Raw genomic sequence first — 56121 nt, 5'->3', positions numbered from 1 at the left:
CCCTGGGCGGCATGACGCGGGCCACCGCAGCATCGGCCACCGGCTACCCACCGGAAAAAATCCATGTACTGACCGGCGAAGTCGAGAAAAACAACGGCTATACGCCGATGGGCTTCTCGGCCTCCACCGTCGCCTTCTTCCAGGCTCGCGGCGAAACCGCGCTGGCGCAGTTGCAGAAGGCCAAGGTCGACGACGCGCTCGCCAAAGCCCTGGCCCCTTCGGCGCCGGACACCGCGCAGCCGATCTACTACGACTACATGCTCAGCCTGTTCAGCCAGGGCTTTGCCGATCAGAAGTACCGTTTTGAACAAGACGGTACGGTCAAACTTTCCTGGGAGGCCGCATGCGCCGTCACACGCTAGCCATTGCGATTCTCGCCGCCCTGGCCTCCACCGCCAGCGTCGCTGAAACCAGCGACCCGCAGTCCCTGCTGATTGAGCAGGGCTACTACTGGCAGGCGAAAAAGAACCCCGAACGCGCCCTGGAAACCTGGCAGAAATTGCTGCGCCTGAGCCCGGACCAACCGGATGCGCTGTACGGGATCGGCCTGATCCAGGTGCAACAGAACCACCCGGCCGAAGCGCAAAAGTACCTGGCCCGTTTGCAAGCGTTGAGCCCGGTGCCGCGCCAGGCCTTGCAACTGGAACAGGACATCACCGTTGCGGTTCCGGACAACGCCAAGTTGCTGGAACAGGCGCGTGAACTGGGCGAGCCGGAGGCCGAGCGTGAACAGGCTGTGGCGTTGTATCGCCAGATTTTCCAGGGCCGTCAGCCTCAAGGCCTGATCGCCCGCGAGTACTACAACACCCTGGGCTTTACCGCCAAAGGCAGCAGCGAGGCCATCGCCGGCCTGCAGCGCCTGACCCGTGAACGCCCGAACGACCCGATCGTTGCGCTGTTCCTGGCCAAGCACCTGGCGCGTAACCCGGCCACCCGGCCTGACGGTATACGGGCCCTGGCTAAACTGGCATCGAACAACGACGTGGGCGGCAACGCCGACGAAACCTGGCGCTTCGCGCTGGTCTGGCTCGGCCCGCCGAAGCCGGACCAGGTTTCGCTGTTCCAGCAGTTCCTCACCGTGCACCCGGATGACAGCGAGATCCGCGCGCTGATGAACAAAGGCATCGCCCAAGGTAAAGGCGGTGGCACCTGGCAGCGTGATCCGCAGATGACCAAGGCTTTCAAGGCGTTGGATGACGGCGACCTGAAAACCGCCGAGCCTCTGCTGGCGGCGCGCCTTGCGCAAAAATCCAATGACGTTGATGCCCTCGGCGGCATGGGCGTGTTGCGTCAACAGCAAGAGCGCTACAGCGACGCGGAAAACTACCTGGTCCAAGCCACGCGCTTGCCGGGTGGCGCTGCTTGGCAGTCGGCCTTGAATGATGTGCGCTACTGGAACCTGATCAGCCAAAGCCGTGACGCCCAGCGTGCCGGTCGTAGCGCCCAGGCCCGCGACCTGGTGGCCCAGGCCGAACGCCTGAACCCAGGCCAGCCTGGCGCGGCTATTGCGCTGGCGGGCTTCCAGGCCCAGGACAACCAGTTCGACGACGCCGAAGCGGGCTACCGCAAAGTGCTGGCTCGCCACCCTGGCGACCCGGATGCCTTGAGCGGCTTGATCAACGTGCTGTCCCAGTCGGGCCAGCCGGATGAAGCCTTGAAGCTGATCGACTCGGTGTCGCCGGCCCAGCGCGCCAAGTTCGCACCGAGTGTGAAAATCAACGCGTTGCGCGCGACCCAGGTGGGCAAGCTGGCCGAGCAGCGGGGGGATCTGAAGGCCGCGCAAGCCGCCTATCGCCAGGCCCTCGATGCCGACCCGGAAAACCCCTGGACCCGCTTCGCCTTGGCGCGCATGTACCTGCGCGACGGGCAGATCCGCAACGCGCGAGCCTTGATCGACGGCTTGCTCAAGTCCCAGCCCAACCAACCCGATGCGCTGTACACCAGCACCTTGTTGTCGGCGCAATTGAGCGAGTGGAAGCAAGCCGAGGCCACCTTGGGGCGTATCCCCACGGCACAGCGCACGGCGGACATGAACGAACTGGCGACCGACATCGCGCTGCACCAGCAGACCGACATCGCTATCGAAACCGCTCGCCGTGGCCAGCGCCCGGAAGCCTTGGCGTTGCTCGGACGTTCCGAACCGCTGACCCGCAATAAACCCGAGCGTGTGGCCGTGTTGGCCGCCGCCTATGTGGAAGTGGGGGCTGCGCAGTACGGTCTGGACATGATGCAGAAGGTGGTGGAGAACAACCCCAACCCGACGGTCGACCAGAAGCTGCTGTACGCCAACGTGCTGCTCAAGGCCAACAAATACAGTGAGGCGGGCGAGATCCTGCGCGAAGTACAAGGCCAGCCTTTGACCGAGACCGGCCGCCAGCGCTACGACGATTTGATCTACCTGTACCGGGTCAAGCAGGCCGACGCCCTGCGTGAGAAGAACGACCTGGTGGCGGCTTACGACATGCTGTCCCCGGCCCTGGCCCAGCGCCCGAACGACGCCTTGGGCGTCGGCGCCCTGGCGCGGATGTACGCCGCCAGCGGCAATGGCAAGAAGGCCATGGAGCTGTACGCGCCGTTGATCCAGCAGAACCCCAATAATGCGCGCCTGCAACTGGGCCTGGCGGACATCGCCCTGAAAGGTAATGACCGTGGCTTGGCGCAAAGCGCCAGTGACAAGGCGTTGGCCCTGGAGCCGGGTAACCCGGAGATCCTCACCTCGGTCGCGCGCATCTATCAGGGCCTGGGCAAGAACAGCGAAGCCGCGGAACTGCTGCGCAAGGCCCTGGCGATTGAAAACGCCATGAAGGCCAAGACCCAGGTAGCCCAGGCCAGCGCTCCAGGTACGTCGTATAACCCGTTCGTGGGCTTGCCGGGCCAGCGTCGCCAGGTCACCGACCTGACCGTTGCCGGCGCGGTACCGCCACCGATCGATGCACCGACCAAGTCCGTGACGTCCAACGCGTTTGCGAGTGCCACGTCCAACGACTTGAGCGACCCGTTTGTGCCGCCATCGAGCATTGCGTCGATCGACAGCCCCGAGCTGAGCCCGGCGCGTCGTGCGCTGGACACTATCCTGCGTGACCGTACCGGTTATATGGTGCAGGGCTTGAGCGTACGCAGCAACAACGGTGAGAAAGGCTTGAGCAAAATCACCGATGTGGAAGCGCCGTTTGAAGCGCGGATGCCGGTGGGGGATAACACTGTGGCGCTGCGGGTGACGCCGGTGCATTTGAGTGCTGGTAGCGTCAAGGCTGAGTCGTTGTCGCGCTTTGGTAAAGGCGGCACAGAGCCGGCGGGCTCTCAGAGCGATAGCGGTGTCGGTTTGGCCGTGGCGTTTGAAAACCCGGATCAAGGCCTCAAGGCTGACGTCGGCGTGAGCCCTCTGGGCTTCCTCTACAACACTCTCGTGGGCGGCGTGAGCGTGTCGCGTCCGTTCGAGGCCAATTCGAACTTCCGCTACGGCGCCAACATCTCGCGGCGCCCGGTCACCGACAGCGTCACTTCCTTTGCCGGCTCCGAAGACGGCGCGGGCAACAAGTGGGGGGGCGTCACCGCCAACGGCGGCCGTGGCGAGCTGAGCTATGACAACCAGAAACTGGGCGTCTACGGCTACGCGTCGTTGCATGAGTTGCTGGGCAACAATGTTGAAGACAACACCCGCCTGGAGTTGGGCAGCGGTATCTACTGGTACCTGCGTAACAACCCGCGCGACACGTTGACCCTGGGTATCAGCGGTTCGGCGATGACCTTCAAGGAAAACCAGGACTTCTACACCTACGGCAACGGCGGTTACTTCAGCCCGCAGCGCTTTTTCTCCCTCGGCGTACCGATTCGTTGGGCGCAAAGCTTTGACCGCTTCAGTTACCAGGTAAAAAGTTCGGTGGGCCTGCAGCATATCGCGCAAGATGGCGCGGATTATTTCCCTGGCGACAGCACGCTTCAAGCCACCAAAAATAATCCAAAGTACGACAGCACCAGCAAGACTGGCGTCGGCTACAGCTTCAACGCCGCCGCCGAATACCGCTTGAGCTCGCGCTTCTACCTGGGCGGCGAAATCGGTCTCGACAACGCCCAGGACTACCGCCAGTACGCCGGTAATGCTTATCTGCGCTACTTGTTCGAAGACCTGAGCGGGCCTATGCCCTTGCCGGTCAGCCCGTACCGTTCCCCTTATTCCAACTGATTAATCGGAGTCATTCATGCCTGTTTCTGCGATTGCCGGCCTAACCATGCTGGTATTGGGCGAAAGTCATATGAGCTTTCCCGATTCGTTGCTCAACCCGCTGCAAGACAACCTCACCAAGCAAGGCGCGGTGGTTCACTCCATCGGTGCGTGCGGTGCCGGTGCGGCGGATTGGGTTGTGCCGAAAAAAGTCGAATGCGGCGGCGAGCGCACGCCCACCGGCAAGGCCGTGATCTATGGCAAAAACGCCATGAGCACCACGCCGATCCAGGAGCTGATCGCCAAAGACAAACCCGACGTGGTCGTGTTGATCATCGGCGACACCATGGGCTCCTACGCCAACCCGGTGTTCCCTAAAGCCTGGGCCTGGAAAAGCGTGACCTCGCTGACCAAAGCCATCACCGACACCGGCACCAAGTGCGTGTGGGTCGGCCCGCCATGGGGCAAGGTCGGTTCGCAGTACAAGAAAGACGACACCCGCACCAAGCTGATGTCGTCGTTCCTCGCCAGTAACGTGGCGCCGTGCACCTACATCGACTCGCTGACGTTCTCGAAGCCAGGCGAGTGGATCACCACCGACGGCCAGCACTTCACCATCGACGGCTACCAGAAGTGGGCCAAGGCCATCGGTACAGCCTTGGGTGACCTGCCGCCATCGGCCTACGGTAAAGGAAGCAAATAATGAAACGGATGACCCTGGGCCTGGCGACCTTGCTCGCCAGTGTCAGCGCCTACAGTGCCGACATCCCGCTGTACCCGACCGGCCCGGAGCAAGACGCAGCATTCCTGCGTTTTGCCAACGGCACCCCTGGCGAATTGAAGCTGGTGGCGGACGGTTCCAAGGCCAGCCTGGTGTTGAGCGGCGACAAACCCGTGTCGGCGTTCCTGCCGGTTGTCGGCGGCGACAAGCCGATCAAAGGCGTATTGAGCAGCGGCGGCAAAAACGCTGATTTCTCGGTGAAAGTGGCGCCGGGCGAATTTGCCACGGTGGTTGCACTGGTCGATGCCAAGGGCGCCACGCGCCAATTGGTGGTGCGTGAAGTGCCGGACGACTTCAATGCGCTCAAAGCCTCACTGGCCTTCATCAACGCCGACGCCACCTGCGCCGACGCCAGCCTGGAAGCCGTGGCGCAAAAGGCCGACCTGTTCAAGCAGGTCGCTGAAGGTGCCGTGCAGCGGCGCATGATCAACCCGGTGGAATTGTCGGTGCAGCTCAAATGCGCCGGCTCGCCGGTGGGCCAGCCGTTGACGTTCACCCTCAAGGCGGGCGAGCGCTACAGCGTATTGGCCGTTCCTTCAGACACAGGCTCGAAGTTGCTGTTCGCCTCTGACGCACTCGCTAACTGATCGGGCCCGACACCACCATGGTCTTTGCCTCACTCGAATTCCTCACGCTGTTCCTGCCGGCCTTCCTGTTGATCTATGCCCTGGCTCGTCCGAGCTGGCGCAACGTGATCCTGTTGATCGGCAGCTGGTTGTTCTACGGCTGGTTGAGCCCGTTGTTCCTGTTCCTGCACATGGTGTTGACCGTGGTGGCATGGGTCGGCGGCTTGCTGGTGGACCGCTCCCGTGAGGACGGCAAAGGCCGGGTGCGCCTGTTGATCGCGTTGATCGTGTTCAACACGGCCGTGCTGTGTTGGTACAAGTACGCCAACATCGTCGCCGGCACGGTGAGCGAGGTGATCACCTGGTACGGTGCGATGCCGCTGGACTGGCAGCGCGTGGCCTTGCCGGCGGGCTTGTCGTTCATCGTGTTGCAGGCGATTTCCTACCTGGTGGATGTGCACCGTCATACGGTGCCGGTGGAGCGCAGCTTCATTAACTACGCCACCTATATCTCGATGTTCGGGCACTCGATTGCGGGCCCGATCATCCGTTACGACTGGGTCCGCCGTGAGCTGAGCCAGCGGTATTTCAACTGGGCGAATTTCTCCCTGGGCGCACGGCGCTTCATGATCGGCATGGGCATGAAAGTGCTGGTGGCCGACACCTTGTCGCCGCTGGTGGACATTGCCTTCCACCTGGAGAACCCCAGCCTGGTGGACGCCTGGATCGGTTGCTTGGCGTATTCGCTGCAACTGTTTTTCGACTTCGCCGGCTACAGCGCCATGGCCATCGGCCTGGGCTTGATGCTGGGCTTCCACTTCCCGGAAAACTTCAACCGGCCGTACCTGGCCAGCAGCATCCAGGACTTCTGGCGGCGTTGGCACTTGTCGTTGTCCAGTTGGCTGCGCGACTACCTGTACATCGCGCTGGGCGGTAACCGTGACGGCGTCTGGCGCACCTACCGCAACCTGTTCCTGACCATGGCGATTGCCGGGTTGTGGCACGGCGGCGACAGCTGGAACTACCTGTTGTGGGGTTCGGCCCACGGCGTGGCGCTGTGTGTTGACCGCGCATGGTCGCGGTCGAGCTTGCCGAGCATTCCGCCGGTGCTGGCGCACGTTCTCACGCTGCTGTTTGTGTGCCTGGCCTGGACGTTGTTCCGCGCGCCGGACTTCCATTCGGCACTGACGATGTACGCTGGCCAGTTCGGTCTGCACGGCATGGCCTTGGGTGACGCGATGGCCGTGGCCATGCGCCCGGCCCATGGCATGGCGGCGTTGCTGGGGCTGGTGTGCATCATCGCGCCGATCTGGCAGGTGCGTTGCGAACAGCGCTTCGGCACCCAGCCGTGGTTTGTGGTGGCGGCCTCGCTGTGGCCGGTGGCCGGGTTTGTGTTGTCGTTCGCGCTGATTGCCAGCCGCGACGCCGTACCGTTTCTGTACTTTCAGTTCTAAGGACGCCCGACCATGCCTGCTCCTACCGCGCCGACTCCACCGAGCGACTTGGCCGTTCGCACCAGCCCCTTGGCGGCCTGGGTGCTGGTGCCCTTTTTGGCGGCGGGGCTGCTGTCCTGCGTTTGGCTGATGGTGAAGGGGCCGATCAGTTATGTGCCGGCCAAGGTCGACAGGGACATGTTGCTGCACGGTGACCTGACCCACCGGTTTGCCAAGGAACTGTCCAAGGCGCCGATGGCGATCCAGGCCGCCAACCTGGAGCGCGGCGGCAGCTGGCTGGCGTTTGGCGACACCGGGCCGCGCGTACGTCCGGGTTGCCCCGGCTGGCTGTTTATCAGCGATGAGCTGCGCATCAACCGGCATGCCGAGGCCAATGCCCAGACCAAGGCCCAGGCGGTGATCGACCTGCAAAAACAACTGGGTCAAAAAGGTATCGACCTGCAAGTGGTTGTGGTGCCGGACAAGAGTCGCATCGCCGCCGCCCAACGCTGTGGCCTGTACCGCCCGGCGGTGCTCGATAACCGGGTGCGGGATTGGACCGCCATGTTGCAGGCCGCCGGCGTTTCCGCGTTGGACCTGACCGAAACATTGAAACCGCTGGGCGCCGAAGCCTATCTGCGCACCGACACCCACTGGAGCGAAATCGGCTCCAACGCGGGGGCCAAGGCCGTGGCGCAGCGTACCCAGCAGCGCGGCATCAAGGCCACGCCGGAGCAAACCTTCGACATCACCCAGGCGCCGCTCGCCGTGCGTCCGGGCGACTTGGTGCGCCTGGCCGGTCTCGACTGGTTGCCGCCCACGTTGCAGCCGCCAGGGGAATCGGTCGCGGCCAGCACGGCCCATGAAACCGGTGGTGCGACCAGTAATGCCGACGACCTGTTTGGCGATGCCGGCCTGCCCAATGTGGCGCTGATCGGCACGTCGTTCTCGCGTAACTCCAACTTTGTCGGCTTCCTGCAAAAGGCCCTGAATGCGCCTGTGGGCAATTTCAGCAAGGACGGCGGCGAATTCTCCGGTGCGGCCAAGGCGTACTTCGACAGCCCGGCGTTCAAGCAAACCCCGCCTAAGTTGTTGATTTGGGAGATTCCAGAGCGCGATTTGCAAACGCCGTACGATGTCATCACGATTGGCCAGTAATTTGACGATTGTCCGTTTGTCTAAAAAATAAACAGTGCAAGCATCAAAATAATGACACTTTTGCGGGCTTGAAGCAGACTGCCTGCACTAGGGCGACGACAAAAAGACCTGCGGTAAGCAGCCGGATGAGCTGGCCTTTTCACGTCGTTAAGCTTCGCCGTGATGAGGAATCCGCTATGAGCTTTACAGATGGTCTTCTCGTTCTGCTGGGCAAAGACGTCAGCCGTGATGCCCAAGGGCTGGATGCGCGGCTGCATTTTTTTGGCAGCATTCCCGTGGATGACGGCACCCCGTTTCCCCCTCAAACCCCCAGTACGCAGGCGCAGTCCCAGTCCGTGGATAAGGGGGTACGACGTCCGTGCGTGGTGGCGTTGGTGTCGGTCAATGGCGGCGTGGGGCGCAGTACCTTGGCGACGGCCTTGAGCAGCGGTTTGCAGCGCCTGGGTGAGTCGGTGGTCGCCGTGGACCTGGACCCACAGAACGCCCTGCGGATGCACTTCGGTGTCAGCCCCGCCTCGCCGGGTATCGGCCCGACAAGCCTGCGCAATGCGCAGTGGCACAATATCCAGCAGCCAGGCTTTGTCGGCAGTCGGGTGATCACCTTTGGCGACACCGATATGCGCCAGCAGGACGACCTGCAACGTTGGCTCAAACATGAACCGGACTGGTTGGCGCAGCGCCTGTCTGCATTGGGCCTGAGCGCCCGTCATACCGTGATCATCGACACCCCCGCCGGCAATAACGTCTACTTCCATCAAGCCTTGAGCGTGGCCGACGTGGTGCTGGTGATTGCCCAAGCCGACGCCGCCTCCCTGGGCACACTGGACCAACTCGACGGGCTGTTGGCACCGCACCTTCAGCGCGAGCGCCCACCGCATGTGCACTTTGTGATCAACCAACTGGATGAGGACAATGCCTTCAGCCTGGATATGGTGGAGGCGTTCAAGCAGCGGCTCGGCACCAGAGAGCCTCTGGAGGTGCACCGCGATATGGCGATCAGCGAGGCGCTGGCGTTTGGTATCGACCCATTGGATAGCCAGGCATTGAGCTTGGCGGGGGACGATATCACCGAGCTTTGCCGGCTGTTGATTGCACGTAAAAAACGGCTTTAAATTGCGCTTTATTCGCTTAACGCCAGATGCTTATGCACAATCGGTTGGAGGGCAATGTCCCGAAACAGCCGTTATGTGGAGGCGTTCTCATCACGCCGCAACTGCCTGTTTTGAGTGCGTTTTATTTTGTGAACAAAAAATGACCAGCCTGGCTTTTGGCCTGTAACGCAGATGGCTACGGGCTCTGTAAAGAATTCATCAACAGAGTTATCCACAGGCTGTGCCGCGACAATTTCGCCCCTTAATCGCGCTCGGCAAGCACCATCAAGTTGCGCGGCGTCAATGCCGGTTCGCAAAAGGTGCCGACGTCCACCCTGTAGCCGTTTTCGCCGAGAAACAGTGCCCGATCCAGCACCAGCCATAACTCCAGCGGGCGCCGAAACAGACCACGCACCAATTCCAGATTTCTGACCTCTGCCAGGCGTCGCCAGCCATACGCCTCTAAACCCGCCCAATCCTGTTCGTCTGTGGATAACCCTTTGAGTTTTGCCAGCGCGTGGCAGTAGTCCGCGAAGGGCCTGTCCAGCCAGCTCGCGGGCAGGGACGGCGTGGGCAGGTACTCGTCACAGCCACGCAACTGGCGTTGCAGTTGATCGAAACCCAGGCGTCGCGCCATGGACGTGTCCCGCTGCAAACGCACCCGTTTGCCCGCGGTGACGGTTTCGCTCAGCGGCAGGCCGAGGTCATCGATCGACAGTTGCAGGGGGGAAGCACGACCGGCGCTGGACAGTGGCTGGTAGGTCTGGGCGTTGATGCGGTTGTAGCAGCAGGGCGCCAGCGCCAACTGTTTGCAGCCGGCGGCGCTGGCCAGGTGCAGCAGGCGTACATGCAGGTCGCCACAGGCATGCAGGGCGACGGGCGTGTGTTCGGGGCCGATAGCCACAGCGGCCATCACGTCTTGCAGGCAATGCGTGACGGGCAGGCCGTGATGCTCGCTCAAGGCCTGGCCTGCGGCGATCAGCGCCGGGTCGTATTCCAGGCAGGTCAATGCTTGATCTGCCTGCAACAGGCGACGACCCAGATGGCCTTTTCCCGCACACCAGTCCAACCAGTGCCTGGGCTTTTGCGCAAACTGCAGCGCGGCGCCGAACGCTTCGATTTGTGCCCATTTACGGCCAGGCACATCGACGCTAAGGCGATGGCGAGCGGGTGCCAAGGGCTGCATCGGTAACTTATCCACAGCACTGAGCTGCCGGGCTTGCGCGGCAAGCTGCGGAAACGGCGCGGGTGCCGCCAGGTCGTGGGGCTGATTGTGGCTGGCTTCGGCAGCGGCTAACGAGCGTCGGCGTAGCCACTGGGCGAGTTCGGGGTGCTGGGTTTCCCAAGGTAAATACAGGTGCGTAAAGGGCCGTGGTTTCCACAGCCCTTGGTGTTCGGTCAGGAATGCATCCAGCGCCTGGAAGCGTGCCTCAACGTCCTTGACAGGCATCAACGCGCAGCCAGCGTTCCAGCAGTTTGAAGCCGCGTACCAGCAGGTACGACATCAGCAGGTAGAACACACCGGCGGTGAAGAACATATCCACTGTCAGGTAGTTGCGCGCAATGATCGTCCTGGCCATGCCGGTCAGCTCAAGCAGCGTTACCGTACTCGCCAGCGAGCTGGCCTTGAGCATCAGGATCACTTCGTTGCTGTAGGCCGGCAAGCCGATACGCGCGGCGCGCGGCAGGATGATGTAGAACAACGTCTTGGGCTTGGACATGCCCAGGGCGCGAGCGGCTTCGATTTCGCCCGGGGGAATAGCCTGGATCGCACCGCGCAGGATCTCGGCGATGTACGCGGCGGTGTGGAGGGTCATGGTGGCCGTGGCACACCAGAACGGATCACGCAGGTACGGCCACATGGCGCTGGTGCGCACGGCATCGAACTGGGCCAGGCCGTAGTAGACCAGGAACAGTTGCACCAGCAGCGGTGTGCCACGGAAGAAAAAGATGTAGGCGTAGGGCAGCGAACGCACATACCAACGCTTGGACGCACGAGCGACGCCCAGCGGAATCGCGAGTATCAGGCCAAGAATGACAGCGATGCCCACCAGTTCCAGGGTCAGGATGGCGCCTTGGATAAACTTTGGCAGCCACTTGATGATGACTTCCCATTCCATTACGTCGTCCTCACGAAGCCGCGGGCGGCGCGTTGTTCCAGGAAATGCATGCCGACCATCGACAGCGAGGTCAGGCCCAGGTAGATGAAGGCCGCGACCAGATAGAAGGTGAAGGGTTGCCGGGTAACGGTGACCGCAATCTGCGCGTGACGCATGATTTCTTCGAGGCCGATGACCGTGACCAGCGCAGTGTCCTTCATCAGGATCATGAACAGGTTACCCAGGCCTGGCAGCGCGATGCGCCACATCTGCGGCATGATCAGGCGGGTGAAAATCCGGGTTTTCGACAGCCCCAGCGCCAAACCGGCTTCGCGATGGCCCTTGGGGATGGCGATGATCGCGCCACGCAGAACCTCGGTGGCATAGGCGCCGTAGCACAACCCCAAGGCGATGACCCCGGCGGCGAAGGCGCTGAGCGAAAGGTCGGGGATGCCGAAAACTTCACCCAGTTCGCGCACTACATTGATCGTGCCGAAATAAATGAGCAGCACCCACAACAGTTCCGGCACGCCACGCACGATGGTCGAATAGGCTCCGCCCACCCATTGCAGCGGTTTGTGCGCAGAAGTCTTGGCCAAGGCACCGGCCAGGCCGAGCATCAGCCCCAGGCACAGGGCCGTGAGCGCCAGTTTGACGGTCATCAGCGCGCCAGCGGCAAGCGCCGGGCCGAATCCGTAGAGATCGAAATTCATGGTGTTTTCATATCGCGGCAGGCAGTGCAAAAAGCCGACGCGCTCAACTGAGCGCGTCGGGCATACCGTTCAGATCATTCGATGCTGAAAGGGAAGTACTTGTCGTTGATCTTCTTGTAGGTGCCGTCCGCCTTGATCTCTGCCAGGGCTTTGTTCAGGCGCTCGCGCAGTGGGTCGCCCTTGCGTACAGCGATACCGATCTTGTCGCTTTCGACCACCGGATCACCTTTGAACTCGTAGGCTGAACCGTCTTTGCTCTTGAGCCATTCGTACTGCACGTACTTGTCGGCGAGGATGCCATCGAGGCGACCGGAGGTCAGGTCGAGGTAGGCGTTTTCCTGGGTGTCATAAAGCTTGGCTTCGGTGTCAGGCAGCTTGTCTTCCAGGTAGGTGCCGGCCAAGGTTGCACGCTGTGCACCAATGACCTTGCCTTTCAAGTAAGCCGCGTCAGTCTTGAAATCGGCGGTGGCTTTCGGCGCGATGAACTGCAGCTTGTTGGAGTAGTACGGGTCGGTGAAGTCGACGGCTTGCTTGCGCTCATCGGTGATCGACAGCGAGGACACCAGGAAGTCGAATTTCTTGGCGTTCAGGGCCGGGATGATGCCGTCCCAGTCGGACACATACACTTCGCACTTTTCGATTTTCATCTTGGCGCACAGGGCGTCGCCGATGTCTTTGTCGAAGCCCACGACGTTGCCGCTGGCGTCTTTGTTGTTGAACGGCGGGTAGGCCGCTTCGATCCCCATTTTCAAGGTTTCTGCCATGGCCGTGGCGCTGAACGCCATCGAGACGGCCGCGGCCAGAAGGAATTTTTTATAGTTCTGCATGCATGTTGCTCCGTTAGCGGTTGCTGGACATGAATTGTTTGCAGCGCGCCGAAAGCGGGTTTTCAAACACCTGCTGTGGCGACCCTTGCTCTTCGACCAGGCCTTGGTGCAGGAACACCACTTCACTGGACACCTGGCGGGCAAAGCCCATTTCATGGGTGACCAGCAGCATGGTGCGGCCTTCTTCGGCCAGCGCGCGGATCACATTAAGTACTTCCTGAACCATTTCCGGGTCAAGGGCCGAAGTGGGCTCGTCAAACAGGATGACTTTAGGCTGCATCGCCAGGGTGCGTGCGATGGCCGCCCGTTGTTGCTGGCCGCCGGACAATTGCGCCGGGTAAGCATGGCGCTTGTCGGCGATGCCGACCTTGTCCAGCAGGGCTTCGGCCACTTCGATGGCCTCGGCCTTACTTTGGCCGAGCACGCGGCGAGGGGCCTCGATGATGTTGTCGAGGATGCTCATGTGCGGCCACAGATTAAAGTTTTGAAACACAAAACCGATTTCGCTGCGCAGGCGGTTGATCTGCTTGCCGTCGGCGGCCATCAGCTCGCCGTTTTTCGCGGCCTTGAGCTTGAGTTCTTCGCCGGCCACCAGGATCTGGCCCTGGTGCGGGTTTTCCAGCAGGTTGATGCAGCGCAGGAAGGTGGACTTGCCGGAACCGGAGGAACCCAGGATCGAGATCACATCGCCGTCGCGAGCGGTGAGCGAGATACCTTTGAGTACCTCCAGCTCACCATAGCGTTTATGCAAGTTGCGGATTTCAAGCGCGGGCGTGGCCTCGGCCATGTGGGGTCCTCATTGTGTTCATTGCGATCTTCGCTGTTGGGCCGCCTTCCTGGCGAGGCGCCAAGCTAGCATAGCGTCTTGATAGCAGCCAACAGCGTGGCTTGGGGTAAACAGGTGGTGTGCGGCAGGGTGTCGCATCGGCACAGCAGCGTGTCGCGCCATCAACAACCGAACAACCGTTTGAACCCGAAAAACCGCGGGCTTCGCGTAAAAAGGGCGCGATGGTGCCAGCTTTGGCCGGGTGTTGGAAGGGTTAACCGGGCAAACGGTGCTTATCAGCCCTTTTGTGGGGCGTCACGTACTTTTTGTGTGTGTTTATGGTGCGTTTATTCGTCTTGAATGTGAGTCGCACGGTAACGCTATAGCGGAATGCCATTGTTCTCAATGACTTGCGATGGTTGTTGAATCGTCCTGCAGCCCGCGTCAATCGTGGCCCTGTAACATTTTGGCGCAAATATTGCGTAAAAAATAAAGAACGCCCCGTTGGTTTCTTTTCACGAGAAAGATCCCGGGCCGGGCCGACCGTTTTCGCAATTCCTCGTAAAGGTGTGTCAATGAGTAGTACGCAAAGCTCCAATGACCTCGAACAGGGGCTCAAACCGCGTCACGTCACCATGCTCTCGATTGCCGGCGTCATCGGTGCCGGTCTGTTTGTCGGCTCCGGCCACGCGATTGCCGCCGCCGGCCCGGCCGTACTGCTGGCGTATGCCGCTGCGGGCACACTGGTGGTATTGGTGATGCGCATGCTGGCAGAAATGGCCGTCGCGTCGCCTGACACCGGTTCGTTCTCCACTTACGCCGACCGCGCAATCGGTCATTGGGCCGGGTTTACGATCGGTTGGTTGTACTGGTGGTTCTGGGTGCTGGTGATTCCGTTGGAAGCCAACGCTGCCGCGACCATCCTGCACGCCTGGTTCCCGGATGTGGCCATTTGGGCCTTTACCCTGATCATCACCTTACTGCTGACGGCCACCAATCTATTCAGCGTGAAGAACTACGGCGAGTTTGAGTTCTGGTTTGCGTTGATCAAGGTCGTGGCGATCGTGGGCTTTGTGGTCCTTGGCCTGGCCGCGATTTTCGGCTTCCTGCCGACCAGCCAGGTCAGCGGTGTTTCGCACCTGTTCGACACCCAAGGCTTTATGCCAAATGGCATGGGCGCCGTACTGGCCGCGATCCTTACCACCATGTTCTCGTTCATGGGCACCGAGATCGTCACCATCGCCGCCGCTGAATCGAAGAACCCAGGCCAGCAGATCACCAAGGCCACCAACTCGGTGATCTGGCGGATTGGTTTGTTCTACCTGCTGTCGATCTTCATCGTGGTGTCCCTGGTCCCTTGGAACGATCCGACCTTGGCGGCCGTAGGTTCCTACCAGACCGTGCTGGAACGCATGGGCATTCCGAACGCCAAGCTGATTGTCGACCTGGTGGTGCTGGTTGCCGTAACCAGCTGCTTGAACTCGGCGCTGTACACCGCATCGCGCATGCTGTTCTCCCTGGGCCGTCGCGGTGATGCACCGGCTGTGGCCAAGCGCACCAACAAGAGCGGCACGCCTTATTGGGCAGTGTTGTTGTCCACCGGCGCCGCGTTCCTGGCGGTATTCGCCAACTACGTGGCTCCGGCGGCTGTGTTCGAGTTCCTGCTGGCCAGTTCCGGCGCCATCGCGTTGCTGGTGTACTTGGTGATTGCGGTGTCGCAACTGCGCATGCGCCAGAAGCGCACGGCGGCGGGCGAGAAGATCGTCTTCAAGATGTGGCTGTTCCCGGGCCTGACTTACGCGGTGATGGTGTTCATCGTGGGTACGTTGACCATCATGCTGTTCCAGGAAGCGCACCGGGTTGAGATCATCGCGACCGGCGTGCTGAGTTTGCTGGTGGTGGCGGCAGGACTGTTTGTATCAAGCCGTCGCAAGGCGCAGAGAGCAGGCGCTGCGGTGTTGAGCTGACGAAGTGCTGTAGAAAATGTGGGAGGGGGTTTGCCCCCGATTGCGGTGTGTCAGCGTCAGATGTGCTGGCTGATCTACCTCAATCGGGGGCAAGCCCCCTCCCACATTTGGTTTTGTATCAGTCCTGGGAGCTGGTCAGCGCCTGTGATGCCGCCACGTAATCGGCCTGGAACTGCGGCGACTCGATCCACGCCAGCGCGGCGGCTTCATCGTCGGTGTCCGTGGCCCACTGCCGATACTCGATCAGTGCCGCAAGAATGAAGTCGGTGGCTTCCTCCTCGCCTTCCTGTTCCAGCACCAGCGCCAGCAACGGGTGAGCCAGGAACACGGCACACAATGCCTGCTGGCTGATCTCGCCTGCGGTGCGCATCTCCACGAACAGCTCGGTCAAATCCACTGACTCAAGGTCGATGCGGCTGTCATCGCCGGCAAACGCGTCCGGCTTGGTCGCGACAGCGCGTTGGGTACGGTTTTGCTTGGCCTTGGCCTTTGCCCGGTGGGCGCGTTTTTGCTGCTTGTTCGGCGAGGCCATGGCTCAACGTCCTGGAATGCTGGATCTGGGTGGGGTATTGAAGCGCAGGTTGGCAGAAATCCCAAGGGTATCCGCCGTTAATTGCCCGTTTTGAAGCCATTCCAGTGCAATCGGCCACAACCGATCCTGATACTCGCTGCGAAAAAAAGCGAAATGTCCGACTTCCTTTTCGCCGATGTCTTCAGGGGCGATGCGCAGATGGGTGCGCTCACTGCTGTCGAAGTAACCCAGTAGCCGCTCGATGGCCGCGACTGTCCCGAACGGATCATCGGTCATGCTGATGGCCAGTATCTGCGCGTTTACACGACTGAAAGGCAGCTCACCCAACGCTCGTCCACTCGGGCGCGTTTCATACCTGGGCGTCAGCGTGCTCCAGTCCCGTACCACGCCCGCCGGCGTGTCTTCCAGCCAGCCCAGGCGCTTGCCGGGGAAGTGCCCGCACAGCGCCGTCACCAGCGGCATCACCACATGCCACTTGGCAAACATCTGCCAACGCACGCTCGCCGCATAGTCGCGCCAGTACGCAAACTGCGCGCCGACTGTCACCATCCGCCGAATCACCGCGCCCGACGCCCCGAGCCCTGCCGCGCAGCCGCCAAAACTGTGGCCGACGACGTCAATCGGCTGCCCTGGAAACTCCCGCTGCGCTCGCTGCAGCATCGCCTCGAAATCCAGCACGCCCCAATCCGACCACGAGGCGTTGAACCCCCGCAATGACCCGCTGCGAGATTCGCCGATGCCACGGTAGTCGTAGGTGATGACGTCGAAGCCGTTGGCGAACAGGTAGTCGGCGAAGCGGGCGTAGTGGCGGCAGCGCACGGAGGTGGCGGCGTTGATGATGACGACCGGGCGTTCGACGTCGGTGCGCAGGTGGCGCCAGGTGAAGCCGCCCAGGGAGTAGCCGTCGGTGGCGGGTTCGTGGAACGCTAGCGGGGTGGGGCGGGTTGGAAGGTTCATTGGGCTACAGGGTCCTTACGCCTCGGGTGAGGACATGCAGGCTCACGCTTTTTTATAAGACGTCGAACTTAACAAATTCCGTGCATCGTGATCGCGGAGATTGTCAGGGTGCTCGACCTTGCCACCTCGTATGCTTAGGCTGACCACCTTTCGATCCATCTGAGCCAGCCTTCATGTCCCGCGACACCCTCGAACACAACCAGATTCCGGTCTACTTCGCAGCCGTGCTGCTGGCGGCCGTTTTCGGCCTGCTCGCCCCCTCATTTGCCCACAGCCTCAGCGCACTGGTCACGCCCGCGATCGCGGTGCTGATGTATGCGATGTTCCTGCAAATCCCGTTTCTGGACCTGCGTCAAAGCTGGGGCAACAAGCGCTTCCTGTCGGCATTGCTGCTGGCCAACTTTATTTTCGTTCCGTTACTGGTGTGGGCATTGACCCAAAGCCTCGTGGGCCGTCCGGCGTTGCTCGTGGGCGCTTTGCTGGTGTTGCTGACGCCCTGCATCGACTACGTAGTGGTGTTTACCCACATCGGTAAGGGGGATTCGCGGTTGATGCTGGCGGCTACGCCGGTGCTGTTGCTGCTGCAGTTGGCGCTGTTGCCGATCTATCTGGGCCTGATGCTCGGCGCGCAATCCGAGGGGGTGGTCGAGGCGCGGCCGTTTATCGAGGCGTTCCTCTTGTTGATCGTGGTGCCGATGCTGCTGGCCGTGGTCACGACTGCGCTGGCGCGGCGATCATCGATTGCCAGTGTCTGGAACAGCGCCTGGGCGTGGCTGCCGGTGCCGGCGATGGCGCTGGTGTTGTTTGTGGTGGTCGGCTCGCAAATCACCTCCGTGGTGCGGGATATCAACCTGTTGCTGCCGGTGATCCCGGTGTACATCGGCTTCTTGTTGCTGGCGCCGCTGATGGGGGCGCTGGCGTCGCGGCTGTTTGCGCTTCCTGCGGTAACGGCGCGGGTGGTGACGTTCAGCGCGTCGACACGTAACTCGCTGGTGGTACTGCCCTTGGCATTGGCTTTGCCCGAGGATGTGCGCGGGTTGGCGGCGACGGCTGTGGTCCTGCAAACCCTGGTCGAGCTCATTGGGGAGTTGATCTACGTTCGGTTGATCCCGCAGTGGATATGGCCCGCAGGTCGGTAAACGCGGGAATGTTCAGGTCTGTTCAGGCGCTATTCAGCAGGGCGGTCTGCACCATAAGTCGGCGTCCCTTACCTGACAGGTCAACCGATGGATCACCGCAGCCGTTTTCGCTTGGAATCACTGGGCATTTTTGTGTTCGCCCTAATGCTGTTCACCTTGGGAATCTGGGATCAGCAGCCCCAAGGATTTGACGGACGCTGGGCGCTTTTCCTGCAAGAAATGTTTCGCCATGGTGCGAGTCTTTTCCCGACCACCTACGGGCAGCCTTACGCGGATTACCCCGGCACCGCGACCTTCTTCAGTTGGGTGTTTGCCCGACTGTTGGGGGCGCCCAACCATCTGGCGAATGTGCTGCCCACTGCCCTGGCGTCCGCTGGGGTGGTGGCCGTGATCTATCGCTTGCTGGTTCCGGCGAATCGCCAGTGGGCGCTGCTTACGGTGTTGTTGACCTTGCTTACCACCCAACTGCTCGAAAAATCCCGCTCGGTGTGCCTGGACCAGATGGTGGCGTTGCTCTGTGTCGGCAGTTTCTACCTGCTGCACAGCGGTGGTCGCTGGAGACGGCTTGCGGTATTCCCTCTGTTCATTCTGGGCTTCGCGATACGTGGGCCGTTGGGCTTGATCGAGGTCTGCGGCGTGGTGTGCGTGTATTGGGCGCTGGGCAAGCCTGGAGAGCGTGTGAAGCAGGTGCTGATCCACGGCAGCGTCGGCCTGGTGCTGTTGGCAGCCTGTTGGTGGTTGTTGATGAAGTTGGCGCGCATCAGCGGGGGTGACGCATTTGCCGATGAGGTGTTCAAGATGCAGGTGGGCGGGCGTCTCGATGAAATCGGCGAGCCGTTCTATTTCTACTTCCAGCTGAGCTTGTACCGCTACTTCCCGGTGGTGCCGTTGGCGCTGGCCACAATGATTGCCCTGCGTCACCGCTGGCCCGAGCGGTTCGAGGGCACTCTGCACTTGGTGGCGCGGCTCGGCGCCTGCGGCTTGATGATCCTGCTCGGGCTGTCGGTGCCGCACTTCAAGCGCGCCTATTACATCCTGCCCATGGTGCCGATGTTTGCGGCTGTCGCAGCCTATGGGCTGCTGCAGGCGCAAGGGTGGCTCGCGGGCGTGCGCCGATGCTACGAAGGGCTTGTCGCGGCGCTGCCGGCGTTGTGCGTGGTGGTGGTCTTTGTCTGTCGGCATGCCTGGCAGAAGCATGGCTATTGGCCAAGCGTTTCGTTGTCGTTGCTGATCGGCGTGCTGATGGTGCTGCAAATGGCGGCGCTGGTCGCCTGGCGTCGGGTTGGCCGTTTGGTATGGCTAAGCCTGATTGCATTGGCGGCGCAATGGCTGCTGTTGGTGGCGGTGGTGGAACCGGCCAAGGATCTGCAATTCGATACCCGGCAGTTTGTTGGCCAGGTAGAGGCGCTGCGTGCCGAGCAGCCGGGTCCGCTGGTGTTTATCAACCTGGGTCGGGACACCTGGGCGGTGCGATACATGATGAACCTGGATCACGACGAGCAACCGGTATTTATCGGCAGTAAAGCGCTTGAGCAACTGGGGGGCTTGCCCCGACCGGCCTGGGTGATAGTGGCGCGTAAGGAAACTGCGCTGCTGTACGGAACGCCTCTGGAGTATCTGGCTCCAAGCTTTGAAGGGCGGTTGAACGACAATCCGCTGATGGTGTTTTTTCTGAAATAAATCAGCCACTTGCTGTATTTTCGGCTAGCTGAGTGACCGACTGGTCATTCAGTTGTGCTGTTTTTTTGAGTTGTCGTACTGGAAGCATCATGGATATGACGAAAAAGGACGTTAAGCGGCCTGACGGTGGCCACGTGATCGGCCGCTCCCGATTTGGCCGGTTGAGCATTTGCTTTGACGGTGGCTGCAGCTACCCGGCGATGATCAACGTGTTGAGGGCTGTCTTCAAGCGCTACGGGCGATTGGTGCGCTTTGGGGAGAGGCTGTCGGCGCAGGGTTGGATTGATCGGGTCGAGGCGCGGGGGTTTCAGATTTCCGATCAGGAGCGGGTGGCGGTGTTTACGTTGATGTGGGATCGGGGGGGCAGCGATCCGTTGGGGCGAGGTTGAATCGCCTCAGGCGGGTGACAGAGACCGAATCGAACCCGCCGATACACCCCTTCATGTCCGAACCGCTTGAAACCACGGGTTACTGTGACCTGCGCAAAATACACTGACGCACATTTTCAAGGATTGAAATGAAAGCCACATTGCTTGTGTTATCCGCCTTCATGTTGCTCTACGGCTGCGCTACGCCGCTTACCTCCGATATGTCTAGTCCGTCGATTGCCGACACCAAAACGGTGGTGTTCGGCGGCAAGACGTTCGTCCTGAAATTCCAAAAACCGGGATTGTGGGAGTATTTCCCCGCAGAGGAAAGCATCGATGCCTGGAATGAAATGGTGGACTTTACCGTCGTACCTCGCGAGATGAACCGCTTCAAACCCCTCGACCTCGCCAAGCGCGCCATCCAGCTTCACCAGCAAGAAAATCCGAACATGCCGGCGATCCTGCTGACCGACAATAAAACCGGAATCGATTATTCGATGATGTTTTATCCCATGTCATTGCGTAAAGACGGGCAATTCTCGGAAATCAGTTATTTCAAGTATTACAAGGACGGTACCACCGGGCAGACCATTATCTTTCACTTTGCCAGGAATATCCCAAGACCGAGCGATCCCTCGGAAAGTGCAATAGAGACAGGCCGGGAAATAGTGCCGCTGATAGAGGCATTCCCGCTGTATCGGCCGTAATGTCGTTGAGCGGACACAGAGCGCAGCTTGAAGGTCCAGAAACGAAAAAACCCCTGAGACCTTGCGGAATCAGGGGTTTCGGTATTTGGTGCCAGAGACGGAATCGAATAGCTAGCTGTAGGTCAAGTTTTAAAAGGGTTTGTCATCAGTGGATATATATATCTACTCACAAATCTACTCTCTTTTTCAAATACAGCTCTGTTTTGAAACTGCCGGCGGCGACCGAAACCGTGCTGATTTCCTCTGTCGATGCCCGACGAGTGGCAAGCCCTTTTGAATCGCCTCATTGGTTGGCTCCTCGCTTTTGCGGTGGTTGGGGCGCCGCCGTCGTGTGGCACTTCCACGACGCTGAGGCGTTCTTGCCATTCCCCGCGCCGGCACCATCCCGGATCAGGGTAGTGGTCATTCGTGGGGTTAATTTTCGCAGGCCACGCCGGCGATCCTAGAGCGGTTTTTTTGCCCTACCTTGATCTCGCTTACTAGATGCTGCTGCCGACTTGATTCATTTGGCTTAAAGTTGTTCTTTTTTCGCAAGGATTGCACCTTGAAATATATCCAGCCCAAATTCAACGAAAGCATTTTCACCTGCCCACATTGTCAAGCGAACTCACACATGGAGTGGCTAGGATCGAAAAACCCTCCGTTCAACGTTCTCATGGCAGCCACATGCGCATGCGGTGATTCAAGCTTCTGGTTGGGTACTGGGCGGCCAAACATAATTGGTCAGTATTCAGAAGGTAAAATGATCTTCCCTCTGATCGTGACCGCACCTCATGCTCATGAGGAGACGCCCGAAAGCTGCAAAGCTGACTTTAATGAGGCGAGAGAGGTGTTTTCCGTATCGCCTCGCTCCTCTGCTGCCCTGCTAAGGCTTTGTTTGGAAAAGCTCTGTAATCAATTGGTCGGCACGGAGGACAGGATCAATGACCAGATTAAGAAACTGGTAGTTGCTGGGCTTCCTGTAGGTGTTCAGCAGGCATTGGATAGCACCAGGATTGTTGGTAACAACGCGCTTCACATCCTTGAGCTCGATGTTGCCAATACACCGTCGCTTGTAGTGCCTCTCTTTGGGTTAATAAATTTTATTGTGGAAAATCGGATCAGCCAGCCCAAACAGATTGCTGCTTTTTATCAACAGATGCCGGAAAAAGCTGTTGAGGCTGTGGCGAGGCGAGATCAACCCAAACGCTGATCAAGGCTTCAAATAAGCCCGCTAAGATTTGCAGGCAGGTCGCTGAAAGCCCCGGAAAATGCTTGCGAGCCTCAAGCACCAGCACGCCACCGTTAGCGCTGGAAGCTGGGCATTGCTTGGGCTGCGGACAATTTGCCCGTGGTCAGTCGGCTAAAATCTGTCTAGAGCCTGTCTAGTATTGCCAGGCGCGCTAAGCATTTTTCTGGCCCGGTATTTCACCACTCCATCGCGCCAGGATATTGATCGAGCACCCACCTTGACGGCCACCTCCCGAATTTTAGACGGGGCTGGTGCTGGTCAGGCAGCCCGAATGCTCGCAAAGCCTTGAACTGCGTGGATTTCAGTGCGCTAACCGCTGACGGCGCCGGATAAATCCGTCAAGACCTGTCAAAAATTTCGTCAACGCTGGTCAAGGATTATGGCCGCGTTTGCCTGGGTCGACGCTGAGCCAGTTGTCCCGGAAGTGACTGCCCCGATTTGCCCCTGTTTCTGGACGAGGTAGCTACCAGGCCGCATGTCCGATCTGCCGCCAGCCTTTGCTGGCTTTGGCCCGCGGGCCGATTTGGATGAGCTGCGGCCTCTCCAGCCGTCCAGAGCCTGTCCAGAATCCTAGCCTGCGTCACGACTGCCCCAGGCTGCCGGCGACGGTCAGCTCAGCAATGCCTTGGCGAATGAACACCAGGTTTTCGTCGAGCGTTTCCAGCGCGCCGCGCATGTTGTCGGCAATGTCCGCCGATCCGCGCTGCTCGACCCAATTGGAAAGCTCCTCCACTGCGGCGCCCAGGGCGAGCTGGTTTTGATTGAGGCGGTCGAACAGGCTGGCTATCAGTTTGATATCCGTCATTGTGGCTCTCCGTGTTTCGAGGAGGCCTAGCACTTTAAAAAACTCTGAGCTTCTCGGGTGTCCACTCGGCCATGATTGACCCTTGAGGTGATCAGGGCGGTTTTATGCCTGAGTGGAAAGCAAGAGTCTTGATAGATGGGCGGGGCTCACGTGGGTGCAAGGGCGGGCACCAGTCTCAACAGATCTAGTCGGCCCATCAGCCTTGGGTAATCTTCATACCACTGACAGTAGTTCTGGAAGTCTCCATCCATGGGAGCTGTCAAAACTTTCTGGTGATAAACCAGCCCGGTTAGCATCGGTATATGGTGCATCACTGGGGTATTCGGCTTGCCGGTGTAATAGATGGCGTCTTGAAAAGACAGTAACTCCGATGGATTCAAGCTTTTACGATGCTGCGACGCGAGCACCGTTGCGTCGATGACACAGCCGTTCTCCAGCGTTATCCAGGCGTGAGCATCAATTGGCCGTCCCACTGGGCGGCCATCCATAAAGTCAAGTTGATACCCCATCGAGACATCGCTCAGCAGCTTATCTGGCGCCACGCCCGCATATAGACCATCAATCAGTGCAACGTCTCCAACTGTCACGGTGTGCCTGATGCCGAGTTGGAACAAAACATAGGAAAGTTCACGCGCAACTCGGAAGCACTTGCCCGGCAGGACGTCGGTGTGAGGTAAAAACTCTGCGAAATCCTTGGCGATAGCTGCCACAACCGCGACCTGGTTTATCGTCATGCTCGTATCGAGCTCAAGCGGGTAGTTTGACATTCGACCGGTTAAATCATCGGTTCGCGCCATCGCCAATTTAAAAGACTCTGTGTAATTCTGCATCGAGCAATAATCCTACGCTGCCTGAAAAAATCTCGACCTGCGAACGCGTTAGGTAGCGCCTAGAGGCTGCTCAAAGCACGTTCTTGCTGATTGTGGGTTGCTGATAGGATCACTCGCTTGCACCCAAACTAGCTTTCGAGCCAAGGAAGAACACTAATGGATAGCACAGACTTCAACAGCCCGATCACTTACTCCGAGAGGCTCGTCGTTTTTTTTGACGTCATGGGCTGGAAAACACTTGTCACAGATGCAGGCAGCGATCCCGTAAAAGTCGGGAATCTCTCGCTGATACCTAGACTGCTGAAAAGCTCGACAGTCTTGCAGGCTGTGGGGGCTGGAGAGGCGCGGATCACTTCTTTCTCCGACTGCTGCGTGATCAGTATTCCATTTAAGCAGGAGGAGCTTTCTCAAGTGATTTATGGTCTGTCCAACGTGTTTGTAGGGGCAGCCTTATCGGGATTTCTGCTACGAGCAGGTGTCACCGTCGGAGATATCCATCACGAAAACGATATTGTTTTTGGCCCAGCGCTCAACGTCGCTCATAGCCTAGAGTCCAATGGGTTCTACCCTCGAGTTATCTTGGACAAAAGCATCCTGGGGCTGAAAGACGTCGAACTCGTTGAGGGTATGGTGGGCGCTGACGCCCTCGGAGTGTACGTCGACCCTTACACGCTGGAGTTCATCAAGTCAGATTATCTAAGGAAGGAGTCGATTCCAGATGGTACGTTCATGGGGATTCCAACGAACAAGGCAGTCGAAATCTATACTAATTTGCTGTTGCGTCTCGAGGATTTGTTAAGGAAGGCAGAGGGTGAAAAACCTCAGAAACAGGTGAATTGGCTGTACGCTCGAGTAAGGCAGCAGCACAAAAAAATACTTGGCGGCTAGCAGCGTTTCTTCCACAGTTTGCAGCAATAAGGTTTGTTGTTGGTGATGTCGGTTGTGGTCGCGACGGTGTTAATTATCCGTCAACGTGATGTGCGCAGCGGCCCAGCTCTTTCCCATCGTCTGCGATTGAGTAGCCGCATTCATAGTTGAGTATCTCGATATCGGCTTCCTGCTCACCGTTCACACCACCATAAATCGTATGTGATTGACGGCCGGCCAACGGATCCCCACATTTGGGGCACACTAAATCGCTTTTACGGATCAGTTCGGATAGGGCTGACAGCTTGTCCTGAATGCCTTGGAGTTCTCCCTTCTTCAGCTCGATCTCGCTGCGATGTACGTCCCTGTCTGCTTCGAGGCGGCTAATTTCATCTTGAGTGATCTTGATCCGATCATTGAGGATGGACACCAGTGAGTCGGGCGTCTGAGCTTTTAGCGCCGCAATCTGCTCGTCCTTATTGATCAGACGTTCTTTGAGCACCTGGATCGATGCCTCCTTTGCCTGTACCAGGACGCTATAAACTGTGAAAAGGGCGATGATGAAGGAGACGATTGAAGCGAGCTGGGTGTAAAAGATTACTTCGTTAGTCATGGCCATATTCCTTGGCGTCAGTGCCTGTGGCCGCAGCTTACCTTTGTGGAACACGTTTTGGCATGGGTCGGCTAATCATGGCCTCTTTTTCCCCCTCACGAGGTCGAGGACTCTCTGGAATTCCGCTTTCGATTTCGCATGAGGGGCTCGTGCTCCTGCGGGGTTTGATTTACGGGAGGTGACCTGTGGTTTCTTCACTGCCGCCCGCGAGTCAGACGACAGAGCATTCTCAGATGGTGTGCACTTATCAATCGAGTGAGCCGCAATGTAAGCGTCTGCCCATGCGTCCAACTCTAGTCGGTCAAACCCGACTCCCTGTTTGCCGATGGGGAATTCGCTGACGTGTGGGCGAACCGTCTTGTCGAACTCCGCCCGGCACATTCCCAGATAGGACGGTGCGTGCTTGGCTCTAAGGATTCGAGGTTGCCCATATGGGTCAGTCATTGGGGCGCGCCAGATGAAGAGCATGGTGTGTTGGCTCTGATCGCGATGCTAGAGACTTGGTAGGATGGCGTGGCCTCGATCTTACTCTGCAGTGAGCGCCGGTTAGGGTCGTGGGGTCGAGGCCGCACCAAGATCTCAGTGTAGCGCTGGCTCCTAGAGTCGCTTCGCGGAGTGCCGAACGGCTCTTGCAGTGGATGATTGCTAAGGGCCGGAAAAATATCCGATCAGGGTCGGAAAGCATGCGATGGGACAAAGGTGGCGTCTAATGTAGAGGCCGATTAAAGCGAGGAAATACCCGTGGAGCCAAAACGCACCGCCTTGGTGGGCAACGCAGAAGTAATCAAGATGCTCGGCATGCAAAGTGTGTCCGGACTGAACAAGCTACGCGTGCGCGACAAGACATTCCCTGAACCTATCAAGACCAGTGAAACACGTGGCGCTCGATGCCGCTTCGATCCGGTCGAGGTCGAACAGTGGATCGCAGACAAGAAGGCTGCCCGCAACCAGTGAGGAAATGTGAGCAGCCATTGCCCTGTGACTATGTGTGACGCTGCGTGACATTGGCGTTATCGGCTTTTATCACCAGGGCGAGTACCTATTTTGCGTGATAAGCCCACCAGTCGCTTATCGAGACCATGGGCACTGCAGCTCTGTCGTGGCCAGTCACATTCGTCCAGAACGTTAGCAAGCGATCACCTTCAGAGTGCCTAGGTTCAGCTCCCTGTTTCCAGCCGATCAACGTGGTTCGGGCCACCCCGATTGACTCTGCAATCGCCTGCATCGGAAGGCCTGCGCGTGATATTTCGTTGATCACTTGAAACCAATCAATTGAGCGCGCCGGCGGCGCCCGACGGCTCATCAACCACCCACAAACGCGCGCGCGCGAGAGGGGGGTAGTCGATTGACCATCAATCTGTGCCTCTCGACTGTCTTAATTCGAATGAATTTCATCGTATTTGCCAGTGTGCTAACACCCGAAATCACAAGAATGTGATTGTCGCCAATAGCTGGTGCTGTCACTTGGTGGGTCATGTGGGGAAGTCATACCTTTTAGCGATAACCGCCAAAAATCGCATTGATTGTGTTGAACTCAAACCTGCCCGCCGTTGCTCTCATCCGTTAGCTTGGCTATGAAATCAAAATGACATGTTGCCAGCCTTGTATTAGGGTTGACTCTTAACCACATGCTATGCTTGAAAGGCTTTCAGCAGGAGCGGTTTATGCTAATTACTCACGAGCGAGAGAAGCTGATTCAAGCGATCATCTTCTTCGTCAGCAACACCCAGCACTGTCACAAAATCAAACTGTTCAAGCTTCTCTACTTCCTTGATTTCGAGCACTTCAAAGAAACTGGACGTAGCGTGACAGGCTCTGACTACTCGGCGTGGCCAAAGGGGCCGGTTCCCGTCGACTTGATGGCGGAGATCGAGCTTCCGCAGCCAGATATGGCTGCATCCATCAGATTTAGTAATCAGGCCATCAGAAATGGTCAGCAGGTAATGCTGAATATTGAGCCGAGGATCGAATTCAGTTCGAAGAACTTTACCAAGCGTGAGCTTGGCCTAATGCGTCGACTTGCTGAAGAATACCGGAGTACCCTCGCTGATGACATGATCGAGGCTACGCATTTAGAGAATATGCCTTGGGATAAGGTGTTCAATCAGCAGGGAGCGAGGCAGCAACGAATTCCTTATGAACTCGCTATCAGATCTCAGGAAATTGATGCATTGATGCGTGTTGCGAGGGATCGGAAGGAACTGATGGAGTGTCTACGATGACTCCTGGCTCAGTCTATTTCGATGAGCAATTTCACTTCCACGACGGGGAAACTGGAGAAAAGCTGTTTGTAGTGCTCGGTAGTGCTGACTCGGTCATTGTGGTTGCCAAGACCACTTCGCAGCAGCATGGTCGTGGTGTGACGTTCGGCTGTCAGCCTGCAGACCGTTTCCATAATTTCTTCATTCCGATGACCGATGGCTATCTAAAAAAGCCGACTTGGGTTTGCCTGGATGAGTTCTATGATCTCAATGCGGTAGAAATGCTGAACAAACGATTTACTGGGCGCGTTAAGCACATATGTGCGCTTGACGATCAGTTCACCCGCCTTATCCAAGACTGCTCACTTCAGAGCCTGGATATATCTGAAGCTCAAGATTTGGCCGTAAGGGCTTGTCTTGTTTAGATGAAGGTTGTTGCCCTGCTGCTCTGGCCTTCCTCCATATCCCAAGGGTGGGTGTGCCGGGTCTTCGTTGTTTGAGAGTACGCGTCTCAGTGGGGCAATGGCGGGGTGTTGCCGTTGGATACGCGTCGAAGTATATGGGTGAGCTTCTTCGCTAGCCTGTCGGCGCGTTCTTTCTCTTGATTTGCAGTAAGCCGGGCCATCTCTAACTCATGATTAACCTTTTCGAGCTGATCAAGTCCTTTTTCTAGCACTATCTCCCGATCCTCAAGCTCCAGCTGAAAGCGCTCAAGCTGAATTCTCTGGCTCTGCGGTGCTGCATGCCGATCTTGCAAAGCCTCCTCAGATGCGCTTTGGAGTTTGAACTGTGTAGCCGAAGCTTGGGCACGAGCTAGCAGCGTGGCATAGCTCTGCGTGTGTATGCCTACGACAGCAGCGGCTAAGTCTGTTCGGGTAATGATCCGCTCGGGGGTAGCAAGTGCCTGGTAGTACCGGGGAACCTTCTGGTGTCGTGCCTTGGCCCCCTCAACGCCACGAGACAGTCCGAAAGGCTTGCCACACCAATGATGAAAGTCGGTTTGCATCTTGCGCAGCTTGGCTGGGCCTCCGAGGAAGTCGCGCGCAGACAGGCGGCCGTCACGTGTTAGGGGTGTCACGTAAGCAAGAGGTGTGGGGTTCTCTCGTCCAGGTGCACCTCGGCGCACACGATGTTTGCTGACCCATGACGCGCCTTGAGCCATGCCAAGGCTCGATCAAAGTAACCGCCGGTGTCAGGCATCGCCCCGCCATGTCTAGCAAACGCCTCAGGGCTTGCTGTAATCAAATATTCGATGCAGATCACCGCTCCCTTCCGTCGCTTTTGCGGAAGCCTGGCCAAGACTGCGCGACCCAGCTCGACGGCGCTTGTTGCACCAGCCATATGCATGCTGGGGGTGCTATCGGAGTTCGGTGTTGGCATCTCTCGGAATGTGTGCCGCCCCGATCCCAGTACCCCAGTGATCGCTTTGAGCTTTTTTGTTCTTAGTATTGCGTATGGCATACCGGCCCCCGTGCTGACGGTGTTCATCTTCAGCCTGCGGGTGGAGCAAAGATCAGCGCAAGTAACCCCAAGCCTTCAGCTTGTGTACTCACTACACAAAGCAAGCTTTGTTGTTCGCCACGTGCCGTGGAAGATCGTTGGAGCAGGCGCACGCATCTGTGGCCGGCTATCAGGCTTCACGGTCTTCTGATGCCAATGCGGAGCATCCTAGTCGGCGGTTCGGTGTTGGTAGCGTAAGACTCGTACCAGTCTGCGTCGGTATCGCCGCGTAGTGCCCAGGTGTTGAATTTTTTGGCTTGGTGAGTCATTTAACACCTCGTCGCTGAATACTTACCACGTTCGCGCCTGCACACAGTGCGTCGATAGAATCGGCCCAGGCCTGCATCATTTCCCTGCGTTGTGGAACGTAAGCTGCGTGGTTGTAAGTCCCGCGGATCTCATCGGTGTCACCGTGAGCGAGTTGCCGTTCGATCCAGTCCTTGTTGTAGCCTCGCCCGTTCAATTCGGTGCTGAGCAAGTGGCGGAATCCGTGGCCGGTCTGTCGCCCTTCGTAGTCCATCTGGCGCAAAGCCTTGTTGACTGTGTTTTCGCTCATGGGTCTTTCGGGATTGGCGCCAGCGAATACCAGTGAATAACGTCCTGTGATCTCTTGGAGTTGAAGCAGGATAGCTACCGCTTGGTCGGGCAGAGGGACGATGTGAGGGCGGCGGGCCTTCATCCGTTCTTTCGGGATTGTCCAAGTGGCGTTGTCCAGGTCGAACTCAGTCCATGGTGCTTGACGCAGTTCACCTGGATGAACGGCTGTCAGCACCAAAAGTTTGATCGCATGGCGGGTGAGGGTATGGACGTTCGCGGCTTCGCATTTACTCAAGAGCTCGGGCAACTCAGCAAAAGGCACGTGTGGATGGTGCCGAGCTGCTTTGGATGGCGCTGCAACCACACTTAGATCGGTAGAAGGGTTCGTATCAACGACGCCCTTGGCCAGGCCATAGCGAAATATCTGGTGAAGCCACTGGCGAATCTTGCCGGCGGCATTCAGCGTGCCTCTAGCCTCAACCTTTCGAACAAGCTCTACCAATTCCGGTCGGGTAATGGATTTCAGAGCCCTTGACCCAATACCGGGGATCAGATCGTTCTCCAGATAAAGCTTGGCTTTGTAGGTGGTGCTTTCTGCCCAACGAGGAGCGTTATAGGCGAACCACTCACGTGCAAGTGTTTCGAATGTGATCCCCTCGACCTTCTGCGCTTGCTTGGCGGCTTTACTTCTGTTCGCCTGGGTCAATGCCATCAATAAGCATCTGACGGCTCTCATCGCGCATCTGGCGAGCTTTGAGCAGAGTTACAGCGGGGTACGTGCCGAGGGCCAGCATCTTAGCGTTGCCGTTGAAGCGATAGCGCTAGCGCCAGAGCTTTGATCCCGCAGGGGTGACTTCAAGGCATAGACCGTTGGCATCGGTCAGGCGATAAAGCTTGTCCTTGGGCTTGGCGGTACGGATGGTGGTATCTGACAGTAGCAAAGCAGCCCCCTTGCAGGCCGCACCAAGCGGGCGTTCTGCCGGCGTGGTGTGAGTAGATTTTTAGACAGAACTGGATCTACTCACGAATCTACTCACATCCGTTTGGGCTTACAAGGGAACGGTGGGGAACCATAGAAAGCAAAAAGCCCGCACGAGGCGGGCTTCTTGTGTGCTTCCGGGTGTGCTTGGCATCACCTGGAAACGAAAGGTGGTGCCCAGAGACGGAATCGAACCGCCGACTCGCTGCCCACCTTGCCAAGCCCCTGTTTTGGTGGGGAAACAGCCCCGACCAACTTAATCAGTGTACCAGATGTGTGTACCAGTCACGCGGTGGCAGTCGACGCTAATCGCTGTCCAAAATATCACGTGGATTGCTAACAGAGGTGGCTACATTAGCGATCCTTTGCGACGTTGCTACTGCGGTTTGGCTTGCGTGGTTTTGGGTTTTGTGATTGGCTTTGGTGCTTCATCAGGTTTTGGTGCCTCTAGATTTACTCCGAGTTTAACTGCTAGATTGGTTGAGACAAAGTTTTCAAAAGCGTTAAGAAATGTCTCTGAAACTGTTTTGCCTCCATCGAAAGTTGTTAGGGATGTGTTAAAGGTGCTCCACTCTGATATTTCGGACATCCTGTATTTACCCCAGTTGATTTCTTTATAATCAACAAAGCAGTAAAAAAGCTGTATGTCTTTTTTTGAAATGAAATATGTTAGCCATGCACTATATTGAGTAATGTTTGGATATTTAGGGGTGAAAATGATTCTGCAGGCTAAGAATGGAAGGTCCGCCATGCTTGTTTGAACGCCCGATATAACTTTGCGGGTTCTGGTTATTTTCTCATGATTAGCTCCCATTATGCCTCCGAACGCCCGAGACATAGGTGAGTCGACCTCGTATGTTTCGGTGTCATATTCGGGTGAGGCGAAATACTCGCCTTCACTTTTGGTGAGCCACTTTCCGAGAGTACTTTTATTGGGGAGTACTTTAAATTCATCGTAGAAGTTTGTGGTCATTTCAAATATTTCTGATGAGCTGTTCGGCACAGAAACATTTTCCAGGTTGGACTTCAGATCGCTCAAGGCTTTTAGTGCTGTCTCCATCGTGACGTATTCTTTAGACGCTTCTTTGATTAACTCGGCTAAGCTTTTTGTTCGTCCGGAATCCTTTACTACACTGCCTTTATTTACGGCTCCAAGTCGAGCTTTCAGCGACTCTCTATCGTGTTTAGCAAATACGCCGAAAACCTCTGTGAAGTCGCCTTGGACTACGAACATCGGGCGCTGCTTTGGATCAGCAATGAATGCGTCCGAGATATAATCCAGAATGTCTTTATACCTAATAGAGTCGACGGCGGATTCAGCTACCGACTCCGCAAGAATTTTGGTGAAGTCGCTAATATTTCTACTTGCCCAAGAAGCCTGGTCGCTCTGCGAGCTGAATAGAAAATAGCACTTATCAAAAGTTGCTTCCGTTGCAGCTTTCATGTATTCGGCGAAACTACCTCCATCCTTGATGTAAGGCATTCCGGAGTGGCAGGCATCGACAACCTTAATGACGACTTTCGGGGATAGGCTTCTTAAGAAGTTGTCTAGCTCGTCATTGCTGAGTGAGGTTTGTGCGGGGCGCGCTATAGAGTAGTCTCTTAACAAAAAGCGAAATTCGTCATTTCTGAAGTCGCCATGGCCGGTGAAATAGAAGAATAATTCGTCAATTTCCTGCCCTTTAAACTTTGCTATGTGCTCTGCTAATAAAGCCTTGAGAGCTTGACCATTTTCCGACGGAACTACAAAAATGTCGTTGAATTTCCTCGTGGCCTCCAAAACTTCGGCCATGACTTCAATGTCATTCTTGCACGCGGGAAGTTGATTGTGAGCATCAATGTAATCGGTCACGCCCAAAAGAATAGCTACGTTCAACCCCATTTACAATTTCCTTTTAATGGTGCTTTTAGATCGGCTCGACTTGCTATTTCAGAAAGGTTAGAGCTTGCCGTAAATGTTTAAGCTTTGTGCTAAAACTAGTCTGTACTGTAGATCCATCGCTTGCGCAATGTTTGAGGTGGACGCCTTCTTTAACCAAAGGGCAATCTGCGCCGCAGTCCGTCCAGATGATCGGCTCACTACAAGACGGTAGGGATCTTACAGCACGCAAACCTTTTACTGCCAGTCGCCATCGGGAGCGTCCTTCGCTCTCAATCGCGTCCTAAATATGTTTTGCTTATACAAGAGCGGACTCGAAGCTGAGTAGCTGCTACAACTCCCCCCTAGCCGCTCTAGTGGCTCTTGCCTAAGGGTTAAATGCTCTAATATTGTCATGTCAATCTCTTGATGGTCATCAGAGGTTTGATATATGGTGTCTACGGTTTGATAAATCCTTGAGGTCCACCGTGAACGTCATAGCTTATTACCGCGTCTCCACCGTCAAGCAAGGAGAGTCTGGCCTCGGGCTGGATGCCCAGCGGGAGTACATTCGCATGGCTGCCGATCAGAACGGCTGGGAGATCATTGGAGAGTTTGAAGATCGCGAGTCCGGCACGGTATCTCCTGAGCGTCGAGAGCAGTGCAGGACGGCTCTGGCGGCGTGCAAGGCGCAGGGGGCGACGCTGGTAGTGGCAAAGCTGGATCGTCTCAGTCGTGACGTGGCAGACATCGCTGGTTTGATGAAAATCGTGGACTTCAAGGTCGCCACTATGCCGAGTGCTGACAAGTTTCAGTTGCACATTTACGCCGCCTTGGCAGAGCAGGAGCGAGAGTTTATTTCACGCCGCACCAAAGACGCTCTGAAGGCGCTCAAAGCCCGCGCTGATTCGGGGGATGTGATGGCTAGGGCCAAGGTCGAACGTCGCTCACAGGGGCGTGCCGTAGCTCACTCACGGGGCAATGGGGCGGCAGTGCTGGGTGCGCAGGCGAAGGCGGATGATTATGCGGACAGCATGGCGAACCACATCAAGGCGGCGATGTTCGATCAGTGCTCGACACTACAGGCGCTTGCGACATGGCTCAATGCTCATGGGCACAAGACATCCCGTGGTTCATTGTTTACCCCAACAGCAGCGAGCCGATTAGTTCAGCGCTTGGGTATACGGTTTCCCTGACTCGGATCGATGCGCCTACCCGAGCCTGTGATGCTTGAATGGTTGTTCCGCTCTCCCTGTGGAAGCAGTCCTGATGTTTACCTTGTTCGGTCATGCGTGGGATGCAGTGCGTGTACTCGCTATCGACGGCGCTTGTCTCACCGTCAGCTTTTTTGCAGCCCTGTGGATGAGAGAAACGTTTTTGGCTGCATTCCAGGTGCTGCGTGGTACAGACAGCAATTGCTCGCCTATAGACAAGAGAAACGTTTGACGTCGATTGACGCGAATGCAAGCCAGCACTGACAGCGCCAGCGAATTCAACAACCTCAGCCGCTACGACCCTCAACCGCCACAACCAACCTAACCCTCGCACATCGCTGTCCCTTCGGATTGGTGGGCATTGCTGTGCCTGGAGAACCTTGATAGGAGCATCAAAAATGAAAGCCAAAGAACTGCCCTCGCTTGATCGCCTGCGGGAATTGTTCATCATCGACAGCACGTCGCCTTCGGGCCTGCGCCGGGTAATCAGAGTGGGGCGTATTCCTGCTGGGGCGCCAGCTGGTACAGACAGTGGTGCCGGGTACTGGAAGATTTCAGTAGACGGCCAGCAATGCCATGTGCACCGAATCCTTTACGCATTGCGATATGGGCAGATCCCGGACGGGCATCTAATCAGTCACGCCAATCTCGACGGTTATGACAACCGAGTCGAGAACCTACGGATCACAGCTTACAGTCAGGGCACAAGGACGCGGAGCAGGCGCGCCAACGAGCTCTGTTTGCCCAACGGCATCAGCAAGGTGGGCAAGTATTATCGTGCGCAGGTTGCGACAACCAGCGGCCCGGCATCCAAGCGTGGCACTTTGGCTGCTGTAACTTTATGGCGGGTGGAGCAGGCAAGAATCAGCTAAGGGCGGCGCCCCCCGGTGCGGTACATAAAGCCCGTTCTTGCCGTCACCGTATTCAACACCGCCCGCTTCCGCATTTGCTACGTGGTTCTTCAGCTCCATCCCGGTACACCACGAAGCTAGGATGTCGACAGCTTAGCAAAGCCCTCTGTGCTCGAACGCGGCGCCCTCACTACGAACCCAACAACATGAAATCGACACGGGCGTAAATCAGCCCGGCGCTTTCGCGCGCCTGCAATTCAGCAGGTCATCCATCAAAGGACAAGACACCATGACTACGATTATCACTACACATGGCGATACCCCAGGCGCCACGATTACCCGAGCAGAGCCCAAAGCAGTAGTAGTTCAACCAGCCGCACGCCAGCATCGCTTGGCGAGCCTGACAGCCCGAGAGCTCAACGCCATGAATGCCCGAATGGACAAGCATGACCGCGAGCTTGCGGCGCTCCAGTATTTGGTTGTCCGTGTCGCACGAGGTGAGGATTGGCTCACAGAAGTCCTTGAGTTGCGAGAGTCCGGGCGCACGTACGCCAATATCGCAGGACACATGGACCTTACTCGGGCTTTGGTCGTAGCGGCGTTGAATTCGGCGGAGCAAGAAGTATGAATTCTGACATCGATCACGTTTACCTGAGTGATGAAGAGTCCGCCCAGGTATGCCGAGCCGCCAAGGATCTCGGTATCCAGGACATGGACGCCATTCACGGCGTTACCCGTGACTTCCGCGAACTGTCCAGACAAGCACGGGAGCACAAACAGCAGCATGGGGATCTTGACGGCTGGTTGCCTACCAAGCCCAAGCCAGCGGGGGTGGGGGCGGAGCTTGCAGGGATCGAACGCGAGGCGAGAGCCAAGCGTCGCGAGGTGCTCAGGGATGCCGGTGTCGTTACGGTTTACCTCAACGCTATGCAAATTTTAGCTGTTCTGACGGGTGCAGTGAATGACTGTATGCAGGACAAGGGCAGGCCTAGGGCGGCGGATTTGTTGCGGGGCTGTGGAGTTCCTGCTTCCGAAGTCAGCAAGCTGGCCAGCAAGGGCAGCAAACATATCAAGGCTGCATGGGTGGCACTCAGTCAACACGCACATGTGAAGGAGATGGGCATGCATGATGTTCGCAATGGTCGCCGTGATCGAAGCATTCAAAACGGTAGTTTGGCCAATGCTGTTGCCGAAATATACGAGCTCGCAGATCGCACCAAGGACCGCCAGCGTATCAGCAAGCTGGAGCAGCGCGACAAGGAGCGAGAGCAGCGCATGGCTGAGCTGGAGCAGCGCGTCGCTGCACTGGAAGTGGGTGACAACTGGAAGGCCATCGCTGAGCGCATGCGTGCCGAGGGAGCCAGCTTCGGCCAGATCGCTATTGCGGTAGGCAAGTCAAAAAGTACAGTCGTCAGTCACTGCAAGGCGAGTGCTGCGTGAGAATGAGCCGGGGGGATCCAATTCTACAAAGGTATGAAATACCTTGTGGGATTTGTTCAGATCAGCCGTACGATTTTGTACGACTCTGAGATATCCGACCCTGGCCCCCGTGTCATAAGTGATGCCTTGCCGCACAGGCCCTGGTGCTCTCTCGGGACGCCGGAGCACCGCTGTCATGAGCTACGTAACCAGGGCACTCACGAGGCGATCATGAGCGCTGCACGTATGCCAGGGGCTCAGGTTGGGGTTGATAGACTTAGCCCCAGGGAGCCCGCCAAGTCTGGAAGGCTGGGCAATTGTTTCAGCTCAGATGCCATTCGCGAAAGCGGCATGCTCCCGTACTCCCTGCTCACGCTACCATCGTTGTGCCCCGTCAAGGCGTCATGCACATCTTCTGGAATACCGACCTGTCGGCTCATCGTCTTGAAGGTGTGCCGGAAACCGTGAGAAGGGCTGGCAGGGCTCTGGAGCTGCGCCACATCTCGCAGGTACTTCGCCCATGCCTTTCCCACGTTCGCCCCGTAGAAGCCCGCAGGGCTCGGTTGTAGCAGCGGAAACAATTGCCCGCCCTGCGGCACGCTTTTGGCGTAATCGAGGAAGCCAAGCGACACCAGATCGTCATGCAACGGTACACGTCTGCGGCTACTCGCCGTCTTCACGGTACGGCCTGCATCATCCTCATCGAGTGACAGGATTGCCAGATGTGGAATGCCGTCCTCGTCCTGCACATCCTTGGCAGCCAGTTGGCACAGTTCCTCGCGGCGTGCTCCCGTGTAGTACATCAGAAGAGGAAGCCAGTACAGCGCCTGCCCGTATCCCTTGCGAGCTGGTTGCCAGCCATCAGGGGTGTATAGCGGGCTGCTGAATATCTGTCGTAGCTCGTCCTTGGTGTAGTCCTTGCGGCGGCGGTCGCCCTTGGTCTTGGCAGCATTGCCAGCAGCCTTCGCCACTCCTGAGGCGTCAACGGGATTCTCTTTGATCCAGTCCATGCGAACGGCATAGCCGAGCACGGCGCCAAGGACACGTAAGCGGTTGCGGATGGTTACAGCGGAGAGAGTTGGCAGGGCTGCTGTCTTTGCTAGTTCAATCAATTGCGGGGCGGTTAGCTTGGCTGCGCCCGGTGCCTTGGTTGGGAATCCAGCTAGTTTGGCTCGGTAATCCTGAACGGTGCCCCGAGTGACAGCTTGCACCGCCAAGTCGCCATAGAGTTCAACGAAGCGGCGGATGCTGCTGCGGAACTCGTCCAGTGTCTTGCGCGTGCTGCGGTTGTCGCCGTCGTCAAGCAGCTTGGCTGCGCTGTAAGCCTCGAAGACTTCAAGGATACTCTTGCTGTGGATCTGATCGGCTCGCCGTTTCTCTGCGCTGATAGGTGCCTTGCTGAGCACGTCTGCCGTAGTGCTCCAGTCCCCTTCCTCTCGCCGCTTGGCAATGTCCGACAGTTTGAGCAAGTGCTCTTTGAATGCGCTGGTGAGCGAGTCTAAGGCCGGTGAGTCCTTGGCGGGGGCTGGGATGTTCTCTGCTTTCAGGGCGCGGAGCATGTGCGGCAGGATCACTGCTCGCCAATCCGTCTCGTCACCCTCGTTCAATGCTTCACGAATACTCAACCATTCCTGATGTTGCTCAAAGCCGAATGGTGTCTCCAGCTCTACAGCGTCACCGGGCACTAACGCCCTTCGGAATTTGCCGGACTGTTCCAGTTCGTCAAGTTCACCGTGAAACCAGCGAGCGGCCAACTGCTGCACATCCTTCGCGCTGAGAACTTCGGCGCCAGAGAGTTGAGCGCGTGCGAGGGCAAACGCTTCCTCGGACTTTATCCATTCAGCCGCATGTCTCCCCTTCGCCTCGCCGATGTCTCGGGTTTGCAATGAGCGTTTGTATTCCCGGCCCAACGCAGGGCGCAGGTCGTCAGGTACACGTCGTCGAAAGTAAAAGACGCCGCTTTGAGGATGCTTGAAGGGTTGAGCCATGAGCGCACGAAACCGGGGGACTGTTGACCCGTTTATGATACGGCTGTGAGATGCCATGTGTACCGCCTTTGTGTACCAGTGAGGCGGGCTTGGCAAATGCGGCACAAACAAAAAACCCCTGAAACCGTTAGGAATCAGGGGCTTATATGTTTTGGTGCCCAGAGACGGAATCGAACCGCCGACACGGGGATTTTCAATCCCCTGCTCTACCGACTGAGCTATCTGGGCAACGGGGCGCATTAAACGGGTTTTTCAGGGGGTCGTCAAGCAAGTTTTCAAAAAATATTTAATTATTACCGTCGCTTACGTGCCGACCCTGGTTTTTGATCAATTATTGAGCAGGCGGCACGTAGCCGTCGGCCTTGGCGTATTCCTCGCCGGAAAAGAACTTGTCCATCTCGCCCGCCAGGTATTTACGATCTTCGGCGTTCATCATGTTCAGGCGTTTTTCGTTGATGAGCAGGGTCTGGTGTTTCAGCCAGTCGCCCCAGGCTTTGGCGGAGACGTGATCGAAAATGTCCTGGCCCTTGGCGCCCGGATACGGAGGGCGTTCCAGGCCTGGCAATTCTTCTTTGTACTTGCGGCAGATAATGGTGCGGGTCATGACGAAACTCCTGCGTTCAATACGTCGGCCGCGCGCTTCAGCAGTTTTTTCACCGGGGCGGCAAGGCCCAGGCGCGGCGGGGTGGCGAGGTTATACCAGAGCCAGTCGGCCTCGGCCACGTGATGGGCGGATTCCTCGACCTGGACCAGCCAGGGTTCGATGGCGAGCTGGAAGTGGCTGAAGGTGTGGATCAGCCCCGGCAGTTCCTGTGGCTTGCCCAGTTCCAGCGCGTGCTGGTTGGCCAGGTGTTCGAGGTCTTGCAGGTCGTCCAGCTCGGGCAAACTCCACAGGCCGCCCCACAGGCCCGTGGAAGGGCGACGGTAAAGCAGGATTGCGCCCTCGGCATTGGCCAGCAGCGGCATCAGCGTGCGCTTCTGCGGGATGGTCTTGCGCGGCTTGGGGATCGGGTAGCGCGTCTCCAGGCCGAGCATGTGGGCTTCGCAGCCTTTTTCCAGCGGGCACAGCAGGCAGCTGGGTTTGCTGCGGGTGCAGAGGGTGGCGCCCATGTCCATCATCGCCTGGGTGTAGGCATTGACGCGATCATGCGGCGTGAAGCGTTCTGCGGTGGCCCACAGCTGCTTGGCCACCTTGGGTTCGCCGGGGTAGCCCTCTTGTGCGGTAAAACGTGCCAGTACGCGTTTGACGTTGCCGTCGAGGATCGGCGCACGCAGGCCCATGCTCAGGCTGGCGATCGCGCCGGCGGTGGACAGGCCGATGCCCGGCAGTTCGGTCAGCTTTTCGACGTCCCTGGGAAACTCACCACCGTACTCGGCCACGACAATCTTCGCGGTCTTTTGCAGGTTGCGCGCCCGGGTGTAGTAACCCAGGCCGGTCCACAGGTGCAGCACTTCGTCTTCCGGCGCGGCGGCCAGGGCTTCGACCGTCGGCAGCGAGGCCATGAATCGGTCGAAGTAATTGAGCACGGTGCTCACCTGGGTCTGCTGCAGCATGATCTCCGAGACCCACACCCGATAAGGCGTGATGCCCTGTTGCCAGGGCAGGTCATGGCGGCCGTGGCGGTCGTACCAATCGAGTACGGCCTCTGAAAACTGCTCGTTTCTCATCGCTTGAACAGGCCCTTCAAAGCGTCTTTAAGCTGCGGGTGCACCTTGTCGAGTTTCTCTTCCAGCTTGTCGCTGAGCTTGTTGCCGGCCGCCTTGATGGCGACCTGGGTCAAGCCGTCCTTGTCCAGGCGGCACGCCTTGGCGCCCAGTTCCAGCGGGCCACGGCAGCGCAGCGGCACTTCGATGCCCTGGAAGTTGGCGCCGACCTGGCAGGCGGGGTCCGGCGTTTCACGCTGGTCGCCTTCGACGATGATGCCGACGCGGTAATCCATGCCCAGCACACGCAGGTCGACGTCGCCATTACCGTTGACGGTCAGGCCTGGGATGCGCACTTTCAGGTCAGGGTTGCTGGCGACCCCGTTGCGGAAGGTCAGGTTGCCCTTCAGCTCCTGGAACGGCGTGTCCTTGCCTTGCGGCGTGCTGCTCAAGGTCTTGCGGTTGAGCAAGGCGATGCCGGTGCACAGTTGCTGCTCAAGGTTGGCATTGAGCAGCACACCGTTGTTGATCACAAAACTGGCGGTGCCGTTGAGGCTGTCGATCAAGGCTTTCTGGCTGTTGCCACGGCCCGTGAGGTTGCTGTCGAGGGTGATCTGGCCCTTCACCGGCGGGGTTTGCCCCTGGGCTTGCAGGATGCGCTCGACCGGTACTTGCTTGATCCGGCTCTGCAGCGCCAGCACGGGAATGTCCTGGCGCACATCAAGGTTGCCGTTGGCCTGGAAGCTACCGTTGTAGAGATCGCCACTCAAGGTGTCGAGCTTGAGCTGGCCATCAAGGCCGGAGGCTTTGAGCACCGCATTCTGGATCGGCAATTTGCTCAGGGTCAGTTGGCCGAACGCAAGGTCGGCGTCCACGTCCAGCGTGCGCAGGCGGGCCAATGGCAATAGTTTGTCGGTGCTCCAGGCGCCTTTGGTCGGGGCGTCGGGGAGCGGCGTGGTGCCGCCGGCGGCCATGGCCCCGGCTTCGCTGTTCTGTACTTCGGCCTGGCGTGCGGCCGCCGCACCCTTGGCCGATTCAGACTTGGCCGGCAGGTAGTTGTCGGCGTTGAAGGTGTCGCCCTTGAGCTGAACGCGCAGGGATTGCTTGGCGAAATCCTCCACGGCGACGCGACCGGTGAAGGTGCTGCCGTCGAGTTTCAGGTTCAGGTCTTCCAGGGCCACGCTGGTCGGCGTGCCCTTGAGGCGGCTGACCAGCTCGACCTTGCTCAGGCTGCCGTCGGCCATCGGCGGCAACGGGTGGCCGACGCTGTCGAGGAACTTGGCCAAGTCAAACTGGGCGATCGACAGGGCGCCGCTGAGCTGCGGAGTCTTGTCCAGGTCGTTGACCTTCAGTTCGCCCAACGCGCGCAGTTGGTTGGCCGACAGCTTCAGGTTGGTCCATTCGGCGATATTGGCCGCCTGGTCAACCAGCAGTTGGCCCTGGGTGGAGAACGTCACGGTCTTGCCTTGCAGCGGCTCGCCCGTGGCTTCGCCGGTGATCTTCATGTCTTCAAGCTGATAGCGCTTGAGTGCCCGCTGGATCCGCAGGTTGCCGTTGAGCTCGGTCTTGACGCGCATCACCGGCTGGTTGCTGCCGAAGAAGGCGGTGAGTTTCACCGGGATGCTGGCGCCTTCGTGCACCGCACCGGCGCTCAGTTGAATGCTTTCGGCGCTGAACTGTTTGCCGGTCTGCTCATCGTTGTATTCAACGCGGGCGTTGTTGATGGTCAGGCTGTCGATGTCCAGGCGGATGGGTTTTGCCGGCTTTTCCGGTTCGGATTCGGCCGGTTGCTCAACCGAGCCAGGGCTGCCGACGCTCGCCTCAGTCACGTTCTTGCCGATGTCTTCCCAGTTGCCATGACCTTGCTTGTCACGGTTGAGGCGCAGGTTCAGGCCTTCGACACGCACGTCGCTCATCTGCACTTCGCGGCGCAGCAAAGGCAGCACGCGCACCGAGAGGCCGAGCATCTGCAGGTCGGCGAACGGTTGGGTCGGCGCGGTCAGGGTTGCCACGCTGGCTTCGTGCAGTTCAAGGCCGAGCCACGGGAACAGGCTCCAGCCGATATCGCCATTGAGCGTCAGCTCGATGTGGGCCTTGTCGCGGGCAATCTGGCGAATCTCGTCTTTATAGTCGTTGGGATCGAAGAGATGGGTCAGGGCAAAACCCAGAGCCACAATGATCAGCAACAGCCCGAGAAGTACCAGACCCAGGATTTTGCCGAACGCTTTCATGGGCGAGTCCTTGTATGTCGATTTCAAAATTTAGCCGCAGAGTATAACGCCCGACGGCCTGCGTCAGTGCCCTGATCGTTACATTGTATCCAGAGGCGGGGAAAGCGGGTTTTTGGCGTCAAAAAACAAATTTCCTGAAAAAGGTGATGTCACTTTGGTTTTTCTGTCATCGACAGGTGCTAATCTCTGCACGTTCGTCCGCCTTCTGCGACCTAAGGTCGCGCCTAAAATGGAGCTTCACTCAACAAAACGGCCACGCTTTGCGTGCAAGGCCGAGGGAGAGAGCGCCTGACGGACACATACTAACAACTGGGGGAAACACCAATGAGCACTAGCACTGCGGCAGGTTCATCTGCTGCAAAGCCAGCGTTCCTGTCCAAGGAACGCATCATCGCCAAGCCCGGCTTCAACCGCTGGCTGGTTCCACCGGCCGCCCTGGCCATCCACCTGTGCATCGGCATGGCCTACGGGTTCTCGGTGTTCTGGCTGCCTCTGTCCAAGGCGCTGGGTATTACCAAACCGGTCGCCTGCGCGCCGGACATGAGCTTCATCGCCCAAGTCTTCTCGTCCCAATGCGACTGGCCCATCTCCATGCTGGGCTGGATCTACACCCTGTTCTTCATCTTCCTGGGCTGCTCGGCAGCGATCTGGGGCGGCTGGCTGGAACATGCCGGGCCACGTAAGGCCGGTGTTGTATCGGCGTTGTGCTGGTGCGGCGGGCTGCTAATTTCGGCCTTGGGTATCTATACCCACCAGATCTGGCTGATGTGGATCGGCTCCGGGGTCATCGGCGGTATCGGCCTGGGCCTGGGCTACATCTCTCCCGTGTCGACCCTGATCAAGTGGTTCCCGGACAAGCGTGGCATGGCCACCGGTATGGCGATCATGGGCTTTGGCGGCGGCGCGATGGTAGGTGCACCCCTGGCCGCAGCGTTGATGGGCCACTTTGCCACGCCGACCAGCGTGGGCGTATGGCAGAGCTTCCTGGTGATGGCGGCGATCTACTTTGTGTTCATGATCGGCGGCGCACTGTCTTATCGCGTTCCGCCGACCGGCTGGAAACCTGAGGGCTGGACCGCCCCGGCGAAAAAGGCCAGCAACGCGATGATCACCCACCGTCACGTGCACGTGAACGTGGCGTGGAAAACCCCGCAATTCCGCCTGGTTTGGTTGGTGTTGTGCCTGAACGTATCCGCCGGTATCGGCATCCTCGGCATGGCTTCGCCGCTGCTGCAGGAAGTGTTCGGCGGCAAATTGCTGGGTGTTGATGTGCCGTTCGGTCAACTGGATGCCGGTCAACTGGCCTCCATCGCGGCCATCGCGGCAGGTTTCACCGGTCTGTTGAGCCTGTTCAACATCGGCGGCCGCTTCTTCTGGGCGTCTTTCTCCGACTACCTGGGCCGTAAAAACACCTATTTCGTGTTCTTCGCCCTGGGCTTTGCCCTGTACGCGCTGATCCCGAACCTGGGGCACTTGGGCAACGTGGCGCTGTTCGTGGCGGCGTTCTGCATCATCCTGTCGATGTACGGGGGTGGTTTTGCGACCGTTCCTGCCTACCTGGCCGACCTGTTCGGTACGCAAATGGTCGGCGCGATCCACGGTCGCCTGCTGACCGCCTGGGCCGCTGCGGGCGTCTTGGGCCCGGTGCTGGTGAACTACCTGCGTGAATATCAGTTGAGCATCGGCGTTGAACGCGCGGCTGCCTATGACATCACTTTGTACATCCTCGCCGGCCTGCTGGTGCTGGGTTTCATCTGCAACCTGCTGGTTCGCCCGGTGGCGGACAAGTACTTCATGACCGATGCCGAATTGGCCGCCGAACAGGCGCTGGGTCATGACAAAGGGGCGGATGCCACCACTTCCCTGGAGTGGAAAGCCGCTTCCGGCACCGTGCCATTGGCCATCGCGGCCTGGCTGGTGGTGGGTATTCCGNTTGGCGTGGGGTGTGTGGGTGACCTTGCAGAAGACTGCGGTTCTGTTCCACTGATTTAGATGCGCTCTGTGTGGCAGCCCGCTTGTTGTAGTGAGCGGGCTTGCCCCGCGCTGGGTTGCGAAGCGACCCAATGAAGCCACCTCGTTCTTTCAGTCAGCGCGCCGTGGCTGTTTCTGGGGTTGCTTCGCAACCCAGCGCGGGGCANAGCCCGCTCACCACACAAGCTTGCTCCCGCAGTTGTATGCACATGTCTATCTCCGACACTCCATCAGTCTTATCCCCTCCGATGTTTCTGTTTAGCGCCCGCGCCCCTATAATGGCTGCCTTTTTCGCCCAATGATTTTGCGGAGCTGGTGATGGCCGAACGTAAGGCGTCCGTCGAGCGCGACACTCTGGAAACCCAGATCAAAGCCTCGATCAACCTGGATGGCACCGGAAAGGCCCGATTTGATATCGGTGTACCTTTTCTTGAGCACATGCTGGACCAGATCGCCCGTCACGGGCTGATCGACCTGGATATCGTCAGCAAGGGCGACCTGCATATCGACGACCACCACACGGTGGAAGACGTAGGCATCACCCTCGGCCAGGCATTTGCCAAGGCCATCGGCGACAAAAAAGGCATCCGTCGCTACGGCCACGCCTATGTCCCGCTGGACGAAGCGCTGTCGCGTGTGGTCATCGACTTCTCCGGCCGCCCAGGCCTGCAGATGCACGTGCCCTACACCCGCGCCACCGTCGGCGGCTTCGATGTCGACCTGTTCCAGGAATTTTTCCAGGGTTTCGTCAACCACGCACTGGTCAGCCTGCACATCGACAACCTGCGCGGCACCAATACCCACCACCAGATCGAAACCGTGTTCAAGGCCTTCGGCCGCGCACTGCGCATGGCCGTAGAGCTGGACGACCGCATGGCCGGGCAAATGCCCTCGACCAAGGGCGTCCTGTAATGCAGACGGTCGCGGTTATCGATTACGGCATGGGTAACCTGCACTCGGTGGCCAAGGCCCTCGAACATGTAGGTGCCGGCAAAGTGCTGATCACCAGCGATGCCAACGTGATTCGCGAAGCTGACCGGGTGGTGTTTCCCGGCGTTGGCGCGATTCGCGACTGCATGGCCGAGATCCGCCGCCTGGGCTTTGACAGCCTGGTGCGCGAAGTCAGCCAGGATCGTCCGTTCCTCGGCATCTGCGTAGGCATGCAAGCCTTGCTCGACAGCAGTGAAGAGAACGACGGCGTCGACTGCATCGGCCTGTTCCCAGGCCAGGTGAAGTTCTTCGGCAAAGACCTGCATGAAGACGGCGAACACTTGAAAGTCCCGCACATGGGCTGGAACGAAGTGCGCCAGAGCGTCGATCACCCGCTCTGGCACGAAGTGCCGGACATGGCGCGCTTCTACTTCGTGCACAGCTACTACATCGCCGCCGGTAAGCCGGGCCAGGTGGTGGGTGGCGGGCACTACGGCGTCGACTTCGCCGCCGCGCTGGCCGAAGGTTCGCGGTTTGCCGTGCAGTTCCACCCGGAGAAGAGCCATACCCATGGCCTGCAATTGCTGCAGAACTTCGCCGCCTGGGACGGGCGCTGGTAAATGGCCAGGAAGCCGAAGCAGCCGGTCTTGAACCTCACGCCCGAACAGGAGAGTGAGGCTACCCTCAAGATCAAGCGCTTCATGGAGGACCGCTTCGAGCTCAAGCTGGGCTCGTTCGAGGTCGCCGAAATTCTTGAGCTGTTCACCACCGAAGTGGCTCCGCACTATTACAACAGGGCGATTTTCGACACGCAGACGCTCCTTAAAGAAAGGTTCGAAAGCATCGAAAGCGACCTGTGGTCGCTTGAGAAACCCTGAATTCCCAAGCATTGCTGAATATCGAATAAGGTTTGCCAGATGCTGATTATTCCCGCTATCGATCTCAAGGACGGCGCCTGCGTACGTCTGCGCCAAGGCCGCATGGAAGACTCCACCGTGTTCTCCGATGACCCGGTGAGCATGGCTGCCAAATGGGTGGAAGGGGGCTGCCGTCGTCTGCATCTGGTGGACTTGAACGGCGCCTTCGAAGGCCAGCCGGTCAACGGCGAGGTGGTCACCGCGATCGCCAAGCGCTACCCGAACCTGCCGATCCAGATCGGCGGCGGTATCCGCTCGCTGGAAACCATCGAGCACTACGTAAAAGCCGGCGTGAGCTATGTAATCATTGGCACCAAGGCTGTGAAAGACCCGGCGTTCGTCGCCGAAGCCTGCCGCGCGTTTCCTGGCAAGGTCATCGTGGGCCTGGACGCTAAAGATGGTTTCGTCGCCACCGACGGTTGGGCCGAGATCAGCACTGTGCAGGTGATCGACCTGGCCAAGCAGTTCGAAGCTGACGGCGTGTCCGCCATCGTTTATACCGACATCGCCAAAGACGGCATGATGCAGGGCTGCAACGTGCCGTTCACCGCGGCGCTGGCCGCTGCGACCAAGATCCCGGTGATCGCTTCCGGCGGTATCCACAACTTGGGCGACATCAAGTCGCTGCTGGACGCCAAGGCCCCCGGCATCATCGGCGCCATCACCGGCCGCGCGATCTACGAAGGTACCCTGGACGTCGCCGAAGCCCAGGCTTACTGCGACGCCTACAACGGCTGAGGACTGACCATGGCGCTGGCCAAACGCATCATCCCTTGCCTGGACGTCGACAACGGTCGCGTGGTCAAGGGCGTCAAGTTCGAGAACATCCGTGACGCCGGAGACCCGGTGGAAATCGCCCGTCGCTACGATGAGCAGGGTGCCGACGAGATTACCTTTCTCGACATCACTGCCAGCGTCGATGGCCGCGACACCACCCTGCATACCGTCGAGCGCATGGCCAGCCAGGTGTTTATCCCGCTGACCGTGGGCGGTGGCGTGCGCACCGTGCAAGACATCCGCAACCTGCTCAATGCCGGCGCGGACAAGGTCTCGATCAACACCGCTGCGGTGTTCAACCCGGAGTTTGTCGGCGAGGCCGCGCAGCACTTTGGCTCGCAATGCATTGTGGTGGCCATCGACGCCAAGAAAGTCTCCGGCCCGGGCGAAACCCCGCGCTGGGAGATCTTCACCCACGGCGGCCGCAAGCCGACCGGCCTGGATGCGGTGGAATGGGCGATGAAGATGGAAGGCCTGGGAGCCGGTGAAATCCTGCTGACCAGCATGGACCAGGACGGCATGAAAAACGGCTTCGACCTGGGCGTGACCCGTGCCATCAGCGATGCGTTGGGTATCCCGGTGATCGCTTCCGGCGGCGTCGGCAACCTGCAGCACCTGGCTGACGGCGTGATCGAAGGCCACGCCAGCGCGGTGCTGGCGGCGAGTATTTTCCACTTTGGCGAATACACCGTCCCCGAGGCCAAGGCCTACATGGCGGCGCGCGGTATCGTCGTTCGCTAAACGCTGCTGGACACCATGGCAAGCGCGCGGCAATCTCTGCGCTTGCCATGGATTCCGGTAACCTTCATGTTCAAACACCTGCTGCTCGCCCTCGCCAGTACGTCGCTCCTGTTGGCTGGCCCTGGCCACGCCGATGAATCGTCTGACGCCTCCCTGGTGTTGCTGACGGAAAACTTCCCGCCCTACAACATGGCAAAAAACGGCAAGAATTTCGCCAAGGACGAGAACATCGAAGGCATCGCCGTGGACATCATGCGCGAGACCTTCAAGCGCGCCGGCATTTCCTACAGCCTCACCCTGCGTTTCCCTTGGGAGCGAATCTACAAACTCGCCCTGGAAAAACCCGGTTACGGCGTGTTCGTGATGGCCCGCCTGCCGGACCGTGAAGCGCTGTTCAAATGGGTCGGGCCTATCGGTCCCGACGATTGGGTGCTGCTGGCCAAGGCAGATAGCAAGATCCAGTTGAGCGACCTCGAGCACGCCCGTCGCTACAAGATCGGCGCTTATAAAGGCGACGCCATCGCCGAGACCCTGGAGAAGCAGGGCCTTAAGCCGATGGTGGTGTTGCGCGATCAGGACAACGCGCAAAAGCTGCTGGAGGGTCAGATCGACCTGTGGGCTACCGGCGATCCGGCCGGCCGGTACCTGGCTCGCCAGGTCGGTGTGACCGGGCTCAAGACGGTGCTGCGTTTTAACAGTGCTCAGCTTTACCTCGCGCTGAACAAGGACGTGCCTGATGAGCTTGTGGACAAGCTTCAAGCAGCGTTGAACCAACTGCGCAAAGAAGGGCGTGTTGACGAGATCATGGCGCGTTACCTCTAGTGGTCAACGTGGTTTGAGCAGGTCCACGCGCAAATCTGAAGGCCGGCCTGCCTGGTCGAATGCGTAGGTGCAGATTTTTATCGGCTGGTTATGCGTGGAAATAATCTGCGCGAACTTCTGATGCGGTGCATCGGGGGCCTGGTCCAGGGGAGGCATGCCGAAGAGGTCCTCTGCGTCATCGGATTCTTCCGTATCGCTGCGCTTGGGCGGCAGTGTCCGATAGCCTTCGGGTGCCAGGCAATCTGTGCGCTGAGCTGGGCCAAATTTGTAGGTGTAGCGGCTTACAAAGGGTGGCGCCAGGTTCCAGATAACGGTGTAGCGCTGCAAGAACTGCCTGTCGAGCACGATGCTGACATCTGGGGCGCGGGTCGCCGCCGGTTCAGCGAGTTCGACCGCCAGCGTCAAGGCATTGCGCATCGCGCTGTTGCTCACCGCCTGGTCTGATTCGACCCCCAGGATGCACAACAGATGCATGCCGGTTTGCGGGCCGATGGGGTCCTTGATCGATGCGTTGTGGCTGTTGATCGGCGGGCTGTAATGCACGGGGTTTTCACATTCGCTGGCACGGCGTACGGCCTTGTAGCGATAGAGCCGGCTGGTGGTAGTAAATTCCAGGTTCCAGCTTGGCGTGATATTCCGGCCCTTGTCTCCGGGCCTTTTGACGAAATATTGTTGCAGCGGCTCAGGGCTGCTGAAGGTGATGGACGTCGCGGGGTAGAGGTTGCAGGTCTGCTCGTTGTCAGTCAGCACGCCCTCCACAAAACAGTGCTTGAGGAACACGACAGGACTGCCGTAGTTACTGTCGGCATGCCAACTCGCCTTGCCATCCCTCACCTCGCATGGTGCGTCGCGCTGACACTTTTTAGCTGCGGCCTGGCCGATGGTTGTACTGCTGAGAATGCCGAACAGCGTATTGGTGGCGCGATCCACCAGCGGTGCACCGAATGTGCCTGATTGCACGCCCTTGCACTGGTTTTTCATGGTTACGCGCCAGACAAAAGGTTGCTCCACCACCTCTTGAGAGGCCTGTTGAAGGCACGCTGACAGGTGCAGCGTGTTCCATTCAGGGACGATCAGAGCAAGAATCGGGCGTGCTTCGGCAGGTAGGTCCTCGGCCAGTTTCATCGGCTCGATGCCATTGCTGATCAAGGCGGACAGCGGAATATCGAGCTCGATGAGTGCCAGGTCGACGCCGTGGCTGCTACCCCACTTCAGGGTCTTGAGCGGGTAGGTCTTGAGCTGCTCCAACGTGTCATCAAAGTAGTTGAAGCTGATATGACCCTTGAGTACCTGGTCCTTGATGACGGCACCACTGACACGGTGAATGCAATGGCTGCTGGTGATGATGTAAGCCGGGCCGGAAGTGCCTTGTTCATCGCGGGTATCCAGTAGGGTCGCGGTGCAGAGTGCCTTATCGTTGCGGATGCGGCCGATGCCGCTCCAGTGATTATGTTGTTGGTTGGCGTTGGTCAGCAGGCGTGGAGCGCTGGCGTTGGCCAGGCCTTCACCAAAGTCTTTGGACGCGCCCCACAGATACACAGGGCACGCAGTCAGCAGCGCGCAGATCAGCGCGGGATAAAGGGTTTTCATGGTCATCCTCGAATTGATGCGGGGCAGGCGTCAACTATCGAGGGGGCAACTGGCAGAGCAGGGGTAGTTATTTAGTCGGCGATGGGCGGTAGGTGCCATTTTTGCCGTGCCCGGCCACGGCCTGGTTGCCGCGTACGCTGATCATCAACTTGATATCAATCCAGTCGACGCCCTGGGCCTTGAGCTTGGGCAACTCGCGTTCCAGCACTGCGAGGGTTTGTGGGTAAGGGTGGCCGATCATCACGGCCGAACCTTGTTTGTGTGCCAGCTTGATTGCGGTTTGCAACTGCTTGGTAATCGCCGCCTCGGTGCGCTCGTCATCGAGGAACACATCCCGCGAGACATGCGCCAGGCCGATCTTCTGCGCTTCTGCCGCCGCGACGGTCTGGGCGCTGGTGCGGCTGTCGACAAAGAACTTGTTGCGCCGTTGCAACTCGGCCATCAACCAGGCCATGGCGGCCGGTTGCGCCGTCATGCGGCTGCCCATGTGGTTGTTGATGCCGGCGGTATAGGGCACCGCTTGGAACGCGGCGTCCAGTCGCTTGCCAAGTTCTTCGATAGGCAATTCGGGGTGCCAGGCGAACGGCCCCGTGGCCGGGTCCATGGGCATGTGGAGGATCACGATCTTGCCGGCCTTGTGGGCTTCGCGGGCGAATTCGGCGGCGTGGGGCGTGTCGGGCATGATCGCCGTGGTCACCGGCCCGGGCAGGGCCAGCACGCGACGATCCCGGGGCAGGTTTTGCCCGAGGTCGTCGATGATGAGGGTCAGGTAGGCTTTTTGAGGCTCGCCGGCAGGCGTCGCGTGGGCGACGCCTGCCAGACTGCACAGCACAGCGATGATCAGGGCAAAACGCATATCAACGGCTGCGGGTGATGCTCAAGCCCTTGAGCAGGCTAAGCGCCTGGGCCAGCTGGTAGTCATCGTCCTGCGGCATTGGCTTGGCTTTCTTGCCGCTGCCGGTCGGCTGGTCGGCGCCGCCGTTGCCATTGCCCAGGTGACCTTGCAGGTCAGCTTCCTTGTAGTACTCGCTGTCGATCTCGTTGGTGATCTTGGCCTTGCGCACCTCGATGTCCGGCACGATGCCCTGAGCCTGGATCGAGCGGCCGTTCGGCGTGTAATACAGCGCGGTGGTGATCTTCAGCGCACGCTCATTGTTCAGCGGCAACACGGTTTGCACCGAGCCTTTGCCGAAACTGGTGGTGCCCATCAGCACGCCGCGCTTCTGGTCTTGCAGAGCGCCCGCGACGATCTCCGACGCCGAAGCGCTGCCGCCGTTGATCAGCACGGCCAGCGGTACGTTTTCGCTGAGGTCATTGCCGGTAGCCGAAAAGCGCAGCTCGGAATTGGCGATACGGCCTTTGGTGTACACGATCAGGCCCTTGGTGATGAAGTGGTCGACCACTTCCACCGCCGACTGCAGCACGCCGCCAGGGTTGTTACGCAGGTCGAGCACGATGCCGCTGAGTTTCTTGCCGTTGTCCTTGCGCAGCTTGGCCAGCGCCTTGGCCACTTCGTCGCCGGTCTTGACCTGGAATTGGGTGATGCGGATGTAGCCGTAGCCCGATTCCAGCAGCTGGCTCTTCACGCTCTTGACCACAATGGTCGCGCGGGTCAGCGTCACGTCGAACGGGTTGCCGCCGTCGCGTACCAGGGTCAGGGTGATTTTCTGGCCGATCTTGCCGCGCATCTTGTCGACGGCTTCGGTCATGGTCTGGCCACGGGTCGGCTGGCCGTTGATCTTCACGATGAAGTCGCCGGCCTGGATGCCAGCCTTGGACGCCGGGGTGTCATCGATCGGCGAGACGACCTTGATGTTGCCGTCTTCGGCGCCGACTTCAATGCCCAGGCCGCCGAATTCACCGCTGGTGCTCTCCTGCAGCTCGGCAAAATCTTCCGGGCCCAGGTAAGCGGAGTGCGGATCGAGGTTGCTGAGCATGCCCTTGATGGCATTCTCCAGCAGGGTCTTGTCATCTACGGGTTCGACATAAGCGGCCTTGATCCGGTCCATGACCTCGGCAAAGGTGCGCAGCTCGTCCAGCGGCAACGGCGCCTTGGTGGTTGCGGCCGTGGCGGCGGGTGCAGCCGGAGCGGCCTGGTCGGCGAATGCCAGAGGCGCGCCGATCACCAGGGCGATCGTCAAGGCCAGCGAAGTGAGGCGGGACAAATGCAGCATGTCGAACGAACTCCTAATGTAGATGCGACCCTATCCTTGGGATCTGCACCATTGTGCAGGATCGCTCGGGCGACCCTGCTGACGAATAGCGAAGTACAGCGCCGGGGTGTCCTGGCCACCACTGTTACCGACAGTGGAGATGGATTCACCGGCTTTTACAACATCACCTGCCGACTTGAGTAAAGTCTGATTGTGGCCGTAAAGGCTCAAATAGCCATTGCCGTGGTCAAGAATCACCAACAAACCGGCGCCCCGCAGCCAATCGGCAAACACGACACGGCCACCGTGAACAGCGTGGACCTGGCTGCCGGCGGAGGCGCTGATCATCACACCATCCCACTTGGCGCGGGTGTCATCGCCACGGGTTTCCCCAAAGCGTGCCAGTAATCGACCATCAACCGGCCATGGAAGTTTGCCGCGCGCTGAAGCAAAAGGGCCACCGAACGATTCGCCGGCGCTGGAAACCAGCGGGCCAGGGGCTGCATGCGCCGGTTTACGCGGTGCCGGGGCGTCCGAGGTGGCAGCCATCTCGGCCTCACGCTGGCGCTTTTTTTCGGCTTCCTGCTGGGCGATCAGCGCTTTTTGCCGCGCTTCTTCGGCCTCGCGTGCCTGGCGAGCCAGGGTTTCTTCGATGGTCTTGAGCACTTTGGCCAGGTCGGCCTGGTCCTGCTCGCGGGCCTGCAGCTTGGCGTCACGGGCTTTTACGTCGTCATTGAGCTTGGCCAGGGCGACCTGGCGCTCCTTGCGCACCTTGTCCAGCTCGTCGCGCTGGGCAGTGAGGCTGCTTTTCTGGTCTTCCAGCTGCGATTGCTGGTTGGCGATTTCCTGTTCGACGTTGACCAACTGGCGCAGGGTCTCGTTGAAGCTTTTCAACTGCTCCATACGGGCCTTGCTCAGGTAGTCGTAGTAGGTCAGGGTGCGCGCGAATTTTTCCGGGTTCTGCTGGTTGAGCAGCAGCTTGAGGTATTCCTGGCGGCCGTTCTGGTAGGCGGCACGGGCCTGGATAGCGATCAGGCGTTGCTGTTCAACGCGGGCGCTCTGGAGTTTTTTTTTCTCAGCGTCGAGTCGCTCCAGTTCCGACTCGCTCTTCTTTAATTCTTTTTGTAGCTCCTGGACCTGCTTCTCGAGCTTGCCCATCTCGGTTTCCGTACCGCGCAGGTCTTTCTGGACCCCGGATTTTTCTTCCTGGAGCTTGCCGAGCAGTTTTTTCAGCTCGGTAATGTCCTGACGCGTAGCGTCCAACTGTTGTTGGGTTTGTGCGCGCTCATCGGCAAACGCCGGTTGGAGCAGGCAGACAAGAGCAAGGGTAATCAAGGCGCGAAGCATAGAGGCGGGCGACACCAGGGAAAGGGACGGCCTAGTATGCCCGCCAAGCGCGGCAAAAAAAACGCCCAATTCGGGCTGGAAGGCAAGATAGGTGCCGAGCGGCGCTGGAATGGCGAAAAGATATCTACCAAACACAGAAGATCCAATGTGGGAGGGAGCAAGCCCCCTCCCACATTATTTTTCGGTGATGCTGGGAATCAGACCAGGATCGAAGTGCCCGTCATTTCCACCGGCTTCTCCAACCCCATCAGCATCAACATTGTCGGTGCCACATCCGCCAGCACGCCGCCATCACGTACTTTGAAGTCGCGCTTACCGACGTAGATGAACGGCACCGGCTCGGTGGTATGGGCGGTGTGGGCTTGCCCAGTGGATTCGTCGGACATCTGCTCGCAGTTGCCGTGGTCTGCAGTGATCAGTGCTTCACCGCCAACGTTCTCCAGGGCATCGACGATGCGGCCGACGCACAGGTCCAGGCATTCCACGGCCTTGGTCGCGGCTTCCAGGTTGCCGCTGTGGCCGACCATGTCGCCATTGGCGTAGTTGACCACGATCACGTCGTAACGCTGGTTGTCGATGGCGTCGACGATCTTGTCGGTGACTTCCGGCGCACTCATTTCCGGTTGCAGGTCGTAGGTGGCGACCTTTGGCGATGGGATCAGGATGCGTTCTTCGCCTGGGAACGGTTCTTCGCGGCCACCGGAGAAGAAGAACGTCACGTGGGCGTACTTCTCGGTTTCGGCGATGCGCAGTTGGGTCTTGCCGTTTTTCGCCAGGTAGTCGCCCAGCACGTTATCCAAGGTGCCGGCGGCAAAGGCGGCGGGGGCCGGGATGCTGGCGGCGTATTGGGTCAGGCCCACGTATTGGACTTTTGGCTGGCGGGCGCGCTCGAATTCCTTGAAACCATCTTCGACAAATACGCGGCTCAGCTCGCGTGCGCGGTCTGCGCGGAAGTTCATGAACACCACGGCGTCGCCGTCTTCGACTTTCACCGGCTCACCGATGGTGGTGGCTTTGACGAACTCGTCGCTTTCGCCACGGGCATAGGCGGCTTCAAGGCCTTCCTGGGCGGTGGCGGCGTGGAAGTCGGCCTGGCCGTCGACGATCAGGTTGTAGGCCTGGGAGACGCGGTCCCAGCGGTTGTCGCGATCCATGGCGAAGTAGCGGCCCACCAGGCTGGCGATACGGCCCTTGCCCAAGGCGGCGAACGTGGCGTCCAGCAGCTCGATGGAGGATTGCGCGCTTTTCGGCGGTGTGTCGCGGCCATCGAGGAAGGCGTGCAGGTAGATCTTGTCGGCGCCGCGCTTGAAGGCCAGTTCGGCCATGGCGACCAGGTGGTCCTGGTGGCTGTGGACGCCGCCATCGGACAGCAGGCCCATGAAGTGCACCGCTTTGCCCGCTTCGACGGCTTTATCGACTGCGGCGCAGATGGTTGGGTTCTCGAAGAACTCGCCGTCGCGGATCGCTTTGGTGACGCGGGTGAAGTCTTGATAGACCACTCGTCCGGCGCCGAGATTCATGTGACCGACTTCCGAGTTGCCCATCTGGCCGTCCGGCAGGCCCACGTCCATGCCCGAGCCGGAGATCAGACCGTTGGGTACGGTGGCGGTCAGGCGGTCGAGTACGGGCTTCTTGGCCGCGTATACCGCGTTGTCGTGGTGGCTTTCACTGTGTCCGAAGCCATCGAGAATTATCAGGACCAAAGGTTTAGGCGTAGTAGTCATAGATCCTCTCGCGGCGGTAATAAAGGAAGACAATTGAAAAGGGAGTGGCAGTTTAAAGCGAAGTTCCGACCACGTCACCGCTTTACGGGGGTTGGCCCCCCCTGGCGGCTGTGTATACTTACCGCCATTTTAACGCCCTGGAACCTCCTTGATGGTTGATCACCTGATTGCATTTGCCACTGCCCACTATCTGCTCGTGGGTGCCTTCGTCATCCTGCTGGCGCTGCTGATTGCTCATGAAATGAGCCGTGGTGGCCGCAGCCTGAGCACGTCGGAGCTGACCGCGCTGGTCAACAAGGATGAGGCCGTTGTCGTTGATATCCGCCCGGCCAAGGATTTCGCCGCCGGCCATATCGTCGGCGCCCTGAATATTCCACAGGACAAGCTGATCGCACGCCTGGCCGAGCTGGAAAAATACAAGGCCAAGACCATCATTCTGGTCGACGCCCAAGGCCAGCACGCCGGCACTCATGCGCGCGAAATGCTCAAGGCCGGTTTCACCGCCGCCAAGCTGTCCGGTGGCATCAGCAGCTGGCGCGGCGATAACCTGCCACTGGTGAAGTGATATGAGCCAGGTCGTCGTGTATTCCAGCGATTGGTGCCCTTACTGCATGCGGGCCAAGGCCTTGCTGGAGAAAAAGGGCGTTGCCTTCGAAGAAATCAAGGTCGACGGCAAACCCCAGGTGCGTGCCGAAATGGCCCAGAAGGCGGGGCGCACGTCAGTGCCGCAGATCTGGATCGGCGCCAAACACATCGGTGGCTGCGACGACCTGTTCGCCCTGGAGCGCGCGGGTAAACTCGATGCGCTGCTGCTCGTCTGACTCCCAACCCCTAAAAGACCCCAAGATCAAGGATCTGAGATGACTGACCAACAGAACACCGAAGCAGCAGAAGCCCAAGGCCCACAATTCTCGTTGCAGCGCATCTACGTGCGTGATCTGTCGTTCGAAGCGCCGAAAAGCCCGGCCATCTTCCGTCAGGAATGGACCCCAAGCGTTGCGCTGGACCTGAACACCCGCCAGAAAGCACTGGAAGGCGACTTCCACGAAGTCGTGCTGACCCTGTCCGTTACCGTCAAGAACGGCGAAGAAGTGGCCTTCATTGCTGAAGTGCAACAGGCCGGTATCTTCCTGATCCAGGGCCTGGACGAAGCATCCATGAGCCACACCCTGGGCGCGTTCTGCCCGAACATCCTGTTCCCGTATGCCCGCGAGACCCTGGACAGCCTGGTCACCCGTGGCTCGTTCCCTGCGCTGATGCTGGCACCGGTGAACTTCGATGCCCTGTACGCGCAAGAGCTGCAGCGCATGCAACAGGAAGGTTCGTCGACGGTTCAATAAGTCGACGCGGTAAAAATGTGGGAGGGGGCTTGAACTGGCCTAATGATTTTGGACACTTCAATCGGGCGCTATGATAGCGCTCAAATCTGAGGTGT

54 protein-coding genes, 1 tRNA gene and 2 pseudogenes (1 of these 57 only partly in view) are annotated in these 56121 nt (G+C 58.8%); 32 read left to right on the top strand and 25 right to left on the bottom strand.

The features are described from left to right. The 7 genes from bcsZ to bcsQ all read left to right on the top strand — a co-directional run. A protein-coding gene (gene bcsZ, locus AO064_RS17450; protein ID WP_064054127.1) for a cellulose synthase complex periplasmic endoglucanase BcsZ crosses the window boundary here: on the top strand, positions 1 to 362 show its 3' end. It extends 835 nt beyond the left edge of the window; 362 of the gene's 1197 nt are visible here — the last part of the coding sequence; the start codon falls outside the window, past its left edge; the stop codon is at positions 360 to 362. Continuing rightward, positions 344 to 4183 (top strand): cellulose biosynthesis protein BcsC, encoded by a 3840-nt coding sequence (locus tag AO064_RS17445; RefSeq protein WP_064054126.1) that lies wholly within the window; start codon positions 344 to 346, stop codon positions 4181 to 4183. The genes bcsZ and AO064_RS17445 overlap by 19 nt, the downstream gene beginning before the upstream one ends. 16 nt (positions 4184 to 4199) lie before the next feature. Further along, entirely contained in the window at positions 4200 to 4865 is a 666-nt protein-coding gene (locus AO064_RS17440) for an SGNH/GDSL hydrolase family protein (RefSeq protein WP_064054125.1), read from the top strand. Beyond that, positions 4865 to 5530 (top strand): hypothetical protein, encoded by a 666-nt coding sequence (locus tag AO064_RS17435; protein WP_064054124.1) that lies wholly within the window; start codon positions 4865 to 4867, stop codon positions 5528 to 5530. Before AO064_RS17440 ends, AO064_RS17435 begins: the two co-directional genes overlap by 1 nt. A 17-nt stretch (positions 5531 to 5547) precedes the next feature. Then, positions 5548 to 6963: an MBOAT family O-acyltransferase gene (locus AO064_RS17430; protein WP_064054123.1), complete on the top strand. Its 1416-nt coding sequence runs from the start codon at positions 5548 to 5550 to the stop codon at positions 6961 to 6963. Positions 6964 to 6975: 12 nt separating this feature from the next. Next, on the top strand, positions 6976 to 8100 hold the full coding sequence (locus AO064_RS17425; RefSeq protein WP_064054122.1) for an alginate O-acetyltransferase AlgX-related protein: 1125 nt from the start codon (positions 6976 to 6978) through the stop codon (positions 8098 to 8100). 176 nt (positions 8101 to 8276) lie between these two features. After that, positions 8277 to 9212 carry a cellulose biosynthesis protein BcsQ gene (gene bcsQ / locus AO064_RS17420; protein WP_064054121.1) on the top strand — a complete coding sequence of 312 codons (936 nt, stop codon included), beginning with the start codon at positions 8277 to 8279 and terminating at the stop codon, positions 9210 to 9212. A 241-nt stretch (positions 9213 to 9453) separates the two neighbouring features. On the opposite strand, the gene AO064_RS17415 is transcribed toward bcsQ, so the two are convergent. The 5 genes from AO064_RS17415 to AO064_RS17395 all read right to left on the bottom strand — a co-directional run bounded on the left by AO064_RS17415 (position 9454) and on the right by AO064_RS17395 (position 13617). Next, complete coding sequence (locus AO064_RS17415) at positions 9454 to 10641, bottom strand: methyltransferase (RefSeq protein WP_064054120.1); 1188 nt, start codon at positions 10639 to 10641, stop codon at positions 9454 to 9456. Then, a complete protein-coding gene (locus AO064_RS17410) occupies positions 10622 to 11311 on the bottom strand; it encodes an ABC transporter permease (protein ID WP_012721732.1) in 690 nt (229 codons plus the stop codon). Before AO064_RS17410 ends, AO064_RS17415 begins: the two co-directional genes overlap by 20 nt. Then, positions 11311 to 12003, bottom strand: coding sequence for an ABC transporter permease (locus AO064_RS17405; protein ID WP_046034625.1), 693 nt, complete (start codon positions 12001 to 12003; stop codon positions 11311 to 11313). The genes AO064_RS17410 and AO064_RS17405 overlap by 1 nt, the downstream gene beginning before the upstream one ends. A gap of 74 nt (positions 12004 to 12077) precedes the next feature. Beyond that, the gene (locus AO064_RS17400) at positions 12078 to 12830 is read right to left on the bottom strand and encodes an ABC transporter substrate-binding protein (protein ID WP_064054119.1); all 753 of its coding nucleotides are present in this window, start codon (positions 12828 to 12830) and stop codon (positions 12078 to 12080) included. A gap of 13 nt (positions 12831 to 12843) precedes the next feature. Further along, on the bottom strand, positions 12844 to 13617 hold the full coding sequence (locus tag AO064_RS17395) for an ABC transporter ATP-binding protein (protein WP_012721734.1): 774 nt from the start codon (positions 13615 to 13617) through the stop codon (positions 12844 to 12846). Between the two features lie 554 nt (positions 13618 to 14171). Between AO064_RS17395 and gabP the strand changes: the two genes are divergently transcribed. Next, complete coding sequence (gene gabP, locus AO064_RS17390) at positions 14172 to 15563, top strand: GABA permease (protein ID WP_064054118.1); 1392 nt, start codon at positions 14172 to 14174, stop codon at positions 15561 to 15563. 118 nt (positions 15564 to 15681) lie between these two features. Here the strand turns inward: gabP and AO064_RS17385 are convergent, their stop codons facing one another. Both AO064_RS17385 and AO064_RS17380 read right to left on the bottom strand, forming a co-directional pair. Beyond that, the gene (locus AO064_RS17385; RefSeq protein WP_012721736.1) at positions 15682 to 16095 is read right to left on the bottom strand and encodes a hypothetical protein; all 414 of its coding nucleotides are present in this window, start codon (positions 16093 to 16095) and stop codon (positions 15682 to 15684) included. Positions 16096 to 16098: 3 nt separating this feature from the next. Continuing rightward, positions 16099 to 17052 (bottom strand): alpha/beta hydrolase family protein, encoded by a 954-nt coding sequence (locus AO064_RS17380; protein WP_064054117.1) that lies wholly within the window; start codon positions 17050 to 17052, stop codon positions 16099 to 16101. Between the two features lie 173 nt (positions 17053 to 17225). Between AO064_RS17380 and AO064_RS17375 the strand changes: the two genes are divergently transcribed. From AO064_RS17375 to AO064_RS17355, 5 genes are all read left to right on the top strand, one after another. Beyond that, entirely contained in the window at positions 17226 to 18191 is a 966-nt protein-coding gene (locus AO064_RS17375) for an arsenic resistance protein (protein WP_064054116.1), read from the top strand. Positions 18192 to 18278: 87 nt separating this feature from the next. Further along, positions 18279 to 19871 (top strand): ArnT family glycosyltransferase, encoded by a 1593-nt coding sequence (locus AO064_RS17370; protein WP_064054115.1) that lies wholly within the window; start codon positions 18279 to 18281, stop codon positions 19869 to 19871. An 89-nt stretch (positions 19872 to 19960) separates the two neighbouring features. After that, the gene (locus AO064_RS17365) at positions 19961 to 20260 is read left to right on the top strand and encodes a hypothetical protein (protein ID WP_064054114.1); all 300 of its coding nucleotides are present in this window, start codon (positions 19961 to 19963) and stop codon (positions 20258 to 20260) included. 128 nt (positions 20261 to 20388) lie between these two features. Further along, entirely contained in the window at positions 20389 to 20946 is a 558-nt protein-coding gene (locus AO064_RS17360; protein WP_064054113.1) for a hypothetical protein, read from the top strand. Positions 20947 to 21490: 544 nt separating this feature from the next. After that, positions 21491 to 22138, top strand: coding sequence for a DUF4145 domain-containing protein (locus tag AO064_RS17355; protein WP_082893951.1), 648 nt, complete (start codon positions 21491 to 21493; stop codon positions 22136 to 22138). A gap of 619 nt (positions 22139 to 22757) precedes the next feature. Here the strand turns inward: AO064_RS17355 and AO064_RS17350 are convergent. Beyond that, positions 22758 to 22982 (bottom strand): hypothetical protein, encoded by a 225-nt coding sequence (locus AO064_RS17350; RefSeq protein ID WP_064054111.1) that lies wholly within the window; start codon positions 22980 to 22982, stop codon positions 22758 to 22760. Positions 22983 to 23128: 146 nt separating this feature from the next. Beyond that, positions 23129 to 23812 (bottom strand): hypothetical protein, encoded by a 684-nt coding sequence (locus tag AO064_RS17345; protein ID WP_064054110.1) that lies wholly within the window; start codon positions 23810 to 23812, stop codon positions 23129 to 23131. Positions 23813 to 23968: 156 nt separating this feature from the next. Between AO064_RS17345 and AO064_RS17340 the strand changes: the two genes are divergently transcribed. Then, positions 23969 to 24700, top strand: coding sequence for a hypothetical protein (locus tag AO064_RS17340; protein WP_064054109.1), 732 nt, complete (start codon positions 23969 to 23971; stop codon positions 24698 to 24700). A 73-nt stretch (positions 24701 to 24773) separates the two neighbouring features. On the opposite strand, the gene AO064_RS17335 is transcribed toward AO064_RS17340, so the two are convergent. Further along, positions 24774 to 25292 carry a coiled-coil domain-containing protein gene (locus AO064_RS17335; protein ID WP_064054108.1) on the bottom strand — a complete coding sequence of 173 codons (519 nt, stop codon included), beginning with the start codon at positions 25290 to 25292 and terminating at the stop codon, positions 24774 to 24776. Between the two features lie 75 nt (positions 25293 to 25367). Continuing rightward, positions 25368 to 25673, bottom strand: coding sequence for a hypothetical protein (locus AO064_RS31840; protein ID WP_375232517.1), 306 nt, complete (start codon positions 25671 to 25673; stop codon positions 25368 to 25370). 360 nt (positions 25674 to 26033) lie between these two features. Here AO064_RS31840 and AO064_RS17330 point away from each other — a divergent pair, with 360 nt between their 5' ends. The 3 genes from AO064_RS17330 to AO064_RS17320 all read left to right on the top strand — a co-directional run bounded on the left by AO064_RS17330 (position 26034) and on the right by AO064_RS17320 (position 27918). Beyond that, positions 26034 to 26246 carry a helix-turn-helix transcriptional regulator gene (locus AO064_RS17330; RefSeq protein ID WP_064054107.1) on the top strand — a complete coding sequence of 71 codons (213 nt, stop codon included), beginning with the start codon at positions 26034 to 26036 and terminating at the stop codon, positions 26244 to 26246. 710 nt (positions 26247 to 26956) lie between these two features. Then, entirely contained in the window at positions 26957 to 27514 is a 558-nt protein-coding gene (locus AO064_RS17325; protein ID WP_064054106.1) for a Panacea domain-containing protein, read from the top strand. Continuing rightward, positions 27502 to 27918 (top strand): hypothetical protein, encoded by a 417-nt coding sequence (locus AO064_RS17320; RefSeq protein ID WP_244159530.1) that lies wholly within the window; start codon positions 27502 to 27504, stop codon positions 27916 to 27918. The genes AO064_RS17325 and AO064_RS17320 overlap by 13 nt, the downstream gene beginning before the upstream one ends. A gap of 86 nt (positions 27919 to 28004) precedes the next feature. Here the strand turns inward: AO064_RS17320 and AO064_RS17315 are convergent, their stop codons facing one another. The 4 genes and pseudogenes from AO064_RS17315 to AO064_RS17305 form a co-directional block, all read right to left on the bottom strand. Beyond that, positions 28005 to 28655, bottom strand: coding sequence for a plasmid recombination protein (locus AO064_RS17315; RefSeq protein WP_259640908.1), 651 nt, complete (start codon positions 28653 to 28655; stop codon positions 28005 to 28007). Further along, the gene (locus tag AO064_RS31835) at positions 28568 to 28954 is read right to left on the bottom strand and encodes a plasmid recombination protein (protein WP_259640912.1); all 387 of its coding nucleotides are present in this window, start codon (positions 28952 to 28954) and stop codon (positions 28568 to 28570) included. Before AO064_RS31835 ends, AO064_RS17315 begins: the two co-directional genes overlap by 88 nt. Before the next feature lie 304 nt (positions 28955 to 29258). After that, positions 29259 to 30471, bottom strand: a pseudogene (locus AO064_RS17310) (tyrosine-type recombinase/integrase). Between the two features lie 414 nt (positions 30472 to 30885). Continuing rightward, entirely contained in the window at positions 30886 to 32391 is a 1506-nt protein-coding gene (locus tag AO064_RS17305; RefSeq protein WP_064054104.1) for a caspase family protein, read from the bottom strand. 464 nt (positions 32392 to 32855) lie between these two features. Between AO064_RS17305 and AO064_RS17300 the strand changes: the two genes are divergently transcribed. The 5 genes from AO064_RS17300 (at position 32856) to AO064_RS17285 (ending at position 35872) form a co-directional block, all read left to right on the top strand. Further along, on the top strand, positions 32856 to 33563 hold the full coding sequence (locus AO064_RS17300) for a recombinase family protein (RefSeq protein WP_064054103.1): 708 nt from the start codon (positions 32856 to 32858) through the stop codon (positions 33561 to 33563). Between the two features lie 73 nt (positions 33564 to 33636). After that, entirely contained in the window at positions 33637 to 33813 is a 177-nt protein-coding gene (locus AO064_RS30720; protein ID WP_156521572.1) for a hypothetical protein, read from the top strand. Positions 33814 to 33979: 166 nt separating this feature from the next. Next, positions 33980 to 34453: an HNH endonuclease signature motif containing protein gene (locus AO064_RS17295; protein WP_064054102.1), complete on the top strand. Its 474-nt coding sequence runs from the start codon at positions 33980 to 33982 to the stop codon at positions 34451 to 34453. A gap of 268 nt (positions 34454 to 34721) precedes the next feature. Next, positions 34722 to 35060, top strand: coding sequence for a hypothetical protein (locus AO064_RS17290; RefSeq protein WP_064054101.1), 339 nt, complete (start codon positions 34722 to 34724; stop codon positions 35058 to 35060). Beyond that, positions 35057 to 35872, top strand: a complete 816-nt coding sequence (locus AO064_RS17285; protein WP_064054100.1) for a hypothetical protein — start codon at positions 35057 to 35059, stop codon at positions 35870 to 35872. The genes AO064_RS17290 and AO064_RS17285 overlap by 4 nt, the downstream gene beginning before the upstream one ends. Before the next feature lie 236 nt (positions 35873 to 36108). Here AO064_RS17285 and AO064_RS17280 read toward each other — a convergent pair whose 3' ends face one another. The 5 genes from AO064_RS17280 to AO064_RS17260 form a co-directional block, all read right to left on the bottom strand. After that, a complete protein-coding gene (locus AO064_RS17280) occupies positions 36109 to 37839 on the bottom strand; it encodes a site-specific integrase (protein ID WP_167355332.1) in 1731 nt (576 codons plus the stop codon). Between the two features lie 152 nt (positions 37840 to 37991). Then, positions 37992 to 38067, bottom strand: a tRNA-Phe gene (locus tag AO064_RS17275). Between the two features lie 103 nt (positions 38068 to 38170). Continuing rightward, positions 38171 to 38443, bottom strand: coding sequence for an oxidative damage protection protein (locus tag AO064_RS17270; protein ID WP_012721742.1), 273 nt, complete (start codon positions 38441 to 38443; stop codon positions 38171 to 38173). Next, on the bottom strand, positions 38440 to 39507 hold the full coding sequence (gene mutY / locus AO064_RS17265; RefSeq protein WP_012721743.1) for an A/G-specific adenine glycosylase: 1068 nt from the start codon (positions 39505 to 39507) through the stop codon (positions 38440 to 38442). Before mutY ends, AO064_RS17270 begins: the two co-directional genes overlap by 4 nt. Further along, positions 39504 to 41714 (bottom strand): AsmA family protein, encoded by a 2211-nt coding sequence (locus tag AO064_RS17260; protein ID WP_064054098.1) that lies wholly within the window; start codon positions 41712 to 41714, stop codon positions 39504 to 39506. Before AO064_RS17260 ends, mutY begins: the two co-directional genes overlap by 4 nt. Before the next feature lie 324 nt (positions 41715 to 42038). Here AO064_RS17260 and AO064_RS17255 point away from each other — a divergent pair. The 7 genes and pseudogenes from AO064_RS17255 to AO064_RS17225 all read left to right on the top strand — a co-directional run bounded on the left by AO064_RS17255 (position 42039) and on the right by AO064_RS17225 (position 47872). Further along, positions 42039 to 43701, top strand: a pseudogene (locus AO064_RS17255) (OFA family MFS transporter). Positions 43702 to 44003: 302 nt separating this feature from the next. Continuing rightward, entirely contained in the window at positions 44004 to 44597 is a 594-nt protein-coding gene (hisB, locus tag AO064_RS17250) for an imidazoleglycerol-phosphate dehydratase HisB (protein ID WP_003218037.1), read from the top strand. Further along, positions 44597 to 45235 carry an imidazole glycerol phosphate synthase subunit HisH gene (gene hisH, locus AO064_RS17245; RefSeq protein ID WP_012721746.1) on the top strand — a complete coding sequence of 213 codons (639 nt, stop codon included), beginning with the start codon at positions 44597 to 44599 and terminating at the stop codon, positions 45233 to 45235. The genes hisB and hisH overlap by 1 nt, the downstream gene beginning before the upstream one ends. Continuing rightward, positions 45236 to 45493 (top strand): DUF2164 domain-containing protein, encoded by a 258-nt coding sequence (locus tag AO064_RS17240; protein WP_012721747.1) that lies wholly within the window; start codon positions 45236 to 45238, stop codon positions 45491 to 45493. Between the two features lie 39 nt (positions 45494 to 45532). Further along, positions 45533 to 46270 carry a 1-(5-phosphoribosyl)-5-[(5-phosphoribosylamino)methylideneamino]imidazole-4-carboxamide isomerase gene (hisA, locus tag AO064_RS17235; protein WP_003187784.1) on the top strand — a complete coding sequence of 246 codons (738 nt, stop codon included), beginning with the start codon at positions 45533 to 45535 and terminating at the stop codon, positions 46268 to 46270. 9 nt (positions 46271 to 46279) lie between these two features. After that, on the top strand, positions 46280 to 47050 hold the full coding sequence (hisF, locus tag AO064_RS17230; protein WP_003171107.1) for an imidazole glycerol phosphate synthase subunit HisF: 771 nt from the start codon (positions 46280 to 46282) through the stop codon (positions 47048 to 47050). A gap of 66 nt (positions 47051 to 47116) precedes the next feature. After that, positions 47117 to 47872 (top strand): substrate-binding periplasmic protein, encoded by a 756-nt coding sequence (locus tag AO064_RS17225; protein WP_012721748.1) that lies wholly within the window; start codon positions 47117 to 47119, stop codon positions 47870 to 47872. A 3-nt stretch (positions 47873 to 47875) separates the two neighbouring features. Here AO064_RS17225 and AO064_RS17220 read toward each other — a convergent pair whose 3' ends face one another. The 5 genes from AO064_RS17220 to gpmI form a co-directional block, all read right to left on the bottom strand. Then, positions 47876 to 49462: a serine protease gene (locus tag AO064_RS17220; RefSeq protein WP_244159529.1), complete on the bottom strand. Its 1587-nt coding sequence runs from the start codon at positions 49460 to 49462 to the stop codon at positions 47876 to 47878. Between the two features lie 67 nt (positions 49463 to 49529). Then, positions 49530 to 50318: a divergent polysaccharide deacetylase family protein gene (locus tag AO064_RS17215; protein ID WP_064054096.1), complete on the bottom strand. Its 789-nt coding sequence runs from the start codon at positions 50316 to 50318 to the stop codon at positions 49530 to 49532. A gap of 1 nt (position 50319) precedes the next feature. Further along, positions 50320 to 51636 (bottom strand): S41 family peptidase, encoded by a 1317-nt coding sequence (locus AO064_RS17210; RefSeq protein ID WP_012721751.1) that lies wholly within the window; start codon positions 51634 to 51636, stop codon positions 50320 to 50322. Between the two features lie 30 nt (positions 51637 to 51666). Next, positions 51667 to 52962 carry a murein hydrolase activator EnvC family protein gene (locus tag AO064_RS17205; RefSeq protein ID WP_064054095.1) on the bottom strand — a complete coding sequence of 432 codons (1296 nt, stop codon included), beginning with the start codon at positions 52960 to 52962 and terminating at the stop codon, positions 51667 to 51669. A gap of 197 nt (positions 52963 to 53159) precedes the next feature. Next, on the bottom strand, positions 53160 to 54686 hold the full coding sequence (gpmI, locus tag AO064_RS17200) for a 2,3-bisphosphoglycerate-independent phosphoglycerate mutase (protein WP_064054094.1): 1527 nt from the start codon (positions 54684 to 54686) through the stop codon (positions 53160 to 53162). 151 nt (positions 54687 to 54837) lie between these two features. Between gpmI and AO064_RS17195 the strand changes: the two genes are divergently transcribed. From AO064_RS17195 to secB, 3 genes are read left to right on the top strand one after another with little or no spacing between them, the layout of a single operon-like run. Next, positions 54838 to 55251, top strand: coding sequence for a rhodanese-like domain-containing protein (locus AO064_RS17195; protein WP_064054093.1), 414 nt, complete (start codon positions 54838 to 54840; stop codon positions 55249 to 55251). A 1-nt stretch (position 55252) separates the two neighbouring features. Continuing rightward, positions 55253 to 55507, top strand: a complete 255-nt coding sequence (grxC, locus tag AO064_RS17190; RefSeq protein ID WP_010213876.1) for a glutaredoxin 3 — start codon at positions 55253 to 55255, stop codon at positions 55505 to 55507. A 39-nt stretch (positions 55508 to 55546) separates the two neighbouring features. Continuing rightward, on the top strand, positions 55547 to 56026 hold the full coding sequence (gene secB, locus AO064_RS17185; protein WP_012721755.1) for a protein-export chaperone SecB: 480 nt from the start codon (positions 55547 to 55549) through the stop codon (positions 56024 to 56026). Positions 56027 to 56121: the final 95 nt, after the last annotated feature.

Origin of the sequence: Pseudomonas marginalis, assembly GCF_001645105.1 — a bacterium.
In the GTDB taxonomy this organism is placed as follows: Bacteria; Pseudomonadota; Gammaproteobacteria; order Pseudomonadales; family Pseudomonadaceae; genus Aquipseudomonas; species Aquipseudomonas petroselini.
The sequence above is the reverse complement of the archived record's forward strand: the minus strand, read 5'-3'. Positions and strand labels throughout refer to the sequence as shown.

What these genes read in the sequence shown, in the direction of transcription:
- AO064_RS17225 (WP_012721748.1), top strand. Translation starts at nt 47,117, where the DNA reads ATGTTCAAACACCTGCTGCTCGCCCTCGCCAGTACGTCGCTCCTGTTG.
- AO064_RS17205 (WP_064054095.1), bottom strand. Translation starts at nt 52,962, where the DNA reads ATGCTTCGCGCCTTGATTACCCTTGCTCTTGTCTGCCTGCTCCAACCG.
- AO064_RS17445 (WP_064054126.1), top strand. Translation starts at nt 344, where the DNA reads ATGCGCCGTCACACGCTAGCCATTGCGATTCTCGCCGCCCTGGCCTCC.
- AO064_RS31840 (WP_375232517.1), bottom strand. Translation starts at nt 25,673, where the DNA reads ATGTGCCGGGCGGAGTTCGACAAGACGGTTCGCCCACACGTCAGCGAA.
- secB (WP_012721755.1), top strand. Translation starts at nt 55,547, where the DNA reads ATGACTGACCAACAGAACACCGAAGCAGCAGAAGCCCAAGGCCCACAA.
- AO064_RS17210 (WP_012721751.1), bottom strand. Translation starts at nt 51,636, where the DNA reads ATGCTGCATTTGTCCCGCCTCACTTCGCTGGCCTTGACGATCGCCCTG.
- AO064_RS17340 (WP_064054109.1), top strand. Translation starts at nt 23,969, where the DNA reads ATGGATAGCACAGACTTCAACAGCCCGATCACTTACTCCGAGAGGCTC.
- AO064_RS17435 (WP_064054124.1), top strand. Translation starts at nt 4,865, where the DNA reads ATGAAACGGATGACCCTGGGCCTGGCGACCTTGCTCGCCAGTGTCAGC.
- AO064_RS17350 (WP_064054111.1), bottom strand. Translation starts at nt 22,982, where the DNA reads ATGACGGATATCAAACTGATAGCCAGCCTGTTCGACCGCCTCAATCAA.
- AO064_RS17285 (WP_064054100.1), top strand. Translation starts at nt 35,057, where the DNA reads ATGAATTCTGACATCGATCACGTTTACCTGAGTGATGAAGAGTCCGCC.
- AO064_RS17290 (WP_064054101.1), top strand. Translation starts at nt 34,722, where the DNA reads ATGACTACGATTATCACTACACATGGCGATACCCCAGGCGCCACGATT.
- AO064_RS17270 (WP_012721742.1), bottom strand. Translation starts at nt 38,443, where the DNA reads ATGACCCGCACCATTATCTGCCGCAAGTACAAAGAAGAATTGCCAGGC.
- AO064_RS17365 (WP_064054114.1), top strand. Translation starts at nt 19,961, where the DNA reads ATGGATATGACGAAAAAGGACGTTAAGCGGCCTGACGGTGGCCACGTG.
- AO064_RS17295 (WP_064054102.1), top strand. Translation starts at nt 33,980, where the DNA reads ATGAAAGCCAAAGAACTGCCCTCGCTTGATCGCCTGCGGGAATTGTTC.
- AO064_RS17280 (WP_167355332.1), bottom strand. Translation starts at nt 37,839, where the DNA reads ATGGCTCAACCCTTCAAGCATCCTCAAAGCGGCGTCTTTTACTTTCGA.
- AO064_RS17220 (WP_244159529.1), bottom strand. Translation starts at nt 49,462, where the DNA reads ATGAAAACCCTTTATCCCGCGCTGATCTGCGCGCTGCTGACTGCGTGC.
- bcsQ (WP_064054121.1), top strand. Translation starts at nt 8,277, where the DNA reads ATGAGCTTTACAGATGGTCTTCTCGTTCTGCTGGGCAAAGACGTCAGC.
- gabP (WP_064054118.1), top strand. Translation starts at nt 14,172, where the DNA reads ATGAGTAGTACGCAAAGCTCCAATGACCTCGAACAGGGGCTCAAACCG.
- AO064_RS17385 (WP_012721736.1), bottom strand. Translation starts at nt 16,095, where the DNA reads ATGGCCTCGCCGAACAAGCAGCAAAAACGCGCCCACCGGGCAAAGGCC.
- hisF (WP_003171107.1), top strand. Translation starts at nt 46,280, where the DNA reads ATGGCGCTGGCCAAACGCATCATCCCTTGCCTGGACGTCGACAACGGT.
- AO064_RS17260 (WP_064054098.1), bottom strand. Translation starts at nt 41,714, where the DNA reads ATGAAAGCGTTCGGCAAAATCCTGGGTCTGGTACTTCTCGGGCTGTTG.
- AO064_RS17415 (WP_064054120.1), bottom strand. Translation starts at nt 10,641, where the DNA reads ATGCCTGTCAAGGACGTTGAGGCACGCTTCCAGGCGCTGGATGCATTC.
- AO064_RS17215 (WP_064054096.1), bottom strand. Translation starts at nt 50,318, where the DNA reads ATGCGTTTTGCCCTGATCATCGCTGTGCTGTGCAGTCTGGCAGGCGTC.
- AO064_RS17360 (WP_064054113.1), top strand. Translation starts at nt 20,389, where the DNA reads ATGAAAGCCACATTGCTTGTGTTATCCGCCTTCATGTTGCTCTACGGC.
- AO064_RS17335 (WP_064054108.1), bottom strand. Translation starts at nt 25,292, where the DNA reads ATGACTAACGAAGTAATCTTTTACACCCAGCTCGCTTCAATCGTCTCC.
- AO064_RS17370 (WP_064054115.1), top strand. Translation starts at nt 18,279, where the DNA reads ATGGATCACCGCAGCCGTTTTCGCTTGGAATCACTGGGCATTTTTGTG.
- AO064_RS30720 (WP_156521572.1), top strand. Translation starts at nt 33,637, where the DNA reads ATGTTTACCTTGTTCGGTCATGCGTGGGATGCAGTGCGTGTACTCGCT.
- AO064_RS17410 (WP_012721732.1), bottom strand. Translation starts at nt 11,311, where the DNA reads ATGGAATGGGAAGTCATCATCAAGTGGCTGCCAAAGTTTATCCAAGGC.
- hisH (WP_012721746.1), top strand. Translation starts at nt 44,597, where the DNA reads ATGCAGACGGTCGCGGTTATCGATTACGGCATGGGTAACCTGCACTCG.
- AO064_RS17195 (WP_064054093.1), top strand. Translation starts at nt 54,838, where the DNA reads ATGGTTGATCACCTGATTGCATTTGCCACTGCCCACTATCTGCTCGTG.
- AO064_RS17425 (WP_064054122.1), top strand. Translation starts at nt 6,976, where the DNA reads ATGCCTGCTCCTACCGCGCCGACTCCACCGAGCGACTTGGCCGTTCGC.
- AO064_RS17315 (WP_259640908.1), bottom strand. Translation starts at nt 28,655, where the DNA reads ATGGCTCAAGGCGCGTCATGGGTCAGCAAACATCGTGTGCGCCGAGGT.
- AO064_RS17395 (WP_012721734.1), bottom strand. Translation starts at nt 13,617, where the DNA reads ATGGCCGAGGCCACGCCCGCGCTTGAAATCCGCAACTTGCATAAACGC.
- AO064_RS17440 (WP_064054125.1), top strand. Translation starts at nt 4,200, where the DNA reads ATGCCTGTTTCTGCGATTGCCGGCCTAACCATGCTGGTATTGGGCGAA.
- AO064_RS17240 (WP_012721747.1), top strand. Translation starts at nt 45,236, where the DNA reads ATGGCCAGGAAGCCGAAGCAGCCGGTCTTGAACCTCACGCCCGAACAG.
- mutY (WP_012721743.1), bottom strand. Translation starts at nt 39,507, where the DNA reads ATGAGAAACGAGCAGTTTTCAGAGGCCGTACTCGATTGGTACGACCGC.
- AO064_RS31835 (WP_259640912.1), bottom strand. Translation starts at nt 28,954, where the DNA reads ATGCCATACGCAATACTAAGAACAAAAAAGCTCAAAGCGATCACTGGG.
- AO064_RS17345 (WP_064054110.1), bottom strand. Translation starts at nt 23,812, where the DNA reads ATGCAGAATTACACAGAGTCTTTTAAATTGGCGATGGCGCGAACCGAT.
- grxC (WP_010213876.1), top strand. Translation starts at nt 55,253, where the DNA reads ATGAGCCAGGTCGTCGTGTATTCCAGCGATTGGTGCCCTTACTGCATG.
- AO064_RS17305 (WP_064054104.1), bottom strand. Translation starts at nt 32,391, where the DNA reads ATGGGGTTGAACGTAGCTATTCTTTTGGGCGTGACCGATTACATTGAT.
- hisA (WP_003187784.1), top strand. Translation starts at nt 45,533, where the DNA reads ATGCTGATTATTCCCGCTATCGATCTCAAGGACGGCGCCTGCGTACGT.
- AO064_RS17325 (WP_064054106.1), top strand. Translation starts at nt 26,957, where the DNA reads ATGCTAATTACTCACGAGCGAGAGAAGCTGATTCAAGCGATCATCTTC.
- AO064_RS17400 (WP_064054119.1), bottom strand. Translation starts at nt 12,830, where the DNA reads ATGCAGAACTATAAAAAATTCCTTCTGGCCGCGGCCGTCTCGATGGCG.
- AO064_RS17380 (WP_064054117.1), bottom strand. Translation starts at nt 17,052, where the DNA reads ATGAACCTTCCAACCCGCCCCACCCCGCTAGCGTTCCACGAACCCGCC.
- gpmI (WP_064054094.1), bottom strand. Translation starts at nt 54,686, where the DNA reads ATGACTACTACGCCTAAACCTTTGGTCCTGATAATTCTCGATGGCTTC.
- AO064_RS17430 (WP_064054123.1), top strand. Translation starts at nt 5,548, where the DNA reads ATGGTCTTTGCCTCACTCGAATTCCTCACGCTGTTCCTGCCGGCCTTC.
- AO064_RS17405 (WP_046034625.1), bottom strand. Translation starts at nt 12,003, where the DNA reads ATGAATTTCGATCTCTACGGATTCGGCCCGGCGCTTGCCGCTGGCGCG.
- hisB (WP_003218037.1), top strand. Translation starts at nt 44,004, where the DNA reads ATGGCCGAACGTAAGGCGTCCGTCGAGCGCGACACTCTGGAAACCCAG.
- AO064_RS17375 (WP_064054116.1), top strand. Translation starts at nt 17,226, where the DNA reads ATGTCCCGCGACACCCTCGAACACAACCAGATTCCGGTCTACTTCGCA.